The 57,671-nt window shown below is 46.1% G+C and carries 49 protein-coding genes and 1 tRNA gene (2 of these 50 only partly in view); 31 read left to right on the plus strand and 19 right to left on the minus strand.

The window, feature by feature from the left end; translation table 11 throughout:
• The 4 genes from HG547_RS07430 to HG547_RS07445 form a co-directional block, all read left to right on the plus strand.
• On the plus strand, window positions 1–2,099 hold the 3' portion of the coding sequence (locus HG547_RS07430) for a TonB-dependent siderophore receptor (protein WP_069453366.1). Its footprint begins 67 nt before the window's first position; the window shows 2,099 of its 2,166 coding nt (coding positions 68–2,166); the start codon falls outside the window, past its left edge; it ends in the stop codon at window positions 2,097–2,099.
• Window positions 2,100–2,507: 408 nt separating this feature from the next.
• A complete protein-coding gene (locus HG547_RS07435; protein WP_037414991.1) occupies window positions 2,508–3,797 on the plus strand; it encodes an NCS2 family permease in 1,290 nt (429 codons plus the stop codon).
• A 177-nt stretch (window positions 3,798–3,974) separates the two neighbouring features.
• Window positions 3,975–5,093, plus strand: a complete 1,119-nt coding sequence (gene proB, locus HG547_RS07440) for a glutamate 5-kinase (protein WP_037414989.1) — start codon at window positions 3,975–3,977, stop codon at window positions 5,091–5,093.
• 12 nt (window positions 5,094–5,105) lie between these two features.
• Window positions 5,106–6,383, plus strand: coding sequence for a glutamate-5-semialdehyde dehydrogenase (locus HG547_RS07445; protein WP_169547466.1), 1,278 nt, complete (start codon window positions 5,106–5,108; stop codon window positions 6,381–6,383).
• 58 nt (window positions 6,384–6,441) lie between these two features.
• On the opposite strand, the gene HG547_RS07450 is transcribed toward HG547_RS07445, so the two are convergent.
• The 3 genes from HG547_RS07450 to HG547_RS07460 all read right to left on the minus strand — a co-directional run bounded on the left by HG547_RS07450 (window position 6,442) and on the right by HG547_RS07460 (window position 8,388).
• On the minus strand, window positions 6,442–6,744 hold the full coding sequence (locus HG547_RS07450; protein ID WP_169547467.1) for a hypothetical protein: 303 nt from the start codon (window positions 6,742–6,744) through the stop codon (window positions 6,442–6,444).
• Between the two features lie 110 nt (window positions 6,745–6,854).
• A complete protein-coding gene (gene ybaK / locus HG547_RS07455; protein WP_169547468.1) occupies window positions 6,855–7,331 on the minus strand; it encodes a Cys-tRNA(Pro) deacylase in 477 nt (158 codons plus the stop codon).
• 136 nt (window positions 7,332–7,467) lie between these two features.
• On the minus strand, window positions 7,468–8,388 hold the full coding sequence (locus HG547_RS07460) for a DMT family transporter (RefSeq protein WP_169547469.1): 921 nt from the start codon (window positions 8,386–8,388) through the stop codon (window positions 7,468–7,470).
• A 286-nt stretch (window positions 8,389–8,674) separates the two neighbouring features.
• Between HG547_RS07460 and dnaK the strand changes: the two genes are divergently transcribed.
• From dnaK to carB, 10 genes are all read left to right on the plus strand, one after another.
• Window positions 8,675–10,594 (plus strand): molecular chaperone DnaK, encoded by a 1,920-nt coding sequence (dnaK, locus tag HG547_RS07465; RefSeq protein WP_169547470.1) that lies wholly within the window; start codon window positions 8,675–8,677, stop codon window positions 10,592–10,594.
• 109 nt (window positions 10,595–10,703) lie between these two features.
• Entirely contained in the window at window positions 10,704–11,837 is a 1,134-nt protein-coding gene (gene dnaJ / locus HG547_RS07470) for a molecular chaperone DnaJ (protein WP_037414972.1), read from the plus strand.
• Between the two features lie 497 nt (window positions 11,838–12,334).
• Window positions 12,335–13,207 carry a DUF6236 family protein gene (locus HG547_RS07475; RefSeq protein ID WP_169547471.1) on the plus strand — a complete coding sequence of 291 codons (873 nt, stop codon included), beginning with the start codon at window positions 12,335–12,337 and terminating at the stop codon, window positions 13,205–13,207.
• A 245-nt stretch (window positions 13,208–13,452) separates the two neighbouring features.
• On the plus strand, window positions 13,453–14,793 hold the full coding sequence (locus HG547_RS07480) for a DEAD/DEAH box helicase (protein ID WP_169547472.1): 1,341 nt from the start codon (window positions 13,453–13,455) through the stop codon (window positions 14,791–14,793).
• 119 nt (window positions 14,794–14,912) lie between these two features.
• Entirely contained in the window at window positions 14,913–15,506 is a 594-nt protein-coding gene (locus HG547_RS07485; RefSeq protein ID WP_169547473.1) for a GNAT family protein, read from the plus strand.
• Between the two features lie 135 nt (window positions 15,507–15,641).
• Complete coding sequence (locus HG547_RS07490) at window positions 15,642–16,451, plus strand: M48 family metallopeptidase (RefSeq protein ID WP_169547474.1); 810 nt, start codon at window positions 15,642–15,644, stop codon at window positions 16,449–16,451.
• A 192-nt stretch (window positions 16,452–16,643) separates the two neighbouring features.
• Window positions 16,644–17,261 carry an FKBP-type peptidyl-prolyl cis-trans isomerase gene (locus HG547_RS07495; protein ID WP_169547475.1) on the plus strand — a complete coding sequence of 206 codons (618 nt, stop codon included), beginning with the start codon at window positions 16,644–16,646 and terminating at the stop codon, window positions 17,259–17,261.
• Between the two features lie 70 nt (window positions 17,262–17,331).
• The gene (gene dapB / locus HG547_RS07500) at window positions 17,332–18,144 is read left to right on the plus strand and encodes a 4-hydroxy-tetrahydrodipicolinate reductase (RefSeq protein ID WP_037415093.1); all 813 of its coding nucleotides are present in this window, start codon (window positions 17,332–17,334) and stop codon (window positions 18,142–18,144) included.
• 168 nt (window positions 18,145–18,312) lie between these two features.
• Window positions 18,313–19,488, plus strand: coding sequence for a glutamine-hydrolyzing carbamoyl-phosphate synthase small subunit (gene carA / locus HG547_RS07505; protein ID WP_211164580.1), 1,176 nt, complete (start codon window positions 18,313–18,315; stop codon window positions 19,486–19,488).
• 27 nt (window positions 19,489–19,515) lie between these two features.
• Entirely contained in the window at window positions 19,516–22,740 is a 3,225-nt protein-coding gene (gene carB, locus HG547_RS07510) for a carbamoyl-phosphate synthase large subunit (protein ID WP_069453359.1), read from the plus strand.
• 71 nt (window positions 22,741–22,811) lie between these two features.
• Here carB and HG547_RS07515 read toward each other — a convergent pair whose 3' ends face one another.
• The 4 genes from HG547_RS07515 to HG547_RS07530 form a co-directional block, all read right to left on the minus strand.
• Window positions 22,812–23,549, minus strand: a complete 738-nt coding sequence (locus tag HG547_RS07515) for an ABC transporter substrate-binding protein (protein ID WP_224022186.1) — start codon at window positions 23,547–23,549, stop codon at window positions 22,812–22,814.
• Between the two features lie 333 nt (window positions 23,550–23,882).
• Window positions 23,883–24,971 carry a methyl-accepting chemotaxis protein gene (locus HG547_RS07520; RefSeq protein WP_069453358.1) on the minus strand — a complete coding sequence of 363 codons (1,089 nt, stop codon included), beginning with the start codon at window positions 24,969–24,971 and terminating at the stop codon, window positions 23,883–23,885.
• Between the two features lie 326 nt (window positions 24,972–25,297).
• The gene (gene mgtE / locus HG547_RS07525) at window positions 25,298–26,671 is read right to left on the minus strand and encodes a magnesium transporter (RefSeq protein WP_169547478.1); all 1,374 of its coding nucleotides are present in this window, start codon (window positions 26,669–26,671) and stop codon (window positions 25,298–25,300) included.
• A 22-nt stretch (window positions 26,672–26,693) separates the two neighbouring features.
• On the minus strand, window positions 26,694–27,374 hold the full coding sequence (locus tag HG547_RS07530) for a hypothetical protein (protein WP_169547479.1): 681 nt from the start codon (window positions 27,372–27,374) through the stop codon (window positions 26,694–26,696).
• Window positions 27,375–27,992: 618 nt separating this feature from the next.
• On the opposite strand from HG547_RS07530, the gene HG547_RS07535 reads away from it, so the two are divergent.
• Together HG547_RS07535 and HG547_RS07540 are read left to right on the plus strand one after the other, a co-directional pair.
• Window positions 27,993–29,126 carry an endonuclease/exonuclease/phosphatase family protein gene (locus tag HG547_RS07535; RefSeq protein WP_169547480.1) on the plus strand — a complete coding sequence of 378 codons (1,134 nt, stop codon included), beginning with the start codon at window positions 27,993–27,995 and terminating at the stop codon, window positions 29,124–29,126.
• Between the two features lie 272 nt (window positions 29,127–29,398).
• On the plus strand, window positions 29,399–30,589 hold the full coding sequence (locus HG547_RS07540; RefSeq protein WP_169547481.1) for a class I SAM-dependent methyltransferase: 1,191 nt from the start codon (window positions 29,399–29,401) through the stop codon (window positions 30,587–30,589).
• Window positions 30,590–30,687: 98 nt separating this feature from the next.
• On the opposite strand, the gene rpiA is transcribed toward HG547_RS07540, so the two are convergent.
• Window positions 30,688–31,347 carry a ribose-5-phosphate isomerase RpiA gene (gene rpiA / locus HG547_RS07545; RefSeq protein ID WP_169547482.1) on the minus strand — a complete coding sequence of 220 codons (660 nt, stop codon included), beginning with the start codon at window positions 31,345–31,347 and terminating at the stop codon, window positions 30,688–30,690.
• Between the two features lie 256 nt (window positions 31,348–31,603).
• Here rpiA and HG547_RS07550 point away from each other — a divergent pair, with 256 nt between their 5' ends.
• The 4 genes from HG547_RS07550 (at window position 31,604) to HG547_RS07565 (ending at window position 34,906) form a co-directional block, all read left to right on the plus strand.
• Window positions 31,604–32,530: a DUF808 domain-containing protein gene (locus HG547_RS07550; RefSeq protein ID WP_099456857.1), complete on the plus strand. Its 927-nt coding sequence runs from the start codon at window positions 31,604–31,606 to the stop codon at window positions 32,528–32,530.
• A gap of 104 nt (window positions 32,531–32,634) precedes the next feature.
• Window positions 32,635–33,510, plus strand: coding sequence for a 3'-5' exonuclease (locus tag HG547_RS07555; RefSeq protein ID WP_169547483.1), 876 nt, complete (start codon window positions 32,635–32,637; stop codon window positions 33,508–33,510).
• A 43-nt stretch (window positions 33,511–33,553) separates the two neighbouring features.
• Window positions 33,554–34,522, plus strand: coding sequence for a hypothetical protein (locus HG547_RS07560; protein ID WP_169547484.1), 969 nt, complete (start codon window positions 33,554–33,556; stop codon window positions 34,520–34,522).
• 307 nt (window positions 34,523–34,829) lie between these two features.
• A tRNA-Trp gene (locus tag HG547_RS07565) sits at window positions 34,830–34,906 on the plus strand.
• 92 nt (window positions 34,907–34,998) lie between these two features.
• Here HG547_RS07565 and HG547_RS07570 read toward each other — a convergent pair.
• A complete protein-coding gene (locus HG547_RS07570; RefSeq protein WP_169547485.1) occupies window positions 34,999–36,015 on the minus strand; it encodes a tyrosine-type recombinase/integrase in 1,017 nt (338 codons plus the stop codon).
• Window positions 36,008–36,235: a DUF4224 domain-containing protein gene (locus tag HG547_RS07575; protein WP_011625439.1), complete on the minus strand. Its 228-nt coding sequence runs from the start codon at window positions 36,233–36,235 to the stop codon at window positions 36,008–36,010. The genes HG547_RS07570 and HG547_RS07575 overlap by 8 nt, the downstream gene beginning before the upstream one ends.
• A 313-nt stretch (window positions 36,236–36,548) precedes the next feature.
• Between HG547_RS07575 and HG547_RS07580 the strand changes: the two genes are divergently transcribed.
• The 3 genes from HG547_RS07580 (at window position 36,549) to HG547_RS07590 (ending at window position 38,603) form a co-directional block, all read left to right on the plus strand.
• The gene (locus HG547_RS07580) at window positions 36,549–36,689 is read left to right on the plus strand and encodes a hypothetical protein (RefSeq protein ID WP_169547486.1); all 141 of its coding nucleotides are present in this window, start codon (window positions 36,549–36,551) and stop codon (window positions 36,687–36,689) included.
• 490 nt (window positions 36,690–37,179) lie between these two features.
• Window positions 37,180–38,259: a type II toxin-antitoxin system RnlA family toxin gene (locus HG547_RS07585; protein WP_169547487.1), complete on the plus strand. Its 1,080-nt coding sequence runs from the start codon at window positions 37,180–37,182 to the stop codon at window positions 38,257–38,259.
• A gap of 41 nt (window positions 38,260–38,300) precedes the next feature.
• On the plus strand, window positions 38,301–38,603 hold the full coding sequence (locus HG547_RS07590; protein ID WP_348981359.1) for a type II toxin-antitoxin system RnlB family antitoxin: 303 nt from the start codon (window positions 38,301–38,303) through the stop codon (window positions 38,601–38,603).
• 448 nt (window positions 38,604–39,051) lie between these two features.
• Here the strand turns inward: HG547_RS07590 and HG547_RS07595 are convergent, their stop codons facing one another.
• From HG547_RS07595 to HG547_RS07610, 4 genes are all read right to left on the minus strand, one after another.
• Window positions 39,052–40,116 carry an Abi family protein gene (locus HG547_RS07595; RefSeq protein WP_169547488.1) on the minus strand — a complete coding sequence of 355 codons (1,065 nt, stop codon included), beginning with the start codon at window positions 40,114–40,116 and terminating at the stop codon, window positions 39,052–39,054.
• A gap of 541 nt (window positions 40,117–40,657) precedes the next feature.
• Window positions 40,658–42,766, minus strand: coding sequence for a hypothetical protein (locus HG547_RS07600; RefSeq protein WP_169547489.1), 2,109 nt, complete (start codon window positions 42,764–42,766; stop codon window positions 40,658–40,660).
• A complete protein-coding gene (locus HG547_RS07605) occupies window positions 42,766–43,143 on the minus strand; it encodes a hypothetical protein (protein ID WP_169547490.1) in 378 nt (125 codons plus the stop codon). Before HG547_RS07605 ends, HG547_RS07600 begins: the two co-directional genes overlap by 1 nt.
• A 61-nt stretch (window positions 43,144–43,204) precedes the next feature.
• Window positions 43,205–43,792 (minus strand): hypothetical protein, encoded by a 588-nt coding sequence (locus HG547_RS07610; RefSeq protein ID WP_169547491.1) that lies wholly within the window; start codon window positions 43,790–43,792, stop codon window positions 43,205–43,207.
• A 416-nt stretch (window positions 43,793–44,208) separates the two neighbouring features.
• Between HG547_RS07610 and HG547_RS07615 the strand changes: the two genes are divergently transcribed.
• The 4 genes from HG547_RS07615 to HG547_RS07630 all read left to right on the plus strand — a co-directional run bounded on the left by HG547_RS07615 (window position 44,209) and on the right by HG547_RS07630 (window position 47,049).
• On the plus strand, window positions 44,209–44,775 hold the full coding sequence (locus HG547_RS07615) for a hypothetical protein (RefSeq protein WP_169547492.1): 567 nt from the start codon (window positions 44,209–44,211) through the stop codon (window positions 44,773–44,775).
• Between the two features lie 375 nt (window positions 44,776–45,150).
• Window positions 45,151–45,390 carry a hypothetical protein gene (locus HG547_RS07620; RefSeq protein WP_248278714.1) on the plus strand — a complete coding sequence of 80 codons (240 nt, stop codon included), beginning with the start codon at window positions 45,151–45,153 and terminating at the stop codon, window positions 45,388–45,390.
• Entirely contained in the window at window positions 45,387–46,298 is a 912-nt protein-coding gene (locus HG547_RS07625; protein ID WP_248278715.1) for a helicase RepA family protein, read from the plus strand. The genes HG547_RS07620 and HG547_RS07625 overlap by 4 nt, the downstream gene beginning before the upstream one ends.
• Window positions 46,288–47,049 carry an ABC transporter ATPase gene (locus HG547_RS07630; protein ID WP_169547494.1) on the plus strand — a complete coding sequence of 254 codons (762 nt, stop codon included), beginning with the start codon at window positions 46,288–46,290 and terminating at the stop codon, window positions 47,047–47,049. The genes HG547_RS07625 and HG547_RS07630 overlap by 11 nt, the downstream gene beginning before the upstream one ends.
• Window positions 47,050–47,489: 440 nt before the next feature.
• On the opposite strand, the gene HG547_RS07635 is transcribed toward HG547_RS07630, so the two are convergent.
• From HG547_RS07635 to HG547_RS07655, 5 genes are all read right to left on the minus strand, one after another.
• Entirely contained in the window at window positions 47,490–47,879 is a 390-nt protein-coding gene (locus tag HG547_RS07635; RefSeq protein WP_169547495.1) for a hypothetical protein, read from the minus strand.
• A gap of 100 nt (window positions 47,880–47,979) precedes the next feature.
• A complete protein-coding gene (locus HG547_RS07640) occupies window positions 47,980–48,513 on the minus strand; it encodes a hypothetical protein (protein WP_023265374.1) in 534 nt (177 codons plus the stop codon).
• Window positions 48,514–48,634: 121 nt separating this feature from the next.
• Complete coding sequence (locus HG547_RS07645) at window positions 48,635–48,943, minus strand: hypothetical protein (protein WP_169547496.1); 309 nt, start codon at window positions 48,941–48,943, stop codon at window positions 48,635–48,637.
• A gap of 111 nt (window positions 48,944–49,054) precedes the next feature.
• Window positions 49,055–49,480, minus strand: coding sequence for a tetratricopeptide repeat protein (locus HG547_RS07650; protein ID WP_169547497.1), 426 nt, complete (start codon window positions 49,478–49,480; stop codon window positions 49,055–49,057).
• A 96-nt stretch (window positions 49,481–49,576) separates the two neighbouring features.
• Window positions 49,577–50,041, minus strand: coding sequence for a hypothetical protein (locus HG547_RS07655; protein WP_169547498.1), 465 nt, complete (start codon window positions 50,039–50,041; stop codon window positions 49,577–49,579).
• 1,313 nt (window positions 50,042–51,354) lie between these two features.
• On the opposite strand from HG547_RS07655, the gene HG547_RS07660 reads away from it, so the two are divergent.
• The 4 genes from HG547_RS07660 to HG547_RS07675 all read left to right on the plus strand — a co-directional run.
• Window positions 51,355–51,711: a hypothetical protein gene (locus tag HG547_RS07660; RefSeq protein ID WP_169547499.1), complete on the plus strand. Its 357-nt coding sequence runs from the start codon at window positions 51,355–51,357 to the stop codon at window positions 51,709–51,711.
• Entirely contained in the window at window positions 51,698–53,674 is a 1,977-nt protein-coding gene (locus HG547_RS07665) for a type IV secretion system DNA-binding domain-containing protein (protein WP_169547500.1), read from the plus strand. The genes HG547_RS07660 and HG547_RS07665 overlap by 14 nt, the downstream gene beginning before the upstream one ends.
• A complete protein-coding gene (gene mobF / locus HG547_RS07670) occupies window positions 53,671–56,781 on the plus strand; it encodes a MobF family relaxase (protein WP_169547501.1) in 3,111 nt (1,036 codons plus the stop codon). Before HG547_RS07665 ends, mobF begins: the two co-directional genes overlap by 4 nt.
• Before the next feature lie 99 nt (window positions 56,782–56,880).
• A protein-coding gene (locus HG547_RS07675) for a hypothetical protein (protein ID WP_348981360.1) crosses the window boundary here: on the plus strand, window positions 56,881–57,671 show its 5' portion. 733 nt of this gene lie beyond the right edge of the window; only the first 791 of its 1,524 coding nucleotides appear in the window; the start codon lies at window positions 56,881–56,883; its stop codon lies beyond the right edge, outside the window.

Consider the following 57,671-nt stretch of genomic DNA (forward strand, 5'->3'; position numbering starts at 1 on the left):
CCGAAGAACAAACCTCTTCTAAAACAGAGGCACAAGATCAAAATATCGAAAAAATCACAGTGATGGGTAAATACACTGTGAGTCGCAATATTGATACCGCGACAGGTCTAGGACTCACATTACGAGAAACGCCTCAGTCGGTCAGCATCATGACGGCGGATCGAATTGAAGATCAGGCATTAAATACTGTGGTCGATGTAGTCAATAACACTGTGGGTTTGTCTTCCTCAAAAACTGATAACGTGCGTAACGGTTTTTCGGCTCGCGGTTTTACCGTGCAAAACTATCAAATTGATGGCGTGCCTTTATCTTGGAGTTTAGGCGGCGATGCTGGCGAAACGGTATCAGATGTGTCTATCTACGAGCGCGTTGAAGTCGTTCGTGGTGCTACCGGATTATTAACCGGCGCTGGCGATCCTTCTGCCTCGATTAACTTAGTGCGTAAGCATGCTGACAGTTCTGATCTTAAAGGTTATGTGGATGTCGCCACTGGAAGTTGGGATAAAAAACAAGTCACTGCGGATGTGTCTAATGGTCTGAATGAAGACGGCAGTGTGCGTGGCCGTTTGGTCGCTAAGTATGTGAATAGCGATTCCTATCAAGATCTATATCAAGACCGTAAAACCATTCTCTATGGTGTTGTCGATAGCGATATCACCGCCAACACTTTACTGCGTGTCGGTGGTAGCTATAACCACAACGATCCGAAAGGGGCGATGTGGGGCGCGTTGCCCGCCGTCTTTAGCGATGGTTCTGCCACAGATTGGGATACATCGACCACTACAGCCGCCGATTGGAGCCGCTGGGAAACTAAAAACATTAACTACTTTGCTAACCTAAATCATTACTTTAGCAATGGCTGGCAATTGGTGGCTAACTACAACCGCATGGAATATGAAACCACCACTAAGATGATTTACATGTCGGGTTTACTCGATAAAGACACGGGGGCGGGGCTTAGTGGTCAGCGTTATCACAGCCATGGTGAAAGTAACTCGAATAACTTTGATGTGCAGCTTAAAGGCGACTATGACCTCTTTGGTCAAACCCATGAGTTTGTGACGGGGGCTTTGTATAGTAAGCAAAAATCCTACGCTGATACCTATGAGCCTATCCGTGACAATATGACGGGTTGGGACTCACAAGTGGTCGATAACTTCTACGAATGGCAACAAAATCAGTTTGCTGAGCCTGAATGGTCGAGCAACGCGAACCGTCAGCTCAATATGGATACCGAGCAAAAAGGCTTTTATGCGGCGACCCGCCTGACCATTACCGATGATTTTAAACTGATTGCCGGTGGACGTATTTCAAGCTGGAACCGTGAAGGCGTGAGCTATGGTACCGATACTAACTTTGGCGATGATGGCGTGTTTGTGCCCTATGTTGGCGCCTTGTACGATATCAATGACGCGCATCGTATTTACGCCAGTTATACCGGGATTTTTAATCCGCAGAATAATTTCGATGCCGATCAAAATTACCTCGATCCATTAGAAGGCAAAGCCTACGAATTAGGTCTGAAGAGTGCTTATCTTGACGATCGTCTACATACCACTGTAGCCGTGTTCCAAATTGACCAAGATAACTTGGCAACCTTAGCCGGAACGATTTATATCGGTGGTAAACCCGTGAATTACTATGAGGCCGCACAAGGCACAAAGAGTAAGGGTTTTGAGCTAGAAGTGGTGGGTGAGCCTGCCGATGGCTGGAATATCTCTGCGGGTTACTCGCAATTTAATGCCGAAGATGCAGAGGGTAAGCGAGTCGCAACTACCAGTCCGCAGAAGCAATTTAAACTGTTTACCACCTATCAATTTGTGGACTTATTGCCTGAGTTAACCATAGGTGGTGGAGTGAATTGGCAAAGTGACAGTTACTCAGATGTCAGTGATGTGGCAATTAAGCAGGATGCTTACTCCCTAGTGAATCTGATGGCGCGCTACGATCTGGCTGAGAATATGGATCTACAGGTTAACGTAGAGAATCTGCTGGATGAGAAATATTATGCCTATATGTCAGCGTCTGGCCTAGCATACAGTGTGTATCACTACGGTGCTCCACGTAACTTTACCGTCAGCTTTAACTATCGCTTTTAAGCATTTTCCCCGTTGAACTCAAAAAGCCGGTGCCCTTAAGGGCGCCGGCTTTTTGCTATCGACTTAAATCCCATTGGCTGCGCAGATGCAGCCTAATATGCCTGTATGGGAAAACCATTGTACTGTTTTGTGATTATTTCGCTTTAAAAACAATACGCTGTTAATCCTGAACGACGTTTGAATTTTCCTAGATTAAGACTGGTATGCTAACCCCTATTTACAGTGAACTTTAATGTAAATTAAGTGCGGTGGTTTTTTGTTCTGTTTAGCGATTTCTATCAATAAAATCTCCATCAATTTTCTGGCCTGACCAGCACAAACTCCCTATAATCCCCTGCGAAAAACACTGCTACATAGTGTTTACATTTTTAGACCCTACCTACTTAAAAATAAAAGGAACCCAGTTCCATGTTAGAAAAGCTGTTCAAACTGAAACAAAATCAAACGAGCCTCAAGCAGGAAGCGATAGCAGGTTTGACAACATTTATGACGATGGCCTACATCATTTTTGTGAATCCCATGATGTTAGCCGATGCGGGTATGGATCATGGCGCCGTGTTTGTGGCTACCTGTTTAGCTGCGGCCGTAGGTTGTATCGTGATGGGGCTGATGGCGAATTATCCTATCGCGCTCGCCCCAGGTATGGGACTCAATGCCTTTTTTACCTACACTGTGGTGGGTGAGATGGGCTACAGCTGGGAAACGGCACTCGGTGCGGTTTTCTTATCGGGGATCTGCTTTCTGATCCTATCTTTAGTGCGTATTCGCGAGTGGATTGTTAACAGTATTCCTATGTCGCTGCGTATTGGTATTGCTGCGGGTATTGGTCTGTTCTTAGCGCTGATCGGCCTTAAGAGTGCTGGTATTGTGGTGGCAAGCCCTGCAACCTTAGTGACCATGGGCGATATTACTGCGTTTCCGGCGGTGATGGCTGTATTAGGTTTCTTCCTCATTATCGCTATGGTGCAGCGTGGCATGAAGTCAGCGGTGATTTTAAGTATCCTGATCATTACTGGGCTTGGATTGGTATTTGGCGATGTGCATTACAACGGCATCGTCTCTATGCCGCCTTCAATTGCGCCCACGTTTATGGCGATGGATTTATCCCAAGTGTTTGAAGTAACTATGCTCTCAGTGGTGTTTGCCTTCTTATTTGTGGATTTATTTGATACTTCAGGCACCTTAGTTGCGGTTGCTCAGCGTGGTGGTTTTCTCGATGAAAAGGGCCGTTTACCTCGATTAAATCGTGCCTTAACCGCTGACAGTTTAGCGACGATTGCAGGTGCAGCCTTAGGGACTTCTACCACCACCAGTTATATCGAAAGTACCGCTGGGGTGAGTGCGGGCGGTCGAACTGGCTTAACGGCGGTGGTGGTTGGTTTGCTGTTTATCTTGGCATTATTTTTATCGCCTTTAGCAGGGATGATCCCCGCCTATGCCACGGCAGGTACGCTGTTCTATGTGGCTATACTGATGATGTCAGGGTTGGTTCACGTTGAATGGGAAGACTTAACTGAGGCTGCGCCAGTAGTCGTGGTGTGTATCCTGATGCCGCTGACCTTCTCGATTGCGACAGGGATTGCACTGGGAATTATTTCCTATGCGGCCATCAAGCTGTTAACGGGTCGGTTTAGCGATTTAAATATCGGTGTGCTGGTGCTTGCTGCGATGTTTATTGCGAAATTTATTTACGGCTGATACTTAGAACGAGTTGCCGTTTAAGGGATATTTTTTGAGGGTCATCTAATTGATGGCCCTTTTTAATGCGCGATCCCAAGCAGAATTGAAAATTTCTACCCGCATCCAGCCCTCTGACTACCAATTATCTAGCGGATTAGGTATAAGGATTGTCCGGTTATTTTCTACAAATGAATAATGAACTTAAGTGAGATAGCGTATCGCCGCGTGGTGGTGAAGTTGGGGACGAGTGTGCTGACTTCTGGCAGTAAACAGCTAGATAAAGCCCATATGGTTGAGCTTGCTCGTCAAATGGCCGCACTGATGAGATCAGGGGTCGAAGTCGTATTATGTACTTCTGGGGCAATTGCCGCAGGACGCGAACATCTCCAATACCCGGTATTGCCCGACACTATGGCTAACAAACAGTTATTAGCCGCTGTCGGGCAGAGTCAGCTTATTCTTGCTTGGGCGCAACTCTTTAGCATCTACGGTTTACATGTGGGGCAATTGCTGTTGACCCGTGCAGACCTACACGATAGAGAGCGCTATTTGAATGCCCGCGATACGCTTAATGCTTTGCTGGCACACAATATTATCCCCATCATCAATGAAAATGATGCGGTTGCAACTAACGAAATCAAAGTGGGTGACAACGACAACTTGTCAGCGCGCGCAGCATTGCTGTGTGATGCTGATCTGTTGATTTTGTTGACGGATCAAAAGGGCTTATTCGATGCTGATCCACGCACCAATCCCAATGCCAAATTGATTTCGCAGGTTGAGAAAATTGATGACAGTTTGCGTCTGTTAGCGGGTGGTTCGGTCTCGGGGTTAGGCACCGGGGGGATGTCGACTAAGCTCGAAGCGGCCGATATCGCTCGTCGTGCGGGGATTGAAGTGGTCATTGCCTCGGGCCATCATCCTGATGTGATTAAAAAGGTGGTCGCTAAAGAATCCATTGGCACCCATTTTAGTGCGATCGAAAATCCGTTAGAGAGCCGTAAACAGTGGATTTTAGCGGGACCCGCCGCCCAAGGTTCACTGGTGCTCGATGCGGGCGCCGTTAAAGCCGTGACCGAAAAAGGTCGCAGCCTGTTATCGAAGGGCATTATTGGCGTTAAAGGGGAATTTGAACGCGGGGCAACCCTGCAATTGGTTGACCAAAAAGGCAAAATCATTGCCAGAGGCATAACCCGTTACTGTGGTGAGGCCTTAGGGTTAATCGCAGGTAAACATTCCGACGAAATCGAGTCTGTACTCGGTTACGATTATGGTGACGCAATAGTGCACCGCAACGACATGGTCGTCTTATAAGCGAGGTCTGTTTTGAGTCAAACTAATCAAGCGCAATATTTACAACAACTGGGTAGTCAAGCTAAGCAAGCCAGCTATGCCTTGGCTAATCTTAGCGCCGCACAGAAAGCGGATTTACTCGAGGCGATTGCCGAGGCCTTGACGCAGAACACTCAGGCTATTCTTGCGGCGAACGCCAAAGACGTTGTAGCCGCAAAGGCTGATGGTTTGAGTGATGCGATGATCGACCGTCTATTACTGACCGAGTCGCGCCTAGCGGGGATTATCGGTGACATTAGCGATGTGGTTCGCCTTGCCGATCCCGTTGGCGAAGAGTTCGGTAGCCGAGTGTTGGACAATGGCTTAAGGCTCACGCGCCGCCGCGTACCGCTTGGTGTGATAGGGGTTATCTATGAGGCACGGCCGAATGTAACGGTCGATATTGCGGTGTTGGCACTTAAAACCGGTAATGCGGTGATTTTACGTGGCGGAAAAGAGACCCTCGAATCCAACAAACTGATTAGTGAAGTGATCCGTGGAGCGATTGCAAGCCAAGGGCTGCCTATCGATGCGGTGCAGCTGATTGATTCTCCCGATAGAGCCTTAGTCACAGGGCTACTCAAGCTCGACCAATATGTCGATATGATTGTTCCCCGTGGCGGGCAAGCATTACAGCGCCTTTGTGCCGAGCAAGCTACAATTCCGGTGATTTTAGGTGGCATTGGGATCTGCCATCTGTATGTCGATAAACATGCCGATCTTGAGCGGGCTCTTGAGGTGATTGCCAACGCAAAAGTGCAGCGCCCAACGGTATGCAACGCTCTGGATACCTTGCTGGTGGATAACGCTGTTGCCGAGCGCTTTGTGCCACAAATTGCCGAATACTTACATCGTTTAGGTGTGCGTTTTTCGGTGTGCGAACAAAGCTATACACTGCTCGATGGGTTGGGGTTTGATATTTCCCCGGCAACGGAGCAAAGCTTTGCGACCGAATGGTTATCTTTGACCTTAGGCATTAAAGTAGTGAGTGATATTGATGCAGCAATTACCCATATCCGTACCTATTCCAGTGGGCACTCTGAGGCGATTCTGACCGATGATATCCATGCTGCAACGTATTTTATGAATGAGGTTAATTCGGCCGCTGTGTATGTAAATGCCAGTACCCGCTTTACCGATGGCGGCCAATTTGGCCTAGGTGCCGAGGTGGCTGTAAGTACGCAAAAGCTCCATGCCCGTGGTCCAATGGGGCTTGAGGCGCTAACCACCTATAAGTGGTTAGCGTGGGGCGATTATACGAGTCGTTCATAGCCTGATTGGTACACTAAAAAGCCGCTGAAAAGCGGCTTTTTAGTGGTAAATCTTTATCTTAGTGGATAAGTGGGGTATAGGTGGCAATCAGCCATAAACATACAAAAGCGATTGACATCACTGTGGTGAATTTTCGAAAGGGCCGGATATATTCCAAGGTATAGAGAAAATACTTCTCTTGCACTTTGCGAGTCAGTAATACCGACGGAAGTAAAAAACTGCAATAGAGCATCACAACCATGGTGGTAAAACCATTCCCCCAAAAATGCTCGTAGATAAAAAGGGCGATACACACAAGCATGGCAACCCAACCGATAGGGGGTATGCCATCTTCTTGATTCCAATGGGTTGATTTTTCCATATGACTATCCTTAGTCACTTAACCGATTGTTTAATTTATAGACGGTTAAGGGGGGCTTTTCAATGATTTTATGGATAGCGTGTAAAAGAATTTTCTAGGCCGAGTTTAAGTTATAGGGTTTTAATATCGGCAAATGTTCCGCGGCACAACTTCGCTAAGTCATTTGCAGCGAGACATATCTCAAGCCCACGGCGACCAGCACTGACATAGATTTTGTCAAATTGCTTCGCACTTTCATCAATCAGCGTTGGCAGTTGCTTCTTTTGCGCTAACGGGCTGATCCCTCCAACCAAATAGCCGGAAGACTTTTGCGCTAAATCCGCATCGGCCATTTGCAGTTTTTTCTGGCCTAAACATTTGGCTACGGCTTTTAAATTGAGTTGATGATCAACCGGAACGAGCGCAACCGCAAGCGGCGGATGAGCTTTATCGGTCGCGACCAGTAAGGTTTTAAATACCTGCGCGGGAGCGAGGCCTAACACATTGGCGGCTTCTTCACCGTAGGCGGCGCAGTGTGGGTCGTGGCTGTATTCTAAGATTTCAAAGGGAATTTTGGCTTTCTTTGCCATTTGTACGGCTGGTGTCATGCTCTTGTCCTCGCGCCCCAAAATTAGGTGCAATAAAAGTCTAGGGGGCAATAAAAGTCCGTCATAGTAGCTCTTTCTGCGGCGTTAAAATGTTAGCTCGGGCATAAATTGCCTATGCCCGAGTGATACGCCTTATTCAGTCTGCAAGCTTGGTATTGAGTTTGGTTTTGCGCTCTAGATAGCGCGGGAATAACTGCTGCAACATCATGCCGCTTAAAATAAAGCCTAGGCCAATGTAGGTTGCGGTGGCGATGGTTTCTTGCAAAATCCAAGCAATAAAACCAATCGACATCACCGGCGATAAAAACACTAAGGTGCTGATATTGGCGGTGCGAGTCGCAGTTTTAAGCGCCATTAACCAGAGTACAAAGGTAATCCCCATTTCAAATAAGCCGACATACATCCCCGCCATCACGGCTTTAATGCTAAAGCTAGGGATCGCATCGGTAAGTAACAGCGTGATGGCAATAAAGGGTAAACCGATTAAAAAGCTCAACAGTAGGCTGACGACCGGGTCGCCTTGATCTTTGGTGTTCACAATCCAATATAGGCACCAGAGCAGGGTGCTAGTCAGCGCCAGCCCAATGCCAAGGGGGCTATCGAAGCGAAAACCGCTGATATCGCCGCCGGTGGCAATAATAAATACCCCAGAGTAGGCGATAAGAGCCGCAATCATATCGCTCTTACGTAAATGCTGTTTAAGCAAAGGTGCCGCCAACAGTGGCAGTAATACCGCCCAAGTGTAATTAAGCGAGAGTGCTTGCTGGGCGGGTAACAGTGAATAGGCTTTAAACAGCACCACATAATAAAGAAAGGGATTAATCAGCCCTGTGACCAGATAAAAAGTCGGACGGCGTAACAGTTGTACTTTAAGTAGAGGAAGTTTTTTTTGCCAAGCGAGGATGGTGCCAAGGGTGACGATAGAGGTGAGTACTGCCACAAACACCAGTTGCAACGGGCTATAAAATCCGAGGGCAATCTTAAAGGCGGTTGCCACCGTCGACCAGAGGAATACCGCACCCATGCCGTACACATACGCCAAATTTGAAGATTTCACACTCTTACCTTATGCACTTAAACCGCCACTCAATGTGCGCAGATTGAATAACAGCTATTGTTGATATGCAAGCGGATTTTACCGTTTTGAATATTTTATACAGCTGAGTTTTTCGAAAAGATAAATCAGAAAATTTTTTGTATGGCCCTTGTAATTAAATTCCCTGTCCCAATATAGGTGTTAAGGCTGAGAAGGTGGCCAACAGTGGACTTGAAAAAAATGCGTCCGGCCCCATATCAAAACCAACTTATTAATTTAGTTTGACAGAAATTTTTCGGAGGACCTCATGGGTAAAATTATTGGTATCGACTTAGGCACAACAAACTCTTGTGTAGCTGTCCTCGATGGTGGCAAAGCACGCGTATTAGAGAATGCTGAAGGCGATCGCACAACCCCGTCTATCATCGCTTATACCGATGATGAGACCATCGTGGGTCAGCCAGCAAAACGCCAAGCTGTAACTAACCCAAATAACACATTCTTCGCGATCAAGCGTTTGATCGGTCGTCGCTTCAAAGATGACGAAGTTCAACGTGACGTGAACATCATGCCATTCAAAATTATCCAAGCCGACAACGGTGATGCTTGGGTTGAATCACGTGGCAACAAAATGGCTCCACCACAAGTTTCTGCTGAAATCTTGAAAAAGATGAAGAAAACTGCAGAAGACTTCTTAGGTGAAGAAGTGACAGAAGCGGTAATTACCGTACCTGCATACTTTAACGATTCACAACGTCAAGCCACTAAAGATGCAGGCCGCATCGCAGGTCTTGAAGTTAAACGTATTATCAACGAACCAACGGCTGCAGCTCTGGCCTACGGTATCGACAAGAAGCAAGGCGACAACATCGTTGCAGTGTATGACTTAGGTGGTGGTACATTCGATATCTCTATCATCGAAATCGACAGCAACGACGGCGACCAAACCTTCGAAGTATTAGCGACTAACGGTGACACTCACTTAGGTGGTGAAGACTTTGACAACCGTTTAATCAACTACTTAGCTGACGAATTCAAGAAAGAGCAAGGCTTAGATCTGCGTAAAGATCCATTAGCAATGCAACGTCTGAAAGAAGCGGCTGAAAAGGCGAAGATTGAGCTTTCAAGCACCAACCAAACTGAAGTGAACCTGCCATACATCACTGCCGATGCAACAGGTCCTAAGCACTTAGTGGTGAAAATCACCCGTGCTAAGTTAGAGTCACTGGTTGAAGACTTAATCATTCGTACTTTAGAGCCATTAAAAGTGGCACTGGCTGACGCTGACTTATCAGTATCAGACATTAACGAAGTGATTTTAGTGGGCGGTCAAACCCGTATGCCTAAGGTTCAAGAAGCGGTGACTAACTTCTTCGGTAAAGAACCTCGTAAAGACGTAAACCCAGACGAAGCGGTAGCCGTAGGTGCTGCGATTCAAGCGGGCGTACTGTCCGGCGACGTGAAAGACGTTCTGCTGTTAGACGTAACACCACTGTCTCTGGGTATTGAAACCATGGGCAGCGTAATGACCAAGCTGATTGAGAAAAACACCACTATTCCGACTAAGGCACAGCAAGTGTTCTCAACAGCCGATGACAACCAAAGTGCAGTAACCATTCACGTACTGCAAGGTGAGCGTAAGCAAGCGAGCGCGAACAAGTCATTAGGTCAATTTAACTTAGACGGTATTGAGCCTGCACCACGTGGCATGCCACAAATTGAAGTGATGTTCGATATCGACGCTGACGGTATTCTGCATGTTTCTGCAACCGATAAGAAAACCGGTAAGAAACAAAACATCACCATCAAAGCTTCTTCTGGCTTAAGCGAAGAAGAAGTGGCGCAAATGGTACGTGACGCTGAAGCCCACGCTGAAGAAGACAAGAAGTTTGAAGAGTTAGTGCAATCTCGTAACCAAGCTGACGGCTTAGTTCACGCAACTAAGAAACAAGTTGAAGAAGCGGGCGATGCACTGCCAAGCGAAGACAAAGCTAAGATTGAAGCGGCAATGAGCGCAGTTGAAACTGCTGCAAAAGGCAACGACAAAGAAGCCATTGAAAAAGCGACTCAAGCGCTGATTGAAGCGTCTGCTAAGCTGATGGAAATCGCTCAGGCTAAAGCTCAAACTCAAGGCGGCGCACAAGAAGGTGCTGCTAAACAGTCTAACGCGACTGCCGATGACGTTGTCGATGCTGAATTTGAAGAAGTGAAAGACGACAAGAAATAACATTTGCTCTCAATCAAATTGGTTGATTTCAAATAGTTAATTTCTAGGCGGGCGTTACGGGGAAACCCTAACGCCCGTTCGTTCAACTTAAGCTGAGAAGCATGAGATTATGTCAAAGCGAGATTATTACGAAGTATTAGGCGTTGGTCGTGACGCCAGCGAACGTGAAATTAAAAAAGCCTACAAGCGTTTGGCGATGAAGTTTCACCCCGACCGCAACCCTGGCGATAAAGCTGCCGAAGCGAGCTTCAAAGAAGTCAAAGAAGCCTACGAAATCCTTACCGATGCCAACAAAAAAGCGGCCTATGACCAATTTGGTCATGCGGGTGTGGATCCCAATCGCGGCGGTGGTGGTGGCTACGGCGGCGCGGGAGATTTCGGTGATATTTTCGGTGATGTCTTTGGCGATATTTTCGGCGGTGGACGTCGTGGCGGTCAACGCCAAGCGGCCCGCGGCTCAGATTTACGTTACAACCTAGAGTTATCACTGGAAGAAGCCGTAAAAGGCCTCACCAAAGAACTGCGTATTCCAACCTTAGCCAGCTGTGATGTGTGTGACGGCAGCGGTGCGAAAAAAGGCACGTCGGCGACCACCTGTACAACCTGTCATGGTCAAGGCCAAGTGCAAATGCGCCAAGGTTTCTTTACCGTGCAACAGCCTTGTCCAACCTGCCATGGTCGCGGCAAGATCATTAAAGATCCTTGCACTAAGTGCCATGGCGATGGCCGTGTCGAAAAAACGAAGACACTGTCAGTTAAGATCCCAGCTGGTGTCGACACTGGCGACCGTATTCGTTTAGCGGGTGAAGGTGAAGCGGGCGAGTTTGGCGCGCCAGCGGGCGATTTATATGTTCAGGTCAGTGTGCGTGAACATGCCATCTTTGTTCGCGATGGCAACAACCTCTACTGCGAAGTGCCGATTTCATTCAGTAAAGCGGCGCTCGGTGGTGAGATTGAAGTGCCAACACTGGACGGTAAAGTCAGCCTGAAGATCCCAGCCGAAACTCAAACGGGCCGTATGTTCCGTCTGCGTGGTAAAGGGGTTAAATCGGTTCGCAGCCATGCCGTTGGCGATTTGCTCTGCAAAGTCGTGATGGAAACGCCAGTCAACCTAAACGAGCGTCAGAAAGAATTACTGCGTGAGTTTGAAGCGACCTTAACCGGCGAATCAAAGAAGCACAGCCCAAAGGCTGAGGGCTTTTTCGATGGCGTGAAGAAGTTTTTCCAAGACCTAAATAGCTAATTAGGTTCAGTGGCGCTGCTGTTATGTTAGCAGCGCACGAGATAAATAAAGCCTCGCAGTGTTTAGCACTAGCGGGGCTTTTTTATGCTTGATTGCATGCTCAAATTTCAAACTCTGTCCGCAGCAATCAATTAAGCACAGTCATTTCAGTGACTCGCCTGACTATGGGGTAAAAATAAGTCATCCTGAGGGCTCGATGACGGCATATGCTGCGTATGGATGTGCGAATGCCGCGATCACATGGTCAATGATGCTCCCGGCATCATAGTGACATTTCCCATATCCCTATGGGTCAGATGTGAATGAGCGGCCATGCCGTCAACGGTCACTTCCATGACAGCGCTTAATTCTTTTTAAGTCCTGCGTATTCCAGCCAGATAATCCGTATAGTCAAAAATGGTAATGTGAAGAAATAACCTCCAAAATTCTGACCTAGTTTTTTACAATTTTAGGTGGTTATGTAATCATGCAAGTTTAGTGTTAACTCAAGGGATAAAATGGAAAAAGGTATTATAGCTTTGCCTTTGACGGTGACAGACAACCCATTAGGAGGTGTAAATCTTAAGGTAGGGTTTTCCTCAGAGGCTCTTAATCAATATTTACTTTATTGGGATAAAATCGTCCTACCCACTAATAATTTAATTCATGTGAGAGTATCTCCTTTTGAGGATGAGTTAATTAAACAAAAGATAATTTTTAGGCCAAGACTCGAGCTTAGAGAATTGGGGGGGGATTTAGGGGCTACGCCATTAATTAACGGGCAATTAGCAATTGCGCAGCACTATTTATCTCAAGAACCTGGAAAGTGGGTATTAGCTCAACATGGAGAACAAAATTTTTTTCCTGATGAAGTATCAGAATCACGAAATCAGTTATCTCTCGCATTATCCAACGTTTTACCAACACCTCCCTCAGATACACCAATAGAAGAAATTCTTCAGTTTAAACTTGCAAGAAAGTCTGAATTAGATGCCATGTGGTATCACTTAGACCAGTTATGTTTGCAGATGCAGAGAGAGCCTGACAGGGCTCTTGCACAAAGACTTATAACCCAAGACTTTGCAAAATCAGTTGAGGAATCAATGAAAGTGACAGCAGAGAAATGGAGTTATTTTCATCTATCAGACTTCAAGGTTAATCTATCTTTTGACTACAAATCGATTGTAACTGGTGTTGCAACTGGAGGGGCGATGTCATTTGCAAATTCTGATAGTTTGGCCACCGTATTTGCAACAGTGTTCGGTATCGCTCTGTCAAGTTTTAAGGTATCGGCTGATATTAAGAAGGCTCCTAAGCTACAGGATAAAAGCGACAAAAATAAACTTTCGTATCTTTCTTCTGTTAATCGAGATTTAATTAGGCTTAGATAAGGCATAGTTTTAGGTGATTTTTGTAGAAGTATAAAGCCTTGCAGTGACCTCCCTTTAGGTCGGTTGAATAGCCAAGACTTTATCTTTAATTTAAAAATACAACTTAGGCTTTGGGGCTACGTAACGTGAATACCTAAATATACCGTCGAAAACTATACCAAGGCTTTAGTCAAAGCCGAAACAACATTGGTATTAGCAGCCAACTCTGCGTAAACTTTCGCTCCCATGTTTTTATTGGTGTTACGATGACCATTCCTAAGCCTTTTTCTTCCCCAGAGTATTCCCCTGAGTCGTTAACCTTTGCCGAGCTTGGCGTCAATGCGGCGTTATGTTCGGTATTGCCTGCCGGGCTCAAGCATCCGACACGGGTACAGCAATTAGCGATTTCGGCGATTCTGGCGGGGCGGGATGTGTTAGCGCTGTCGCAAACTGGGAGTGGTAAAACCTTTGCCTTTGGTTTGCCCTTGCTGCAAATCCTCTGGCAACAAATTGCTGCGCAAACGATGGCTAAATCCGTGCCAGCGGCTAATCCACTGGCATTAGTGTTAGTGCCAACGCGAGAGTTAGCACAGCAGGTAACGATAGCGCTGCAGGCGCTGGCGAGAAAGTTATCGTCTTCTTTGAATATTCAGCTCCTCTGTGGCGGTATCGCGCAGGAACACCAATTAGCCGAACTTGTCGCTAAACCGCAGCTTGTGGTGGCAACCCCTGGGCGCTTATTGGATTTATGCTCACAGTCCTATATCAGTCTCGATTCGATTAAATACCTAGTGTTAGACGAAGCCGACCGCTTACTGGAAATGGGATTTTGGCCTGATGTGCAAAAGCTGATGACAATGATGTCTAAGCGTAAGCAAACCTTACTATTTTCTGCCACCTTGCCAGAGGCGTTGGATTCCTTAGCGGGTAAATTGCTGAGCAATGATCCCCTGCGAGTTGAGGCCAGTACACGCAATGCTGTCGCCGCCGAAATCGAAGAGCGACTGTATTTAGTCAATAAGGGCAGTAAGGCGCAGGCATTGATTGCGTTACTCAAACAATATCAATGGCCGCAAGTGCTAGTGTTTATCAGTGCCCGCGATGATGCGGATGCAATAGCGAAACGACTCGTTAAGGCGGGGATAAATGCTGCTGCACTGCACGGTGAAAAAGATCAAACCGTGCGCAGCCAAACCTTGGCCGACTTTAAAGGCAATCGTATTCAAGTGGTGGTGGCGACGGATTTAATGGCCCGTGGTATTCATGTTGATGCCTTACCAGTGGTGATCAATTTAGATTTACCCACCAGTGCGCCTGTATATGTGCACCGCATTGGCCGCACCGCAAGGGCGGGTGCCAACGGGCTCGCTATTTCTTTGGTGTGCCATGGTGAAATGCCAAGCTTAAGCGCGATCCGCAACTTGACGGCGCGTGAGTTACCGTTAGCATCATTGGCAGACTTTCCGGTGACCGATAAGCCGAGCGAAAGAGCTAGAGAGGATGGTGCTGAGCATAACGTTGCGCCTAAGCGTCCACCGCGGGATAAACAGGCGAATCGTCGCAGTATTAATAAGCACAGCGTCAAGGCATTTAAAGGTAAGCGTTGAGTGTAAGCCTGCGCTGCTATCCATACTTATTGGTTGCGGCTTACCTGTTTCAACCGGGCGAACTATATAGCGAGTTTAGGGACTGACATTAGCGGTTTATTCACATGAAAGGAGCAGGCATGGCGTCGACATTGGCGATAGGTAACGCACTTCACCACATGGTAAATCACGGTTTAACCACCCAACGTTTTACGCTTCGAGCATTTCAGCGAGCGGATCTTGAAGCTTTTACCGCCTATCGAGCCGAGCCTAAGGTCGCCAAATATCAAAGCTGGACGGATTACTCTTATAGCGATGCTGTCGCGTTATTCGAGAACATGGATTACGCACAATTTGGCGCGGCGGACACTTGGTTTCAATTGGCGATTGTCGCTACGGCATCGCTTGTGACGCCTGCCACCTTAGTGGGCGATTTGGCGCTGCATTTTATTGATGAGCAGCAAATGGAAATCGGCTTTACGATTGCGCCTGAGTATCAAGGCCAGCAGGTTGCGTTTGAGGCCGTCAGCGCATTGCTGGGTTATCTCTTTGTGGAATTAGACAAGCATCGTGTTATTGCAATAACCGATGTAGACAATCTTGCCTGCTGTAGATTACTCGAAAAACTCGGCTTTCGGCGCGAAGCCCATTATGTCAAAAATATCTTCTTTAAGGGCGCATGGGGCGATGAGTATCTCTATGCCATGTTAAGGGAAGACTATATTGCACGTTAACTGGCGCTAGGCTCACTCGTGCTACCAGACAAGATTCTGAATCTCGTTTGGCTTCTGCTTGCTATCTCAGTAAAATCTTAATCATGATTAGTTGAGTCTGCTAGCTTCAGCCTCGTTCGGATTAAGGAGTTCCCTATGAAATCAATAACACTCGCCTTAGTGGCGGTTGGACTCACGTTAGGATTATCGGGCTGCGCGACCACTAAATCGCCCACGGGGCGTGGCCAAACCTTGCTGTATTCGGCATCGCAAATGCAGCAAATGGGGGATGCTTCTTTTGAAGAAATGAAAAAGCAGCAAAAGATCAGCAGCGATAAAAAGCTCACCCAGTATGTAAATTGTGTGGCGAATCGCGTCACCGCTGTGCTACCCGATCAAAGCCAGAAGTGGGATGTCGTGCTATTCAACTCCGAGCAAGTGAACGCCTTTGCATTGCCTGGCGGACACATTGGCGTGTATACCGGATTATTAAAAGTCGCGAGCACGCCGGATCAACTGGCGACAGTCTTAGGCCATGAAGTGGCCCACGTATTAGCGCAGCACGGTAATGAGCAGGTCTCTCGGGCGCAGATGACGGGGATGGGGATGCAAATCGCCGATGCCGCCCTTGGCGCGAGTGGCGTATCAAACCGTGACTTATATATGTCTGCTTTAGGACTGGGCGCGCAGGTCGGGGTGATTTTACCCTTTGGCCGCGCTCAAGAGAGTGAGGCAGATGTGATGGGGCTGGAGTTGATGGCGAGGGCGGGATTTGACCCAGCGCAGAGCGTGGTGCTGTGGCACAATATGTCGAAAGCGGGCGGCAGCCAAGGGCCAGAGCTGTTATCAACCCATCCATCCAACAGTAATCGCATCGCCCAACTCGAGCAATTACAGGGGCAAATGCAGCCTTTGTATCAGAGCGCAAAGGCAAGTGTTAAAAACCAATGCGTGTTGCCGAAATAGCGATTTAGGGCGTGGCGCTCGTTTAGATGCAGGCCTTATCTTGCCGCAATTAGGCGCTATTGCTGGATAAATACGCATCGGTTACGTAAAATCGCCGCCAAAGTTAAATAAGCAGTCAGTTTATCAGCATAGGGCGTGGAACTATGGTAAACTGGCGCGCAAAATTCCATTGAACATTGAGAGTCGTTAATTATGTCTGATAAATTCAGTACTGTTGAACAGCAAGCAAGCTATGGTGTCGGTCGTCAAATGGGCGAGCAACTGGCTGCTAATTCTTTTGAAGGTGTGGATATTGCTGCCGTTCAAGCAGGTTTAGCCGATGCATTTGCTGGCGTTGAAAGCGCTGTATCTATGCAAGATATGCAAGTTGCATTCACTGAGATCAGCCGTCGCATTCAAGCGGCTCAAGAGCAAGCTGCTGCAGAAGCTTCTGCCGAAGGCGAAGCGTTTTTAGCGCAAAACGCTAAGCGTGCAGGCGTGATCGTGACTGACTCTGGTCTGCAATACGAAGTATTAGTTCAAGGTAGCGGTGCAAAACCAACCTACGAAGATACTGTTCGCACTCACTACCACGGTTCTTTCATCAATGGTGATGTGTTCGACAGCTCTGTTGTACGTGGCCAACCAGCTGAATTCCCAGTATCTGGCGTTATCGCTGGCTGGACTGAAGCGCTGCAACTGATGCCAGTAGGCACCAAGTTAAAATTATTCGTTCCACATCACTTAGCTTACGGTGAGCGTGGTGCGGGTGCTTCTATTCCTCCATACTCAACCTTAGTGTTTGAAGTCGAGTTATTAGACATCGTCTAATGTGATTGAAACGCCTAAGCCAGTCTTAGGCGTTTTTGTATGGAAGACAAAAACGATTGAGGAGATTGAAATGAGTGGACAAGTGAGAGTTGCAATTGTCGGTGCGGGTGGACGCATGGGACGGACTCTTATTGAATCGGCTTATCATCAAGAGCACATTCGCTTAGGCGCGGCGATTGAGCGTTCAGGTTCAAGCTTAATTGGCGTGGATGCGGGCGAGCTTGTCGGTGTGGGTAAGTTAAATGTCATTATCATGGATTCGCTGGACTATGCGACCGATGACTTTGATGTGCTGATTGATTTTACTGCGCCAGAGGCCAGTATTGTCCATTTAGATTGGTGCGTACGCCATAAGAAAGCCATGGTGATTGGCACAACTGGTTTCAATCATGCTCAAAAAGAACAAATCAATGCCTTTGCCGAGCAAACGCCGGTTGTGATGGCGCCGAATATGTCTGTGGGTGTCAATCTGATGTGGAAATTGCTTGAGTTGGCCGCTGAGGTCATGGGCGATTACACTGATATCGAGATTATCGAAGGTCACCACAGATATAAGAAAGATGCGCCATCTGGCACGGCACTAAAAATGGGTGAAGTGATTGCCAAGACCTTAGGTCGTGATCTTGAAAAATGCGCCGTCTATGGCCGCGAAGGGATCACGGGCGAGCGAGACCGTGAAACCATCGGTTTTGCGACTGTGCGCGCAGGCGACTTAGTGGGCGAGCATACCGCCATGTTTGCCGATATTGGTGAACGTTTAGAGATCACCCATAAAGCCTCCAGCCGTATGACCTTTGCCAACGGCGCTATGCGTGCCGCTCATTGGTTGGTGGAGCAGAAACCGGGTCTGTATGATATGCAGCAGGTATTAGGTTTACATTAAAATTAAAAAACGCCATTTGGCGTTTTTTTTTGCACTCAGATACCAATGTGTAGACGAGTTTGAGTTTATCCTGTAAACTCGCTGGAATTTGTCAAAATTTCGTAAATCAGCGGAAATTGGTATCTTAACATAACATAAAAACATTATATTTCAGTGGCTTGGCTCTTTATGGAGGTCGCGTTGACAAAGTCTGCCTTACTCGTACTCGAAGATGGAACCGTATTCACTGGCACAGCAATAGGTGCCGATGGTCTCTCAGTTGGTGAAGTTGTTTTTAACACTTCGATGACGGGATACCAAGAAATTTTAACTGATCCCTCTTATTCACGCCAGATAGTAACTTTAACCTACCCCCACATTGGTAATACTGGTACCAATAATGAAGATGTCGAATCCAATGGGGTTCATGCTTGTGGTTTAATCATTCGCGATCTTCCGCTCATAGCAAGTAGTTTCCGTAATCAACAAACCCTTAGCGATTATCTCAAAGCAAACAATGTTGTTGGCATCGCAGATATCGATACTCGTAAATTAACTCGAATCCTCCGTGAAAAAGGTGCCCAAGCGGGTTGCATCATGGCGGGTGCTGACTTGGATGAAGCCAAAGCGCTTGCAGCTGCTAAAGCCTTCCCTGGTTTAAAGGGCATGGATTTAGCGAAAGAAGTCACGACTGACAAAGCCTACCAATGGCGTAAAGGTAGCTGGCGTTTAGTGGGCGGTTTGCCTGAAGATACTCCAGCAGAAGCGCTTAAATACAAAGTGGTTGCCTACGACTACGGCGTTAAGCAAAACATCCTGCGTATGTTGGTTGACCGTGGCTGTGATGTGACGGTTGTTCCTGCAAAAACACCCGCTGCTGAAGTGTTAGCGATGAACCCAGACGGTGTGTTCCTCTCTAATGGCCCTGGTGACCCAGAGCCATGCGACTACGCGATTGAAGCGATTCAACAAATCCTGAAAACCGATACGCCGATTTTCGGTATCTGTTTAGGCCACCAGTTACTGGCATTGGCATCAGGCGCGAAAACCTTAAAGATGAAGTTTGGTCACCACGGTGCTAACCACCCAGTGAGCAATATCGAAAAAGGTAACGTGATGATCACCAGCCAAAACCACGGTTTTGCTGCCGATGAAGCCACATTACCTGCCAATATCAAAGTGACCCACAAGTCACTGTTCGATGGTTCACTGCAAGGTATCCATCTGACGGATAAACCTGCGTTCAGCTTCCAAGGTCACCCTGAAGCGAGCCCTGGTCCGAACGATGCGGCCCCACTGTTCGATCACTTTATCGAGCTTATTGAACACTATCGTCTTGTAACGAAAAGTCAGAACGCTAAGTAATACGCAAGCTAGGAGAAGAGAGAAGCAATGCCAAAACGTACAGATATAAAGAGTATTCTTATCCTAGGTGCAGGCCCGATTGTCATTGGTCAGGCATGTGAGTTTGACTATTCAGGCGCTCAAGCCTGTAAAGCCCTGCGTGAAGAAGGTTATCGCGTCATTCTGGTGAACTCTAACCCTGCCACCATTATGACCGACCCCGAAATGGCCGATGCCACTTACATCGAGCCAATCCAATGGGAAGTAGTACGTAACATTATCGCCAAAGAACGTCCTGATGCGATTCTGCCTACCATGGGCGGTCAAACCGCTCTAAACTGCGCGCTTGAGCTTGAGGCTAAAGGCGTGCTGGCTGAATTTAACGTTGAAATGATCGGTGCTACTGCCGACGCGATTGATAAAGCCGAAGACCGTAGCCGCTTCGACAAAGCCATGAAGAGCATTGGTTTAGAATGTCCACGCGCGGGCATCGCCCACAGCATGGAAGAAGCCTATGGCGTGCTTGAACAAGTGGGTTTCCCTTGTATTATCCGTCCATCATTCACTATGGGTGGCTCGGGCGGTGGTATTGCCTATAACAAGGAAGAGTTCGAAGAAATCTGTTCTCAAGGTTTAGATTTATCGCCAACCAAAGAGCTACTCATCGACGAGAGCTTAATCGGTTGGAAAGAATACGAGATGGAAGTGGTTCGTGACCGTAACGACAACTGTATCATCGTGTGCTCTATCGAAAACTTCGACCCAATGGGTGTGCATACTGGCGACTCTATCACAGTAGCACCCGCACAAACTCTGACTGACAAAGAATACCAAATCATGCGTAATGCCTCGATGGCCGTACTACGTGAGATTGGTGTTGAAACGGGCGGTTCGAACGTACAGTTTGGTATCAACCCGAAAGATGGCCGTATGGTGATCATTGAGATGAACCCACGGGTATCGCGTTCATCGGCATTGGCATCAAAAGCAACCGGCTTCCCAATTGCAAAAATTGCGGCCAAGTTAGCGGTGGGTTTCACCCTCGATGAGCTGATGAACGACATTACTGGCGGCCGTACGCCAGCGTCGTTCGAGCCTGCAATTGACTATGTTGTGACTAAAGTACCTCGCTTTAACTTTGAAAAGTTCGCTGGTTCTAACGACCGCTTAACCACGCAGATGAAGTCTGTGGGTGAAGTGATGGCGATTGGCCGTACTTTCCAAGAGTCACTACAAAAAGCCCTGCGCGGTTTAGAAGTAAGCCGTCACGGTTTAGACCCGATTACTGACATGTCTAAGCCTGATGCGTTAGCCCGTATCCGCCTCGAGCTAAAAGAGCCTGGCTGTGACCGTATTTGGTACATCGCCGATGCGATGCGTGCGGGTTTAACCTTGGATGAAATCTTCCGTTTAACCAACATCGACCCATGGTTCTTAGTCCAGATTGAAGAGCTGATTAAGCTGGAAGGCCAAGTGGCCGAAGGCGGTTTAGCCGGTCTTAACGAAGAACTGCTGCGTAAGCTTAAGCGTAAAGGCTTTGCCGATGCGCGTCTGGCGGCGGTCCTTGGCGTAAACGAGACTGAAGTCCGTAAACTGCGTGACCGTTTCGACATCCACCCAGTTTACAAGCGCGTAGATACCTGTGCGGCTGAATTTGCCACCGACACCGCTTATATGTACTCAACCTATGAGGAAGAGTGTGAAGCTAACCCATCCAACCGTGACAAAATCATGGTGTTAGGTGGTGGTCCAAACCGTATCGGTCAAGGTATTGAATTCGATTACTGCTGTGTGCACGCGGCATTAGCACTGCGTGAAGACGGTTACGAAACCATCATGGTGAACTGTAACCCTGAAACCGTTTCTACCGACTACGACACTTCAGATCGTCTGTACTTCGAGCCTGTTACTCTAGAAGATGTGTTAGAAATCGTCCGTATCGAGAAGCCAAAGGGCGTTATCGTGCAGTACGGTGGTCAAACTCCGCTGAAACTGGCTCGCGCCCTTGAGGCGGCGGGTGTGCCGATTATTGGTACTAGCCCTGATGCGATTGACCGTGCAGAAGACCGTGAGCGTTTCCAGCAAGCGATTCAACGCCTGGAAATGAAGCAGCCTGAAAACGATACCGTCACCACGGTAGAAGGTGCGGTAATTGCCGCCGAGCGTATCGGTTATCCGCTGGTGGTGCGTCCATCCTACGTACTGGGCGGCCGCGCGATGGAAATCGTTTACGACCAACAGGATTTACTGCGCTACTTCAACGAAGCGGTAAGCGTCTCTAACGCTTCACCAGTACTGCTAGACCACTTCCTAGACGATGCTATCGAAGTGGATATCGACGCAGTATGTGACGGTGAAACCGTAGTTATCGGCGCGATTATGGAGCATATCGAGCAGGCGGGTGTTCACTCAGGTGACTCAGGTTGTTCGCTGCCTCCTTACACCCTAAGCCAAGAAATCCAAGATCGCATGCGCGTGCAAGTCGGCAAGTTGGCGATGGAGCTGGGTGTTGTCGGTCTGATGAACGTGCAGTTTGCCGTGAAGAATAACGAAATCTACATGATTGAAGTTAACCCTCGTGCAGCGCGTACCGTGCCATTTGTGTCGAAAGCCACTGGTGTGCCGTTAGCGAAGATTGCCGCCCGTGTGATGGCAGGTCAAAGCTTAAAAGCGCAAAACTTCACTGAAGAAGTGATTCCACCTTTCTACTCTGTGAAAGAAGTGGTACTGCCATTTAACAAGTTCCCTGGCGTTGACCCACTGTTGGGCCCTGAAATGCGCTCAACGGGTGAGGTAATGGGCGTGGGCGATACCTTCGCCGAAGCCTATGCGAAGGCGCAGCTAGGTGCTACTTCTGAAGTGCCTAAGTCTGGTCGTGCACTGCTATCTGTGCGTAACAGCGATAAGAAACGGGTTGCCGACTTAGCCGCTAAGCTGATTGAGCTGGGTTATCAAATCGATGCCACCCACGGTACTGCAGTAATCCTAGGTGAAGCGGGTATCAACCCACGCTTAGTCAACAAGGTACACGAAGGCCGTCCACACATTCTTGACCGCATCAAGAACGGTGAGTACACCTATATCGTGAACACTACTGAAGGCCGTCAAGCGATTGAAGACTCTCGTCAATTACGTCGCGGTGCACTGCGTTACAAAGTGAACTACACCACGACCATGAACGCGGCATTTGCCACTTGCATGGCACACGCTGCGGACGATCGCACTAACGTGACGTCAGTGCAAGAGCTGCATCAGCGCGTATTGGCTAAATAAGCCATAAGCCTCTGCAATCAAAAGGCCGGATAACTGAGTTATCCGGCCTTTGTTTTTAAGGGGTAAAAGGTTTATAAACCGATACGCTCGGTTTCCATTGGCGGCGCATCATTGGGCAGCCAGCGGTGATAAATTTGTGCAAAGGTGCCATCGGCCTTGATGCTGACTAGTGCCTCTTTCCATTTATCAACTTCCTCCGTTGGTGTGCCTTGAGAAAACGCAATATAGAGATGATTCGCGCTGATGGTGTAGAGGGATTTTACATCATCAATACTGGCTCCGGCTTCTGCAAGAATACTTGGCGCCGTGAGATTAGCGTTGCACCAGAGATCGATTCGCTGCTTCATTAACTGCTTTGCGCTTAGTAGTGGTGTCGATGAGGGGGCGAGATTTGTAAACCCATGATCCATTAATAATTTTTCTTCGACTGAGGAACGATACACCCCAATTGCTTTTGCCTGCTTAGCACCCTCAATTGAGTCAATGCTAAGCTTGCTACTTTTTAGGGCATAAAAGTTTGTTGTGCCAACCGCGACAGGACCTATCAAACTAAACATACGCTCCCGCTCTGCGGTACGTGTCATTGTGAATAACACCGTGTTGGGTTGTTCGGTGATAATTTTCCAGCCGCGAGCCCAGGGCACAATCTTGATAGGATCTTGGTTATCGATACGTTTTTGGATTTCTTGCACGACTTGTACAGCTAATCCATCGGGTTGGCCATCAACCGAAAAGCTAATCGGAGCCCATTCTTCTGTATAAATATTGAGTGTGGCCTGAGCTGTGTGCGGGATAACGCAGAGAAGCATAACGCGCACTAAATGGGTAAAAAATGTCATTAATAACCCTAGGAATTAGAATGTTATATGCGAGTCTCACGGCGTGCTCATATTGAATTAAAGATGACAACTCTTAAGCTCGCAAGCCACTTTAGGGTTATTTTGTGATCTGTACTCTTGGCTTAGAAAATTATCGATAAATCATATTGGTCATTGAGGCAAGATAGAATTGCCTCCTTGTTGTGCAAAGGAGGCTGCCGATGCGCTATATCAGTTTTAGTGAGCTTTAGATCAGTGAGGTTGCTAATTGATGACCCATGAATAGGTCACTTAAAAAGCGCTATTCATGGGTATATATTGCTGTTACTGGCGATAAACATCACGTAGTAGATTATCGAGACAATTGACGACCCGCATACTTGAGTCTTCCATTAAACGTAGTTGCCTAACCATTTCGGGTAAATTGCCCTGTTGCCTTGCCGCGAGTGCTGCTTTACCTGCATCGTGTACCGCTTTGTGGGGTGCATCCAAGGCCTTAAAGTTACTCAAATGTTGATAATTTTCAGCACCAAAGCCTTTAAAATACCATTGGCCTAAACGGCATTCAGTATGGGAGTTCACACCATGGCTGTGCTGATTCTTTTCAATAAGTTGATACACATTACTCTTCCAAACGGCGTGGTCGAGTTTAGTGGTATTTAAGAATGAGGCTGTCGCAGCATTATGAATTACCTGCTGCATTTTATTAGAACGTTGCAGTACATCTTCAACGACTTGCCCTATTTGTGTTGAAGATGAGGCAACATCGAGGGCACTGTTTTGATTATTATGAACAATCTCTTTAATATTAGAGGCTTGTGTAACAATCTGTTTTACTAGTTTTTCGATTTGGCTGCTCGCTTCGTGAGCTTTACTGGCTAATTGTCTGACTTCATCGGCAACTACCGCAAAACCTCGTCCAGCTTCGCCCGCTCGGGCGGCTTCAATTGCTGCGTTGAGGGCGAGTAGGTTGGTTTGCTCAGAGATCCCTTGAATGGCGGCAACAAACTGGTTAATAGAAGAAGTGGTACTATCGAGCTCGGTTACAGCAGTCATGCTACTGGTGGCTTGTTCATTAATATAGGTTGCTCTATTACCTAAATTAATAATGGCTACCCGCGTTTGATCAAAAATCTTATCTAATTCGGACAGTGCTTCTTTTTCTTCAGTGAGTAGCTCTGCACTGCTGGCAAGACCATCTCTCACTGCATTTAACATCTCGCCGCCCTGATTTTGGCAGGCAATCACAGCACTATAATGATCGGTATTTTGGCGGGACTGTTGTTGCATGGCTTCATTTTCGCGGGCCATATTTTTTAGCTCTTCGATTTCAACTTCGTATCTATCTTGTTGATCAATTAGCTTTTGCTTCAGCGCTTCGTTTTCTGCTTTGAGTCTTGAATTAAACCACATAAAAACCTCTAAACTTTTATTGATATTGTTATGGCCACTGCATTAATAACGTCTAAGGTGCAATCCCTGCGGTATTAGGGTAAGTAGGAAAGTGTGGTAAGAAAATATTAACGTATATCAATGCCATAATCTTACTTTTTTATTGAATAACAATGAATTTATGAACTTGAGCAAATAAATTGCCCAAGTCCATTTTGGGTAACAAGTGAATATCTCGTACTGTATTTCTACAAATTGCGATTCAACCTTAATTGAGCTTGCTAGTTTGAGTGTTAACGCTTTGGTCTGCCTTTCATCGGCATGGCAGCAAAAGCGTTGTAACTCTTTTAAGCCACAGGTAAATCTAAAATCATTGTAGCAATACTAAAGTAAACGAGCACACCAATGATATCGGCGATTGAGGTGATAAGTGGTGCGCTGGCTGAAGCCGGATCCATTTTTAACTTGCTGAGTAAAAAGGGCAGTGACATGCCAATCAGGCTGCCAATGATCACTACGATCTGCATGGTCAGCGCGACAACTAGAGCAATCTCAGGACCACCGCGCCAAAAACCAAGTAGTGATACTGCCAAGGCCATGCTGGCACCGAGTAATCCTGCTACCCCTAATTCACGCCCCAGTAATGAGAGCCAATCCTTGAGTATCACTTCGCCAGTGGCTAAGGCTCGCACCATCAAGGTGGCTGATTGTGAACCCGCATTACCGCCGCTATCGATGAGCAGGGGAAGAAAGAACACCAAAGAAACATAACTGGCAATGGTATCTTCAAAAAAGGCGATACCAGCGCCAGAGAAAATATTACCAAACACCAAAATGACCAACCAAACGACTCGTTTACGATAGAGCAGGCCTATGCTGGCGGTTTTTAAATTGTGATCAATATTGCCGATGGCCGCAGTTTTAGTAAATTCAAGATCAACCTGTGAACTGGCAATGTCCATCGCATCGTCATAGGTGACAATACCGACTAACTGTCCCTTGCCATTGATGATGGGGAGAGCCAACAAATCGTAATGGGCGATCATCTGTACTGCCTCTTGGCAAAGGGCGTTGGCATCTAAGGCAATGGGGTTGGGCTTCATAAAGTCGACCACTCGCTCTTCTGGCTGCGCTAAAAGTAATTGTCTAAGTGATACAGTTCCAATTAAACGGCCTAACATATCGACCACATAGGCTTGATATATGGTTTCTTTGTCGGCGGTTTCCGTGCGCAGCATATCAATCGCTTGTGCGGCGGTATGTCGACTATTGAGCAAGGTATAATCCGATGTCATCGCCGCACCGACCTTGGTTTTATCGTAGGCGGCCAAGGTGCGCAGATCTTCCCGTTTAGCCTGCGCTAACACGGGCAATAATCGTTTTTGTTGTTCAGGTTCGAGCAGGTTATAAAGATCGGCGCGCTCGTCCGCTGCCATAGTGAGCAACAGCGATGACAGCGTGGTTTTATCTAACTGCTGCACTAATTCTGTTTGTAATTCATCACGTAAATAACGAAATAAATCCGCCGCAATTTTGGCGGGCGCAAGTTGCAAAAACCGTAATTGCTGTGGCTGAGTAAAGCTACCAACTACAGCGGCAATATCTGCGGGGTGACGCTCTTTCGCTAAAGCCGTAATGCCTGCTGTATCGCGCTGCTCTAAAATATTTTGGATAGCTACGACGATTTGCTTAGTATTTTTTTGGTTGTTGTTCATGTTCATAGTTCATTCTCCCAACGATCTATTAATTAAAGAAAAAGGTAAAGTCAGCACCCAGCTGTTGTGTGTTTCCTTTTAGGCTGTTGCCTAGGCTTAGTTGAAGTTGTAACTGTCTTTTAAGTAAATATTGATATGCGAGTTTGTAGGTTCGTTCATGGGACTCATGGCGATAAAATTCGGCTATCCATTGCTGCTCAGTGTCGTATTCGAAGGCGATAGCAACTCCTGCAATAAGCTGGGGCGATTGAGCGCCATACTGATCGATACCTAGGTTGCTATAGAGGCGTAAATTCTGAGCTGCCAAGTCATATCCCAAAATCCCCACAATTTGCGTTGTTAGAGGGTGGCTGCCTTGATGATTTTTTTGCAAATTAACAGCCAGCGCACTTTGCCAAGGGGCATAGTCTGCATTTAATGGCAATTTGAATCCCAGCTCGGTTTGCTGCTCATTGATAGCATTATTGCTTTGTTGTTCAATGCCTAAGTGCCATTCCCACAGGCCTGGGTTGCAGGTGCCACTGCCATTTATCTGTTTTGCGCTGTGATCGGATCTCGGCTGTTGCCAACCTAGCTGTAACTCGCAGTGTTCGGCGATGCTGGGATCATCCACATCGAGTTGAGAGGCATTTGTTGCGACGCTAATACATAGCCCCAAAAATGCCCAAGACTGAAAAGCAAAGGTGAATGGCTTGTTTGTGTACGCCATGGTTTAACTCCCTGAGTGTGGGAGCCAACTGGGGCAAAATAGGCGTGAAGATGTATTCAATAGGCAGCACTTATTCTCCGGCTCAATGCCGGAAAAACCAATAGGCGAGCGCTAACGCTAGCATGACTGGCTAATATTAAGGTCTGAAATTGAATGTACGGGAGTGGGGTGAGATGTGTCACGCTACTACCCTGCTTAGCAGGTAGCAGCAAAATATTGCGGGCTAGTGCTAGGCGTTAAATCCTGTCTTTTGGACAGGGCATCTACTGTTACTGTCGCTTATGTGTGTGCCCACAGTTGGTCTCCTAATGGTAAAATCGGCTAGATTCTAAACCGCTGACAATGAAAGTCAACCCAATAGGCAATTACCTATGTTTATGTTTCAATTTTGCTTTTATTCTTGAGTTAATTTTTGTTTTAGGTTTTTGCTGTGTTGCATTTTGGTGTTCAGCAGGTTGCCTTAGGGTGTCGGACTGTATTTTTATAAGATTTGATATTTATTAATTGCTGTTGTTCTGCGCCAGTTAATGGATGTATTTAATGATAAAATCGATTTATCGCAATCAGTTAATAACCGAGTTTAATTAGCACAACGGTTTGGCTAAAGAGGAATCACCTGTGACATTTGCTTCCCAACAGCAGTCCATTTCGGCTGAAAACTGCCACTCGAATATTCGTATTGCGACTATCAATCTATTTAATTTTATTGAACCACCTTTAGCCTTTTACGATTTTGAAAATATCTATAGCCATGGCCAGTGGCAAAAGAAGTGTCAGTGGTTTGGCGAGCTTTTAAACCAATATCATCCGGATATTGTCGGGTTTCAGGAGGTGTTTAGCCCTGAGCCATTAAAACAACTTGCGACGCAGCAAGGGTTAACACATTTTGCCATAGTTGATAGCGCCACTTTGGTCAGTGATTACATTTATCAAAGCCCTGTGGTTGCGCTAGCGTCGCGCTTTCCTATCCTTGAGGTGCATGCAATTGAACCCGATGCACATTTAGTGGCAGCGATGGGGTTATCGAGCCAATTTACCTTTAGTCGTAAAGTGCTGCGGGCGACGGTGGATATACCGCAAATTGGCGCTTGTGATTGCTATGTGGTGCATTTTAAATCTAAGCGTCCGGGACTTGCGTTAGAGCCACATCCCTTAGGCTTAACCTTAAGTGCGCCACCTACGCTTGCGTTGCACTCTGAGACTAAGTTATTAACTGAGCAAGCCCTAGGTCGCTGGGCATCGACCATGCAGCGGGGCGCAGAGGCAGCATTGTTGTTCCATGCTATTCTCGCGCGGCGGCAAAGCATAAGATATCCGGTGATCCTGATGGGTGATTTTAACGATAGTTTGTCCATGGGGGCGTTGGATGCATTAACGCTCCAAGGCGAGCATCTCCACAGCAACGATATCAAGGCCGCTGGACTTGGGCATTTGTCTGATACTGCACGTTCGGCTGTGTTTGCCCAATATCGACTGCAAGATGCTTACGAGTTATTTATTGCGGCGAATATGCCCGATAACCTAGTCCATTCTCGGGAGCATCGAGCTGCAACCCATTACTACGGCCCTAAAGGTTCGGTACTCGATTATATTTTGCTTTCCAATGAGTTTGATGCCAGTGATAGTTGCAGTTTGGCTCAGGTGGTGGATTATCAAACCTGCGATAGACACTTAGTCAGGCCCGAATATGAGCGCGATGCTTACAGTACCGACCATGCACCGGTATGGGTAGAGTTGGCGCTGCGGCGTTAGTAGGTAAAAATAGCTGGCTAGGATGCCATCAAGAACAACAGCTCATCTTGAAGCGTTAACACGCCCTCGGCCCAGGGTTTTACCCGCGAAACTGGAGTATGATCGCAGACCATGGGAATGGAGAGCTGATGTTTTGGACAGATGGCTCGCACTCGAACCCTATTAGGTATATTATCCGCTTCCATTTTTAGAGGGCGGCGCCTAGTGTTCGAACGGTACTATTGATTACGGTGGTACAACACACAGGCGGTACAATTATCAAAGGCGGTACTATGGCTATCAGAATCAAACTTAAACCCGGTCGCGAAAAGTCCCTTGAGCGTCGTCATCCTTGGGTATTTTCCAATGGGATCCATAACGTTAAAGGTAAGCCTGAACCGGGGCAGACCGTAGATGTGGTTGCCCATGATGGCCATTGGTTGGGTCGTGGTGCTTGGTCGGGCGAGTCACAAATCCAAGTGCGAGTTTGGACATTCGATCGCGAAGAAGAAATTGACCGTGAGTTTTTTAAGCGCCGCATCCTGCGTGCTCAAGCTGGACGTGATGATTTGATCCGTGAACAAGGCTTAACGGGTTACCGTTTAATTGCCGCTGAGTCAGATGGCTTACCCGGTATCACCATTGATAAATATGCCAATGTATTGGTGTGCCAATTACTGAGTATGGGCGCCGATGTTTGGCGTGACACAATTGTCGAGGTGCTTGCCGAACTCTATCCTGATTGTGCTATCTATGAGCGCTCGGATGTCGATTCCCGTAAAAAAGAAGGTTTAGCTGCGACCATGGGATTGCTCCACGGCACACTACCCGAGATGCCGGTCATTATCGAAGAAAACGGCATCAAAATTGCCGTCGATGTGACTAAAGGCCATAAAACTGGCTTTTACCTTGACCAGCGGGATAACCGTGCCATCGCCGCCCGTTTTGTGAAGGGCAAATCGGTACTAAACTGCTTTTGCTACACCGGCACCTTTGGCCTCTATGCCGCTAAAGCGGGCGCGGCCAGTATTGAAAACGTGGACGTATCGGCCCTTGCCCTCGATACTGCGCGTTTGAATATGCGAGTCAATGGCTTAAGTGATGACAATGTGCATTACAACGAAGCCGATGTGTTCAAGTTGCTACGCCAGTACCGCGATGAAGGTAAAACCTTCGATGTGATTGTGCTCGACCCACCAAAGTTTGCTGATAACAAATCGCAGCTTAACGGCGCCTGCCGCGGTTATAAAGATATCAATATGATTGCGCTGCAATTATTAAATCCTGGCGGGGTGCTGTTGACCTTCTCTTGCTCGGGATTAATGCCTGCGGATCTGTTCCAAAAAATCGTTGCCGATGCTGCACTGGATGCCAAACGTGAGATCCAATTTATCGAGCGTTTAAGTCAGGCGAGTGATCACCCGATTGGTAGCGCCTTCCCCGAAGGTTTTTACCTCAAGGGCTTAGTGGCTCGAGTGTGGTAATCGCTTAATGGCCTTAGGGTCATAAAAAATGCCGGTGCAGTTGCACCGGCATTTTTGTTTCTCGCATGGGAGTCTTGGTCTTTCGACTCAGTCAGCCCTTAAGCGGTAAAGGTTTTCACGCCTTCAGGGGTGCCAACCAGTAACACATCGGCGCCGCGTTTCGCGAACAAACCGTTAGTCACTACGCCAACGATGGCGTTGATCTTCTCTTCTAATTCCTTAGGATTGATGATCTTAAGATTATAAACGTCGAGGATCACGTTGCCGTTATCCGTGATAACGCCTTCACGGTACACTGGGTCGCCGCCGAGTTTGACCAGTTCACGGGCCACGTAAGAGCGCGCCATTGGGATCACTTCAACGGGCAGCGGGAATTCACCCAAAATATCCACTTGTTTAGTGTTATCCACGATACAGATAAACTTTTCAGCCACAGCCGCAACGATTTTCTCGCGGGTTAATGCCGCGCCGCCGCCTTTGATCATGTCCATATGGCCGTTGATTTCATCGGCTCCATCGACATACACGGATAATTTATCGACGCTGTTTAAGTCATAAACCGGGATGCCAAGGGCTTTCATCTTTTGGGTAGAGGCTTCTGAGCTTGATACCGCACCTTCAATATCGGCCTTCATGGTCGCCAAAGCATCGATAAAGTGGTTAACGGTTGAGCCTGTGCCCACACCTACAATGCTGTCCTTCTCAACGTATTTGAGTGCAGCCCAGCCTGCGGCTTTTTTCATTTCATCTTGAGTCATGTTGACATCCTGTAATGGCAAATGAGTAAAAAATTCTGCGCTTAGTATACTCTTTTCCGCCAAATAGTGTGGTGCTATTGCACTATGGCTGTGATCTTGCTTACAGCCCGCACTGATTTAATCTGTGTATAAAGGGAAGTGCTTTAAGATAAAGTACATCTGGATAGAGACAATACTCTATGCGGGCTTAATCTAACTAAGTTACTATTGCCAAAGCAGAATCGGCAAAATAAAACATTGGTTTAAGGGAGTGTGTATGGCAGGGGCAAGTTTATTAACCTTACTCGACGATATTGCATCCATTTTGGATGATGTGGCAGTGATGAGTAAGGTCGCTGCCAAGAAAACCGCTGGGGTGTTAGGGGACGATTTGGCCTTAAACGCCCAGCAAGTCACGGGCGTGAGTGCCGACCGCGAATTACCTGTGGTCTGGGCGGTCGCCTTAGGCTCGTTTCGCAATAAATTGATTTTAGTGCCCGCAGCCATGTTGATCAGCGCCTTTATTCCTTGGGCGGTGACCCCCTTATTGATGTTCGGCGGCTTGTTTTTATGTTTTGAAGGCTTTGAGAAATTACACCACAGCTATAGCCACCGCAAAGACAAACACGCGGAGCAGGCTGAATCTGACTTACCCGAGATAAGCGATCTAGCGGCCTATGAGAAGGAAAAAGTGAAGGGCGCAATTCGCACCGACTTTGTGTTGTCGGCAGAAATTATCGCCATCACTTTAGGCATAGTCGCGGATAAGTCGCTCTCAACGCAATTTTTTACCCTCGCCATTATTGGTATCGTGATGACCATAGGCGTTTATGGTTTGGTGGCAGCGATTGTCAAAATGGACGATGCGGGTCTGTACCTTAGCCAGCGTCAGGGTGAGTCGGGCTTCACTCGCTTTAATCGTAAGTTGGGGTTTGGCTTACTGAGCGCGGCGCCCGTGTTGATGAAGAGCCTAACCATTATCGGGACCGCCGCCATGTTTATGGTGGGGGGCGGCATTCTGACCCATGGTTTACATTGGGTCGGCGAGCAAATTCACCATGCCGAGCAATTTGTGGAAACCTTTGCCCTAGTCGGCCCCATGCTTGGTTTACTGACGCCGAGTGTGCTTAATGCGCTCTTTGGTATTGCGGCGGGCGCCCTAGCGGTATTGGTGATGACCGGATTCCAAAAGCTGCGTAGCTGATCCGTTTTCATCCTTTTATTGCTGGCGATTATAGCGTCAGCTAATCCGAGCTGTGCGAGTGCAAAGATGCTCGTCGCGATTCTTTCAGCGCCCAAGGACGAATTATGCAATTAATGCGTTATTGCCTTTCCCCCAATAAGTTGGCTTGGCTGCGTGAGGAATTAGGCGAACATACCGACAAACTGCTGGCGGCGATGGATGCGGCGGGCAGCAACTATCTGGCGGAGTTAACCGAGCTCCAAGCGGGGGATTTATCGGCAGGCGATTCGCAACTCAAGTTTGCATGGTTTCAACAAAAGCTTGCCTTAACCACGCGCTTAACAGATGCCGAGCTGGCTAATCTTACCCCACTGTCGCTGGTGGATGTGCGGGTCGAGTTAGTTTCGTCTGATAAGCTTACCGCCGCCTTACAACAACTTAGCAGTGAATCCGTGCTGGGGTTTGATACCGAAACGCGGGCAAGCTTTGAGCCGGGTGTTCAACATCCCTTGAGCTTAGTGCAATTGGCGACCTCCGATACCTGTTATTTATTTCAACAGGCGGTATTGGGTGAGAGGCTCGCTGAGCTTAAACCTTTGCTCGAAAATGAGCAGATCCTCAAAGTGGGGATTGGATTAAGGGGCGATGGCCAAGCACTGAAACGGGATTGGGATATTCAGGTCTCCCCTCGACTCGATTTGAATTGGGCGATGGCGCAGCTCGGGGCTGGGAAGGAGATGGGCACGCGGCAATTGGTGGCGGCATTACTGCATAAACGCATCGATAAACCTAAAAAAATGACTCTCTCGAATTGGCAACAGGTGCCTTTATCTCAAGCGCAAGTTCAGTACGCCGCCCTCGATGCATTGGCAGCGAACCAATGTTTTTGGCAGTTAATCGACAAGCTGCAAGGTTTTTATGGCAAAACGACAGTCGCTAATAAACCCTTATTGCCGCCGAGTTTAGCAGCACGACTCGCGCGCTATTTTCATCCAGCTTAAGACTTGAGATAAGGTCGCGAAGATAAGGATTAGGGAGCAAGAGATGTTGGATGCGATTTGTGTACTCACAACCGAGGCTGCGGCAGAGCCGGCTTCGTCACCATTACGATTCAATCCTCATGCTCAGGCTGGTGTCACCTACAGTGTGTTCAAGTTTCAGCAGTTACCCGAGGCTGATATTGAGCGTTTGCGCCAGCATTTATATTGCCCCGCCTGCTACGGCAAAGCCTATTTTCGTAAAGCATCTAAGGATGGTAAGGCCGCCTGTTTTGGCTCCCGTTACCATGAGTTAGATTGCATCGAATTTAATCCGTCGGCGCAAAAGTCCCGTGAAGAACAAGATGCCCTCGAAGTGCAGCAACAATTGCTCGACGCCGATGCTTTGGTAATCGATTTTTCGCTTAATCCCAGTAATAAGAGACCATCTAACTCAGCGCACAAAATCAACGCTCCCCAAGAGCAAGAGGTTGTGGCCAAAAGTGAAATTGAAAATGATACCGAGCAATTAGAGTCAGTACAGGAGCCAAAAGCTGACTATCAGGTAGCGGCCGATAAGCCAGAAATAGCCATCACGGCAAAGCGTACTCCGAGCCAAGGGCTAGAAAAGTTACTCCATAGCCTGCTGCGAGGCTCCGATCTGGCGACTTCGGATCTTTGGGTTTACACCGATGATGAGCGTAAGTACCGCTGGCGTGCGAAGAATTTGTTTGTGAATTTTGCCGATGCGGATCCGACGGATAACAAACCCCATATGTACTGGGGCACTATCTCCCACAGCGACCCGACGTTATCTTGGCTCAATCCTGCCGACAGTAAAGACATCGGCATTCCAATTGAGGCCGTCAAAACCAAACTGTTTAAGCGCTTTAATATCGAAGATAAGCGGGATTTAGAGGGCGCAGGGCTTATCCTGTTTGGTAAGTGTTTTTGGAATAAGGATAAGACCCGCAAAATTATCCAGCTTTGGGACAATGATTTGCGGCGGATTTTTATCTCAACCCTTGATGATTAACCATTAGCGAGGGAATTTAGTCGCTAGTGTATGGGATGTACTGCGCTTAAATTTATCCTTTAAGTCGTTTTGACGACTCTTTTGTGAGTTTCTGGGCCATAGACAGAGCATCAGGTTTCACCGTTTACGCCGTTGCCAACGGTTTTTTAACGCTCTGCACTGAGCTTACATGACGACTTTTTCAGCTTTATGCCAATTAAATCAACAGTAGATGGCAAACTTGTTTGAAAATTCCTCAGTTAATTAAGTTTGTCATAAAAAGTCCTTTACCTTTGAGAGTGCTTTTAGCATAATGCCCCACGTCAACAGGGGTGTAGTTCCAATTGGTAGAACAGCGGTCTCCAAAACCGATGGTTGCGGGTTCGAGTCCTGCCACCCCTGCCAAATAAAACAACGGCTTGCATAGAAATATGCGAGCCGTTTTATTTTGTTAGAAAAGTTGTTAGAAATGTCTAATCAGCTTTTTGAATAACGATTCACTTCTTAATACTGCCGATCGTTGGCACTATCTCAGTTCTGCGGTCATAAACGTTCACTTGGCCAACGGTTTTATGCCCACTAAATTGCTGCTTGTCGTGAATGTTTCCCTCAAAGTCAGAGATGCCTTTCGCTTTGATGTCGTGAAATGTGAACGTTCGTTCAATGTCTGGATATTGTAATGCTAGTTTGTCTATCGCTCTGCGCCAACTGCTGCGCAGACCATTTGCTGTTAACCTGCCTCCACCTGTTTTGTTGATTACAAAGACGCTGGCAATACCTTTGCGTAATGTTTTCGCTTCATTAATGAGTTCATGCAAGCGTGGCGACCAAGCCTTGATCTGTTTCTTGCCAGTTTTACCCTGCTGAATAAAAATCCCTTCATCCATCACTTGTGACCACTTCAGTGATAACACATCGGCTTGTCGCGCAGCACATAGATAACTGATCTCACAAGCAATTTTTAGCCGCTGTTCGCAGCACTCAAGCAGTGCGTTAAACTCATAGTCAGTGATGTACCGATCACGAGATTTATTCTTAAACTTCTTAACGCCTTTAGCAGGGTTTTCTTTGCAATGACCACGCTCGTATCCCCAGCCGAAGACTACACTACATGCTGATAATTCGTGATTTGCCTGAGTACGACTTGTGTTCCCTCTAATATCCATGTATCGACGAATGTGGTGTGGCTTAATTGTGTCTGGTTCCATTTCGCCAAAGACTTTATTAAACATAGCTAGTTCTCGTTCTCTATCCCTTTGCGAGCGAGGTGCTAGTTCTTTGAATGTTGCAGATGCCTGGTATTCGTCAGCCATGCGTTTGAATGTGTACTTGGTCAGTGATTTTTCAATAGCTGCTTCGTATGCAGTCCAAACTTCTGCACGTGTTGAAGATGCCGAGCACAAGGTAATTGTGCGCTTGCTGTTTTTCATGATGTAGCTGGTAGCCTTACCGCGAACTTTATGCAGGTATACACCTTTTGGCATCCATGCATCTTCTGGTTTGCGTTTAGCCATTGCTTATTGCTCCAAAATTAGGAACATTGTCATTTGCTACCGCTCGATGTGTAAATGGGTAGTTTACCGCCGTCCATGTCACTACAGGCTTACCGTCACTACGTAAATGATAATGTATTCCTTGTAACTTTAGTTGCTTGATTTGGGCGCTTGCTTTCGTATAGCCGGTTAGCTCTATTAATTGTTGCTCTGTTAGCATTTCGTTTAAAATGGTCGCCATATTAGTTATCCATAATGCTTGAGCAAAGAATTATAAATTCTTTAGCTCCAATATATTTGCGACTATTTTTTCATTTATTTCTTTAAGTTGTGACCTCTCAAACTGCCCAATATGGACACATAGAGAGTTATTTAAGTGGCGAATAGGTGTTACTGCTTATCCCGCTTATTGTAAAGATACAAGCTTCCGAAAGTCACCACTGTGAAGAAAACGAACAATCCCAGTAATCCCCATATTAACGGCGTCATTGCTCATCCCTCTCGTTATTTAACATCTATTGTTTATAATAGCTTGGACTTGGAAGGAGGGCATTATGGCAAGAACGTTAGAGCAGATTCTGGAGCAGGAAAAACTAGGGGTGGTTTTGCAAGCAAATGAGAAGGCTGCGGAAATTCTAAAGGATATTGATGAAAAGGATGACTCGTCAGCCGCTAACGAGCAAGCAGGCGGCTGACGACGAAGTGGATGCAAAAATTTTCACATGTGAAAGTTTATCTGCCTCAGCATGATTCAACTGAAGGAAAATAAACTGTGGGAGAGGAATAAAGTTTCATACTAAACAGTCGAGTAGCCCTGTTTGTACCGTTTTAGATTAAACGTGACCAGAAATATAGATTCATACTGATTGCTACTAGCTGGTCTAAATCGAGCTACAACTGAGCATTAAAGTATCATGCTGTTGTACTCATTTTGGGACATTTCCTAGTTACGGCCCACAAAGCACTCTGACTATTTGCGTTATATGAAGTATGGCAAATGAGGTCGAAAAACTCAGTCTGTTCATTATTCTTAATTTTCGACTCATAATCTTCAGCTCCCTGATTCAAGTCCTGGTGGCCAGCATATTAACCACGTAGCTGCAAGGTTTCTGGTTTTTTACTATTGTGTCGCTTTCATATAATATGCTTACATTTGAGCTTAGCTACGCTCACAGGGAGTGATTAATGTCCGACTACAAAAATCTAAATCTCGATAGAGATGCAATTGATGCTCACGTTGCCAAGTTTTTAGAATGCAACAATATGGTACAAGACGGCGAGCCAACAATAGTCGGAAAAGGAAAGCGTTATAAATTCGGTTCTGCTGGATCGAAGTTCGCTATGGTAGACCTTTACCTGAACCAAGATGGTACGACAACCATTAGCCACAGAATTGGCAGCAATCAGGAACTAGGTGAACATTTTGCTGATTACTTGAAAGCAACTATCAATCCAGCCGAATTTGAATCTGTAAATCTGTCTATTGACGGAATCAGGGCAGAAGATTTCGATTCAGTAATTGCTTTCATAAATGATTCGGGTGAGTTTAAAATAGAAATCAATCGTGATGAGCCTGCGTGCAAGCAAATCACGCTTAAAAGCATTGCGCACCAAGACCAACTTAAATTAACGAGTCATAGAACCACGAGAAATATGCAAATACAGGGGAAGCCCCTATCTTGCTATCGGCGAGTTATTTTCATGCTGACCGGTCTGTTAGATCTTAAAGCGCTTGCTCAAGTTCTCTACAAAAAGGACGATAATAGTGCAGAGATAGTTCGGACTGAAATGGCAGAAGATCACCTAAAGCGATTTTTTGTGAATAGTTACGAACAATTGCCTGCGCAGGTAAAAAAGTTGTTGATTTCGAGTTGCTGTGTAAAACTTGCATCGCCTCAGCTCCCCGATTATTGCCTTCTGCTGTACCCAGATCTCAGGGCGTTAGAAGGAGTGTTGAAGCAACTTCTTGACAGCTATGGTATGTCTGTTGCTGACGCTGAACATGGTTTTGGTGATTTTTTTAACGTCGACACAAAAAGTGGACAGTGTACAATTAAGCCAGCTTTCAGCGCTCAAATCGGTAATGCTGCAATGGAAAGCGCCTTCAATGTCGGCTATAGTTTTTATAGGAAACATCGGCATACCTTATTCCATATGGAGGAGTTCGATGGCGGTAGCCGTTTAATATCAAATTTGGAGATGGCGATTAGTCTTTCAAACGATGCTTACAATGCCATTGATAATTTGTATACCGCTAGAACATGACAATTATGATCAAGAAGATACGCATTATAGGTGAAATTTCTGTGGTTACTGCTACCGCAGACTTCCACCCTTTGCGTCAGTTAAAACAGCTAACCGTAGAACTCGATAACTTACAGTTCGAGGGTACGGTTTTATTCGATTTGCTAGCCGTAAATGGCTTGGCAGAGAACCGCTTTGCATCCATGAAATTCTCCGAACGGAAATTCGATCGATCTTCCTTCGCGCTTGAATCAGAAGTGAACCCAAGTCTCAAAGACGAACAAGACACTATTGCCAAACAAGATCAGACGTTCTTACTTGGCAGCGTCCTCTCATCCGAAGAAGTTGAAAAATTTACTCACTGATCTTTGCGCGGTTGTTATTGCTCACATAACATTACTAAGCCCCGTAAAGGGAAGTTCGGTGGCAGGTCTTGCTTCTTACAGTTCATTACTTTTGTATATCAAAGTTACCTGAACATCAGTGTTTGAACTTTAGGTTGTAACTCATAAAGGGGCAAATGTTTTAGAAAATTCAGGGTATCGAAGTGATAGCAGCCTTTTTAGTATGATACTTTTTTACTTTCCAACAACCATCCGATGAAACACGTTTCTGGGACAATGTGAGTTATTTGTTTAGCTAATTTAGTGACAAATTAACTGAGTTAGGTGTCGAGATTTTCATCAATTTCATCAAGTAAAACAAGATCTGACTCCATTGACATATCCCTTATGTGTGTTTGTTGAATAAAAGTGCATAGTTCAACAAGGCTAATCCAAGTAGCCTTGTTGATGTGATGATAATTGATTGAGTTTATTGTTTTACTTGAGTCGCATTGGGATGATTGCCTTGAGCTGTGGCGGGTTTGGGAATGAAAGTAACATCAATACCAACTGGCAAAGGCCAAGCTTTCCGTCTCTTCTGCATTCCTTGGTTTGTGTAGAATACCTGATGTGTTTTTTTGCATAGTATAATCGCATAGCTGGGCTCCACCTTAACGACTTCTCCCTGGCGTCTGGTGTTTATTTCATGCCTTTCTTTCCATTCAATAATGTCTGGGACAGAAGGAAGTCCCGATGCTAACATTTTACTTCGCCATAGCGTATGTTGAGAGCAGGCTATCCCCATCAGTTTGTCGTTCTCTATGACAGACAACAACTTTAAGTTGTTGGGGTTGATCCAACGAATGATTTTTAAGCACAGTTCGTAATGGGCTAGAACAGTATTTATACTATCGTCGGAATCGAATAAATCTGTTGCATTCCAAATTGGTTCATGATGTGCGATACGATTTCTAAGTATATTGATTTGAAATAAATTTGCGCTGATATGGTTAATACTCAAAGGAGTACCATTTAAGTCCTTAGCGTATGGAAAAACTAAACTGTTCAGTTTCGGCCAAAGCTCGATAATCGGTGGATTAGCAGGAGCTTGGCTTGAACGATGATTTCTGTCTGTTAAGTGTACCCAAAAACCAAACGTTAGTTTTGCAATTAGGTTATCAGGGGTAATAGCTTTCCCCTCTCTATTCAAATCAGCCTCTGCTTTCTTTATCTGTTGAAATGCTGGGCGATTATTTTGAAGTGTATAAGAACTTCGAAACCAAAATGGGTCTATCTTGGTTATCTCTGTGATCCAATCTGGTTCTGGAAAATTTGCTTTGATTGAGTTCTCATTGTATTCGATGTAAGCATTATTGATAGCATTGCGCAAAGAGACTTCTAATACTTGAAGCACAGGATAAAAAAGACCAGATAGCTGTTTGTTCCACACGTAGAGTCCTAAACTTTGTTCATCGCTTGCATCGCATAAGTTTGGTTTTTTGTAAGTAGATAGTCGAGGGATTGATAGTGTTTTAATTATTGATGCTACAGGCATATAAGTGTTCCGCGGTGATGATGATAGAGTATACCTATGCTTCCGACAGTCAACAAACTACTTGACATGGAGCTGTGATTAGCTAGAATCCATTTATCGACGGAAACGTCACTAGATTGAAAGCGCGGTACAGTGTGAAGCTGGTTGGTCTTAGACCCCGTTAGCGAGATATTTTTCGAAGGGCTCCTTTTAGGAGCCTTTTTCGATCTTGTACTTTTACCTTTATTCTTCGAGCTATCTCTCATACCTAGTACATCCAAGAAGAGGTTAGGTTATCCCTTTTTGGGTTATTATTTCATCTAATGAAAATTTCATCCGTTTAATCCCCATCTTTAATGACTCGTAACTTTTTTTGGGGCAGCTTAGAAACAAAGCTGACGGCTAGCATCCAACTAAAACCGCCATATCAGTATGATACTTTAATACTCTTCTACAGTTGCGTAGAGTGAAACGCATTTTTATTGAATTGATGGTGACGCTGCGGGCACGTAGGCGTGTTTTATGTGTTGGGTATTTTGTATCAGCTAGCGGATGGTAACTTTCACATGTGAAAGTTTTTAGCCGGTTTTGATTCAGGTTGTTCCACAACTTTGACCTTGCGCCCAGATGGAGCATAAAACAGATACCATCCCCCAAATTCAGTGGTTTGTTCCGCCAGAACATCTTCCGTTTCTGTGTCAATTAGAGCCACTCTAATTCTATCTCGTTCAAGCTGGCCTTCAACTTCACTAATTTCAGTTAACGGTAAACGCAACCTATTTACTCCGCCTCTAATTAACCTTGTTGATTCCACAGCTTTGTAACGAGGGGACAAGTTGAAGCCGCTACCTACCTGAATGGTGTAACTTTGATAAGGTGTGAGTGAATCAACGATGGCTGGTGTTACAACTTCTCTTTCTGCCACTGTTGCAGTGATACCTTCAACTTCGGGCTCAGTTGGTTCACAGATTCCGTTAAGGTTTAAATCTTTGCAGGTTGATAGTTCCAACTGAGCTTGACTGCGCTGAGGAGTTCTTGATAATCCAGTTCGGCCAAAGCTACCACTGACTGATAAAGTAATGTTGTTACCGCTATTAGACGAGTGGTTGAACGAAGCTGATACAGTTGCAAATTTCCAGTTCCAAAGATCAGCACGTAGGCTTTGTTGCTGGCCTTCCCATCCATGACCAAAATTGCTTGCCGTGTAGCGATAAGTTAGCCGTCCTAGGTTAAATCGTTTTGATACCTCTCCATTGAAATGTTCTATATCTTCAATACCATCAAGCTCTTTACTTTCATGCTCATAGGACGCCAAAACCTGCCAACCTTCCGGCATGTTAGCAAGCATTCGCCCTCCAAAGATATTGGATCTGACGCCACCGGTTAAACGATTGGAATAGTATGGAGATAAAGAAATTGAAGTATTCAGTGTCTCAATGCGAGTACTGTGATACGTGCGTAGCGTCGTTTCCTGAGTTTCAAATCCGCCGTGCGTGCGGGAAGAGTACTGAATATTTGGTTGAAACAGAGAGCGTGATGAAACACTAATAGAGCGTAATTGATAGTTGTCTAAATCACTTAGTTGTCCAAAGATCGAAAGATTGTCATCCTGCCAAGAGCCGTTCAGAGCGTATCCACTACTGCCATACCAAGCAGGCTCAAATGAAAAGTCATCGATTGAATATAAAGTGGAAAAATACTGTCTTTCCTGTTCATCCTGACCAGCGAAAAGCGACAATTCGTTAGTCAATCCATAGGCCAAGTGTCCAATTAGTTTGCTTTCATTTGAGATTGGAGACTTGCCTATAGCTACCTGGTAGTTTAGACCTCCTACTGGCGCAAGTCGTCCCGAAATGGCTCTTTCTACTGTTTTGGTGTCCGTTGTGCCATCGGGCAATACAGCGTCAAATTTATATAGATTAGTGCTGTAATCCAGCTCAATTTTGTAAGAAAACGGCTCACTATCCAGAACCAGAGATTCTAGATAGGTTCCGTCACGGTATACATCTACCCTTGTTCCAACAGGCCAGTACAACTCTATCTGGTCACTAGAAAATGAACCTGTAGACAAATAGTTCTCGTTTGTTACGGCAAAGCCATCCAATCCATATCGCTGCACTCGTCCCAGCTCAACGTCTTTTATATAGCGATTGTCTTCACTATGCCATTGTGATGAGAAATATGACTCTTGTCCTCCTATCCCCGCTCTAACATCAACATCGAGATCTGCGACGCGTCCTGTTCCCGTGACGTTACCTGAAATATCACCTTTGTTTTGATAGGTGAGAAAGTAGTCAATGGATTTTACATCCAAATTAGATACAGTTGGTTCAATTGCAACCTCTGGTTTGACTACTTTGGGTTTGGTTGTGTTATGACGTGGGTAAAAGTAGATGGTTTGTTCTGACCAAACAATTTTGACATGACCAAGATTGTTTAACCTTTCCAAGGGAAGTGATGCTGTTGTGTTTACACCAGCAGCTTGCCATAGCCCTGGCTCAGCCGTGGTGCTATCTACTCCACGAGAAACAAGGTATTCCCCCTTGTTTTGTCCGTTCATGACAAACTCCATCAGGTAGTCATCCGCACGTGTTGGTGAGGCTGTAAGTGTGAAAGCTGCGGCCAAGATAGAGGGCACAAAAACTTTCACATGTGAAAGTTTTTGCTTCATCACTCAGACTCCCCTCTGACAGGTATTCTTAGTGTAATTCTTGAGTGAACACCTTGTTTTCCTTCGCCTATTACTGCATATGAAAATGCCATCTTGGCGTCTGGCGTCAATACTTTCCCATCACTCTCACGGGCTTTTACTACTTGCCGCTCTCCTGGGAGAAGTTGGAAGCGTCTTGGAAATATTTGTACCCCATCTGGTGGAGTGATTTTCACTATTATTGGCGAATTTAGGGTATTTGATACTGGGATTTCAGCAACCGCTTTGTGAACGATATCCACTTCGTGGATCTTGAGTTGGAAGGCTGATGCTGGTCTAGATAGAGATAGAAGCGCTACGATTGCTGCCATCAAACCTGAATTAATAAGGGACTTCATTGGGACCTCTGTGAATGGCAATGGTCAGGGCCAACGTTTTGCTGGCCCTGACACTATTGAATTATTGGTAATCGACGGTGATATCGACCGTTCCAGAAAAGATCCCTTCTTCCCATGCACTGAGCTGCATGAATCCTGATGAGGCTGTGGCAGGTTGGCGATACGACCAGGCGATATAAAGCTCGCCCGAGGAGGAAGTGGTTGCTGAAACTGGTGCTGCGTTTATACCAACGCCAGCGCTTGTTTTAGATATGGCGTCCGCGCAATCAACAGTTGAAGTGGTTAGATTAACCTTTGGTGTTCCTGAGAAGCTCAACGTTGCTCCTCCAGGCGCAGTAGGATTTGACAGGTTAGTAATTGTAATGCCAACGTTCTTCGCTATATCCCCTTGTACTTTTAAACACCCTGGTTGCGCTGTGTCCTCTGGGTTTTGTGCCAGGTGAGTTGACCAGCTTTTTAATGAGAAGCCACTTGTAGGTGATGCTCCTGCCTTTCGTTCTAGCGTCATTTTGTATGGCTGAATCTCGACTATTGAAAGAGCTGGCGGTGTTGCTGCGATTTCTGCTGTTCCAGTACCTGTACCGGCAAATGCACCAACTGAGGATAAAGTAACAACTGAGGTGATAGTGATAAGTTTTAATTTTTGCATTGCTTGTCTCTCCATTGAATAATAAATGCGTTTATCGCAGGGAGAATTTTGAATGCGATCACCAGATATTTTGGTACGCCAAATTGCCCTTTTTGGACAAAATGGAAAAGGGTTTAGGGTTATCGTAATTACGGTATTATCGTAATTATGATAATTACAGTAATTGAAATTTGTTCTGACGTAACAAACTTAACTAAATGAAATTATTGACCAATTTTGGTTTTGGGGTTGTTGACAACTCCCTTTAAACTGATATTCTTTGAATAAAGGTAGCTGGCCTTTAAACAGCATTTTCATTCGAGTAAGGATTTATTCCTTCGCACATCAAATAGCCCATTCATGATTTGTGTTTGGGACACCAAGTAAGGCATGGGGTCTCGCTTGTTCATTGTTTTAAACTTTGAACAGGGGGCTTTATGCGTTCCAATGTATTCAAACCACTACCGTTCCTGCCAGATAACCATCACCTTAATAGATGGGCGTTTGGTTACTATTTGGTCAAGATTGGTTTTTCGAATTCAATAGTTCAGAAGGAAACTTCCTTCAGCTATAAACAAGTCAGAAAAATAAGAGAGGACCTTTCCATTCGTGAGCGTCGGTGTGCAACGTATGGACAAAATATTTTGGCAAAGACAGACTGGATTATCTATTCATCTGCAACACAAATTTATTGTGAATTGCGCGAGAAACTAACTCATCTAGAATCAGTTCTTGAAGCATATACATGGCTAAAAAGTAAAAAAGATTTTGATATTTCAGGCTTCTATAAAGCCTGTGAGGAAATAAATACAGGAGAGGCTTTTTTTGCTGAATGTGTACATTGTAAAAATGAAGTCTTCAGTGGACCGGGATTGAGAGATAAAGTTGTTAGCTGCCGCTGCCCTGCGTGCGGTAAAACTAATTGGGAGCGGCCACAAACAGATCATCGAATTGGTCACATTGCAACATTACCTAGGTTGAATCATCAACAATCGTTATTTTAAGGAGCTCGGTTATGTACCAACAAATTTCTAAGATTGAAATGCTCATCGCTAGCGCAGTGATAATGAGTTTGTTCGGACTAGACATAATCAAAATCGCCAGCAAGATTTTTACTTCAATATTGATAGCAAGCTTTTAGTAACGAGAGGTAGCTGGCCTCCTCAAACAAACAGCATACTAATCTTCGGTTAGCAGAAAACTTTCAAACTTGAAAGTTCCGCTGTGAGTTCATGGTTAGCATGAGCGGCCTTGTAGGTTCAGACCTACATGGTTAAAGCGTATCGCCATAACCCCCCGTGAATCAGGCGCGAATGGGGCGGAGTGCTATCAACAGCCGCGATCGCAGTGCCTCAACTTTTTATTCGTTGAGGTTTGTTATGAACGTACAAATTCACCCTTCTTATTTCCGCAAGATTGTATTGTCGGAACCATTTTCACAAATGATCGATGTGGCGGCTGCAAGCGGCTCAATAACCCATAAGGCCTATGTGTGCCTGGCCATTGCTCATTTTTCCAAACTGCTTCCAACCGCTGTAAATCCAGCAGTAGAAGCTGAAATTAATCGCCGCAATACGATACTTGCTACCCAATATGGCATAGCTGGAGGTATTGCATGAGCGAGTTCATGGAGAATTTTTCGTGGCTCGATTTGCGACACGCTGTAGAACATGAGCCAGCTCCCCTTGATTTTGTGTTACCAGGTTTCAAATCAGGAACCGTGGGAGCACTTGTATCACCTGGTTCGACAGGGAAAACGATGCTTGCGTTACAAGCAGCCATCACAGTATCTGGTGGCCCTGATATGCTTAATTTCACAGGCATGGACACAGCATGGCAGCGAAATGTAGGCCGCGTTATATTCCTCACAGGTGAAGATCCATCCGATGTGCTTAATCGGCGCTTTTATTCCATCGGTGAACGCCTTAAACAAATAGAGAAGGAAACAGTATTCACTAATCTACATGTTGCTCCCCTTGTTGGCCGTGGCGTGGATGTGATGACGATAGAATGGCGGCGCTGGCTTGCCAGCGTCACTCGTGATGCACGGCTAGTCATCGTTGATACGTTGCGGCGCTTTCACAAACTGGACGAGAATGACGGCGGTCACATGGCTGGACTGCTAGCCTACATGGAGCAGCTTTGCCTTGAGAACTCAACAACAGTGCTATTCCTTCACCACACGAGCAAAGCCGGAGCGCTCAATGGTGGTGATGCCCAGCAAGCCAGTAGGGGAAGCTCAGTTCTGACTGACAACGCTCGATTTCAGGCGAATTTGATCGGAATGACTCTAGATCAGGCTAAACAATTCAACATCGATGAAAATTGCCGCCGTAACTTTGTACGACTGTCATTCCCAAAGATCAATTACTCCGCACCGATAGAAGATCGATGGTTCCAAAGGGGTCCTGGAGGTGTGCTACAACCAGCGCAGCTTTCGTATGGGAGCTCTTCAAAATCGACGATGAGGGAGAAATATGGAAAGCCACGGTTAAGCAAAGTTGTGGGAGGCGAGAATGACTGGTAATGAAGTCGTGCCTACCAGCACAGTATTACAAGCGCGAGTCATGTTATATCAGCCGTCGTTACGCCCAAGGGAAATGCAAGGCGATTGGATTACGACATCTTTCGGTCGCTGTCGCGTCAATGGCCGCTTAGGGCAACGACATGCTGATGTGGTTGAGGCAATAATGTACACCGCAGAGCGTAAAAGAGAGATTTCTGATGGTGGTATTGAGTTATTGGTTGATCCAGCCAAAGTTCGTCGAATTTTGTCTGACCATAACTACAGTTTGTCTCGTCTACAGTCGTTGTTAAAAGACCTCCGAAGCGCAACAGTTGAAATTGTCACGCCAGAGCTTGAGCTGTCAGGAGATCGGATTATTGGTGGGCTGATCGATCACGTGATCCCTTCACCTAAAACGCGCTACAACCCACTTACCAGAGGTGAGCGTCACCTCTGGCGAGTAAGACTAGGCATTGCTCTAGTAATGCTCCTAGAGCGAGACCTCAATCTATACTACTCACCTAGACCTATAGCACGACTTCAACATGGAGTTAGTCAAGCTGTGGCTCGTCATGTGTTAACCCATCAAAACCATCCAAGTGGTGGCTGGTACACTGACACTCTACTGCGAGCTGTGTATGGACAGAATATTACAAGCATGGATCTGCGCAATGGCCGACGACGGTTGAAGGAAGATAGAGAGGGTTTAAAGATGGTGGGCATTGAGTTATGCGAAACTGCAATTCGGATAATGCGTGCTACAGCGGCCTGATTGGATTAACTTTGCTAAGGAAAATGTGCCACAACGGCCCGATAGCGTGTCACAACGGCCCAACAATGTGCCACAGTGGCTCGGTTATGTGCCACAACGGCCTGATTTTGGCAGTATCTACAGGATATTCAGTATATTCAGGGCGGCATAGCCTTCCGCCTTTATGGCGTTCGGCTAACCGCTAAGCTCTCTGGCCCTGCAAAGCCTTTCCCCTTACCATACTGGCTAGGGGGATTCTTCGAACTTCTCAAACGGTTGAAAAGGATGCTGAAGGGCGGTCAGTAAGCCGTCCTTAAATGAAAAGGGACAAAAGCAACATAGACCCTTTGCTCTAACTCTTCAGTTTCGGATTAAAATTTCTAAGGAGATAACTATCGCCTAAACGGCGAGCAACTTGTTGCGAGTCCAGCGGCCACAGGCCGCAATGTTTAAGGCGCTTGTTATGTGGCAGCTGCACGTTTTTGACCCCAATTTCCTCCAATTAAAGTTCCGGTAATGGCCGACAACACTGACAGAGGAAGTTCTATGAACCAAGTTGGAGGAATATATAATTCTTGCATCAACAGCGATAGGATGAGCCACTCCAAGATAAAGTTAAAAATAAACACAATGGTTGCATAGCTCCATGCTTTAACCGAATCTAGCTTCGCCATTAATGCGTATATGGAAATTGCTAAAATAGATGACGGTAGTAACTGATACGTAAAATACTCGCCAAACGAAAGTGCAGCTAAATTCTCAACCCCAATTACCGTGCTCGTAAATGTACTTAATGCCGTAAGTAGTACGAACATGATCAAAGTGTATTTGACAATTCTTGAGGTTTTCAATTTATCTCCACGCCACAAACGCGAGCAACGTGTTGCGAGTCGAGCGCCCAACGGGCGCGCTTTTGATGGCGATTGTTATGTTTTTCTACTAAAAGCATAGTTACCAATCGGCCGCATATTCTTTATTCGCTTTAAACGCTTCGACCTCTAAAGGTGCTTTGTCGTACCCATATTCTGCTAATTCCGAGAAGTGCTGAGTTATTATATGGCTGAGATTGCTTCGTTCAATTTGAAGTACATGAACCAATTCATGGGCTAGCTTTGGCCTATTTAATTCATAACCATTGCGAACATAAATTGAGTATCCGAATACTTGAGCATTGTTGATAACGCCTTCACCAATAAATCCGAGTGCTTCACCTAGTGTTTTCAGCGCAAAGTTTTCGTATGGGAACGGAACTTCATCCACATACACAATCCTTATTTTTTTTGGGTTTTGAATTCCTATTTCTTCTGCTAAAGACAATTCTTGTGCATTAAGAGGTATTCCAGACTCCAAACCTTTTTTATCAGTTTCATATGCCCAGTCAATATACTGCGGTAGTAATATATTTGAGATAAGTTTCTCGTATGACAGTACTGCTATGATAATGGCAACGACCAATATGAGCGTTGTAAACCTGATGAACTTCATGTACTTCAAATCCTTTTCTAAAAAAATCTAGTGAACTGCGGAAGAAACATAACGCCCAAAGCAGCGGCGCGCGTTAGCGCGTCCAGCCCGCAGGGCGATGCTGCCTTTGCTTGTTATGTTTTTAGGGCTCATAGGTTGCTACCTCGCTGAGCCACCAGTTTAATTTGTCATCGAGCTGCCAAAGCTCGGGAGTTTCAAAAGCTTTTTGGAGCACTTGCGCTTCTGTTTCGACCTCCAAAGCCTCGAGTACTAGATTCCCACTCTCCCACAGAGTTGCTCTAGCAAGTAATCCATTTCCATCTATTTCGATATAACGAGCTTTAACGGAATCACCTAGTTCTTCTGTGATAGAAACGGCGTAGCCTTCAGCCCCAAATATTTTAGATTTGGAATTCTTCCATTTTTCGAGGTATGTAAGTAGCTCATTCATAGTGAAACATAACGCCCGGCTAAGCCGCCGGAACGGAGTTGCTTGTTTTGCGCTAGCGTAGCGAAAAAGCGCAAAACGAGCAACGCAGTGGAGGTCGGTTTGAGCCGCTTGTTACATGTTTCCGCAAACCTCAAGAAGAAGCTCGCTTATTTCTCTGCGAAGGTCTAGATCATTCGTACTCTTAGCAGTTTCATTAGCGGAGCTTGCAAATTTAAATGCATGCTCAACATTTCCCAGCTGAAGGTAACGTTCTGCCATGGCGAGCTGGATTGATGCGGAATATTGTTTCAAATCTAAATTTTCAGCAATTTCTAAAGCCTTTGCATAGATTTCTAACGCAGCCAGATTGTCTATCGTGAAGTCAGCGAGAGTTTCCCATTGAAATGGATGGTTGCTTTTAGAGCCTGCATGATTTTCACAAACCTCTCGTAGTTTTTCATATAGCTGCCAGTATGATTTGGTTTGGTCTTGTGAATTTACAAGACTCAAAGCCAACTCGTGCACTTCATCGTAGAACGGTGGTGTTTCCATATTCACATGTAACGCCCGGCACAGCGGCGAGGTAAAACTGGCGGCAATTTTGCGTTAGCAAAATTGGTGACAGATTTTGCCGAGTCCGACTGCTGCCGCTTGTTAAAAGCCGACGTCACGACAACTCCTTGATTCTCTAGCTGGATCATGTGGTCTGCTATTGTTGTAAGCATAGGCAACATGGTGCTTGCCGTTATCATCAAGAATATCGCACTTTAGCTTGTATGGCTTGCCTAGACCGGAACGCCAAAAATGATGCTTCTTTTCATATGCCGTTTCAAATTCCGCTGTGATTTCAACAGATGAAAGCCAATCATAAGAAATGTTACGGGCTTTTAAGTGTGACGCTAATCTTGCTTGATAGAACTTGATTAGAGAATTAAATTCGGCTGTTGGCGGATGAATACTTCCTGACAGAAGGTCAATCACAACGACTTTATTGGCCTCATTTTCAACAAACTTGTGGAGCTTTCCAATTCCCCAATAGCCATCCACGTCATTATTTCGGCTACTGAACGAACCGATCAATCCACTTGCTATACTTCCTAGTTCTATTCTACGAGCCATATTTCCCAGAGGCTTTTAACATTTTATTAGTGCGCATGCGCGTTTACCTCATTAGACCAGTAAAAATGCGCATCATTAACTGTTTGTATTGCAAAGAACTTATCAGCTTTTTATCTAATACACCATCCGGAAAAACGTGCATGCGCGTTTTTCAAACCTATTAACTAATTTTGGGAAAGTTTATGCTTATGATTTTTAAGGGTTTTATAAATTTTAGGCTGGATAAACGCGCAAACTAATGAGTGTAAAAACACTCAAAAGCATCTAAATTTAAATACGACTGTATACCCATACATTGTTAGTCGCTTTACGGTAGGGCCAAACATTAGGTAAATGGATGAGATTTTGTAGGGCAATTCATTCGTCAGTTTTCGATTCACTAAATAAATGCTAGCAAGCTTTGGGGCAAAAGCTTGTTTGCGATAAGATGTTTACCATCATTTCTCCCAGGTGAACTTGCAGAGGAAAAGTGACGAACTGAATGATGTACAGCCTTACATTGCATCCCGATATCTGTGACCTGAAGATTAAATCTATCTACCCTTAGACTTGTGTGCATTCCTTAAGCCCAACCTATTGTTTTTTGAACCCTAAAACAAACCTGCATTCGTTGTTTATCTCAATAGTCACCGAAACGCTACCAATAGGTGGATTTTTGGTGACTTTGGAGGGGGGAGGCTGTCTGAACTCTAGTTAATGCAACCGAAACACCATCAATAGGTCGCTTTTGGGTGATTACCAAGTAGAGTTGTGGCTGTGCCACATCAAAAAGCTATCAACAGGTGGCTTTTGAATGACACTAGCCATTTTTCCAAGTGGCTGATTTGTCCAAATTGGGCAGTTTGACGTGCCGGGATTTATACACCTAAAGGCCAGAATCTCTCCTGAAATTCATCAATCAGGAGATAACGAATGAAACTTCATCCTCGGCAGTGCCAGCATTGTTCTGGCGCTTCAATTCTCGCAATTCTTGAGACTGCATCGGATTCAAAGTCGGTAGAGCAAGCTATCACATCGATCGCCAATAGCTTGATGTTTAGGGCAAGGAAATACCATGAGTATGAGACACGAAAATTGGCAATTTCTTTTCTGCGAATGGTTGAAACAATTCACCCCGCTCTATCGAGCGGGGGCCCCATCTCACAGCAAGAAAACTCCGAGCTTCGCCCAGATTTTTCTCCACACCCCACTCACCGCGAGTGGTCTGTCTCATCCGGCGCAGTAGCGCCTTCTGAGGGGACTCCCTGCGCCTCTGCACATGCAGAGTTGCAAGGGAGCCGCACACAAGAGAATCAGGGATAAGGGGGACTACAATGGGAGTTTCTAAGGCGTACCGCGTACAAATATATCCACCTAGACAAGTACATATATTGTTGAAGGAATTAGCTAAAGAATCAGGACAAACGGTTAGTAAAACGGCGGTGTCTTTGATTGAGCAGGCATTAAATAATGACTCAACACTGCACGAAATCAGAAACGTACAAGTGGATCAGAAGGAGATTTATCAGCAGCTAATTAACCTGCTATCGATAAATGTGGCAACCACAGATTTTCTGCTCAAAAAGACCTGCTCAGAGGATGAATTGGCTGAGGCTAAACAGGTCATTTCAGCGCGCACAAATGCTCTGCGTACTCACTTTATTGGAGGGGACGATAATGGCAACAATTAGAAAAGGCCGTATAGGGGATTTTGTTCGCGGAGCGGATACATGGCTTCACAGTCAGCAGATGTTGTTATTCAGCGGGATTTGGATATTTTTGCCTGGTGTTTTGTTGGCGATTATCGGGGGCCTATTATATCTCTGGATAGACGCCGATAAATGTGTCTTGCAAAACACTAGTACATATCTTTGGGCACAATTGAAGGGATTAGTACAACCATTTTCAAGCGTGACTGTAGGAACCTGTGTTGCCCTAGATGGGCGCGAATCTCTGCCATCCTCTGTGGTGATAAATGAACCACTATTTCAGGAAGCTGCTGTTAAGCTTCTCAAATCCTTTGGATGGGTTTTCAGTTCGCTCTTTGTATTGTACTTGCCAATTGGTGTTTATCTTGTCGTTAAGGCAGTTAAAAGAGGTAAGGAAATCAAAGAAGACAAATATATTCGAGGGGCGAAACTTGTTGCATCCGAAAAATTGAAAGGAGAAATCGTAGAAAAGCATGGTGTTTCTGATTTAACCCTTGGCGATTTTCCCTTACCTACAAGATTTTCAAAAAAGCACACCTTGATTAGTGGCACCACGGGTGCCGGTAAATCTACAGCACTAACTCATTTGCTTAAAGCTATTCGTGCTCGTGGAGACCGGGCTGTGGTGTATGACAAGAAAGGCGAATTCGTAGAGATGTTCTATCGGGACGGAGTTGATCACATACTCAATCCGGCAGATCGCCGCTCACACCAATGGACTCCATGGGAAGAAATGGCTTCTCCATTTGATGCGGACTGGATATCTGAGACACTTTTACCTAGTTCTAATAGTAACAGTGGCTCTGATAAGTTTTTTACATCCGCTGCAAGGGCAGTTGTTTCTGCCGCACTTCAGAATCTATATCTAGACGGACCGAAGTCATTGCTTTCACTTCTTCGGGCGACAGCGTGGAATGACCTTGAGTTACTCAAAGAACTAGTTGCAGGCACTCCAGCAGCGACATATTTCAATGAAGATAACGAGCGAACTCTCGAAAGTATCCGTTCCACAATCGTAGATGGTGTTCGTCCACTTCGCCTGTTGAAAGAAGAGAGTCAAAAGGGATTCTTCTCTATAAGAGATTGGATAGCAGAAGGCGATGAACCTGATGCCGACGATAGCTGGTTGTTCTTACCAGTACGGGAAGCTGAAGTTGAGATTCAGAAGCCTCTAATTTCAACGTGGATTCAATCAGTGGCTAAGGGGTTGATGGCGTGTGGTGTCAATAATGATCGAACGCTTTGGATTGTTGTCGATGAGCTACCAAGCCTCAAAAAAATTCCTGCTCTTTCAATGTTGATGGCCGAAGGGCGGGGCTTCGGTGCGGCTGTTGTTTTAGGTATTCAGGAAATAAACCAGCTAGAGGAAGAGTTTGGGAAAAACACCTCTAAAACCATACTTGGCCTGTGCTCCACGCAGTTTCATTTTCGTTTGAATAATGCAGACACTGCTGAGTGGGTCTCCAAAGTACTTGGTGAAGCTGAGCGTGAGGAAGTTGATGAAGACTTAAACTACTCCGCCGATGACATTCGAGACGGCGTTCGAGTCAGTTCTAAACGTCAAAACCGAAAAATTGTTCTTCCCAGTGAAATCATGGACCTGCCTGATTTGTCTTGTTTTGCCAAAATTTGGGGCGTGGAGAGTAAAGCCCGTATTGATATTCCTTTCTTGAGACTTCCGAAGATCGCTGACGGTTTTATTCAAGGTGATGAGAATGAGACGGTTGGTATGCGTCTGCTCAATGCCGCACGGTCCTTGAAAATGAAAGCTGATACTGACTTTGCTCCGAAAGAACTTTCCAATAAGCATGGTGCTGAGGTGTCTAAAGGGCAATTACCAGCCCTAAGTGATATAGAACAGGAAGTACATTCAGTGTTGGGAACTGATGGAGTGGATGATGATTTGGTATTTGGTCTGCTTGGAAAAGGAGGCAAAAAATCATGATGTCTGCATATTCTATTAAAAGTGCCGGAGCTGCCGGTCATTACTTTGAGCATGATGACTACTATGTAGACGGGCTATCTCCTTCAACATGGATAGGTTCTGGAGCTGAGACTCTTGGCCTTGCTGGTGAGGTGGATCGAGGAACTTTTAAATCACTTCTGGAGGGGCGGCTCCCAGACGGTCAACAGGTCGGTACTTTCCGTGACGGCGAGTGGAAACACCAACCAGGGACCGACCTCACTTTTTCAGCACCCAAGAGTGTTTCTATCTTGGCAGAAGTTGCTGGTGATAAGCGGCTTCTCGAAGCCCATGACCGAGCAGTCCAAGCAGTTCTTCAACATATAGAGAACGAATATATCGTCACAAGGAACCGCAATCGTACCGAGAACACCTTGGAATACGAGAAGACAGGTTCAATGGTCGCAGCAACTTTCAAACATACAACCAGTCGTGCTCTTGATCCTCAGCTTCACACACACTGCGTGGTAATGAATTTAACACAGCGAAATGACGGCCAGTGGCGCTCAACGGAGAATAAACCAATCTTCATTGATCAAAAGCACCTTGGTCTGGTCTACCGTCAATTTCTCGCTCAAGAAGTCGGCTCACTGGGCTTTCGACTAGAGCACCAGGGTAAAGATGGGACCTGGGAAATTGCTGGGGTAAGTAAAGAGACTGTGCGTGAACTGTCGAAACGGTCAGAGGCCATCGGAGATGCGCTAGAAGTTCGGGGAAAGACCCGTGAGACGGCCACGGCTAGGGAAAAGGAGACCGCCACGCTCGACACGCGGGATCGAAAGGTTGCCGCTGAGCGAGGTGAGCTTCTGAATCGCTGGCATGTCGAATTAGGCGAAGAGAAGCTGGCAGAATTGGAAGGGCTCATAGCTCAGTCTCGGGAAGAAATCCCATCTCTGGAGCTGCAATCCGAGGCGATTTTGGCGCGGGTTCAATTAGCCAACGAAGCCGTCATGTGGGCGACTGAACACCTTGGAGAGCGTGATACATCTTGGACGCACCACGATCTAGTCAAAGAGGCTAGCCGCTATGTCGGATCGCGAGTACTACTTTCTGATGTTATCAATGCGATTGATGCCGCAATTGGCAGTGGTCAGCTCATAGATAAGTCGGTTAGAACCTTTGATCAGGTCAGCAAGCAAGAGATTGATGTGCGGGGATATACGTCGAAAGCGGCCATCGCCATAGAGGATGAAGTACTCAAGGAGGAATACCTTGGCCGCGACCGTGTTCAGGCATTATGCAGCAGGGAACAGGCTGCTGCGGCCATTTCCAATGCTGAGGAGAAGGCGAATGAACTTGGATATGAGTGGAACGCTGACCAACGGAAAGCTACTGAGGGCATTCTGCTCTCCGAGAATCGGATCGTTGGAGTGCAAGGGTTCGCCGGTACGGCTAAGACTACCTCCGTCCTCCGAACTGTAGCTGAGACAGCCAGGGACATGGGGTATGAGGTTAGGGGGCTAACCCCTACGAATTCTGCTGGTCAGAGTTTGATTGATGGTGCTGGAATTCAGTCTGGAACAATTCAGTCTTTTCTGGCACAAAACCGCAACGAGTGGGTTCAAGAACGGAAAACTCATACCCAGATCGATAAAATTGATAAGCGGTTAGAGCAAATCGAAAAATCCCTCTCCAATCCGTATATTGATGAAAAGACGGGGATTCTTATTCCCGAGAATTCACCGCTCTATCAGAAACGACTCGACGAACTCCAATATGAAAGATCAGAGTTACAGGGAGAACGTGACGGTCTTGGAAAAATGTTGGAAAAAACTCCTCAACTTTGGATTGTGGATGAGTCCAGCATGGTAGGCACCAAGCTAATGCGAGACCTCTTGCAACGTGCGGGGCAATCGGGGGCTCGTGTCGTATTGACCGGTGATGTTCGTCAGCTAGCCTCAGTCGAAGCTGGTGCTGCTTTCAGGCAGCTTCAAAATCACGGGATGGAAACCTATCATCTAGAAGAAATCGTTCGGCAGACTAACCGAGGTACTCGGGATGCTGTGTATCTCTCCCTTATGAAGAATGCCTCTCACGCTCTCAGTCGATTAGAGGAGAGCGGTAGCACGATAAAGGAAATGGTCTCTCGTAAAAAAAGCGGAAAAATTGACCATGAGAAAAGCGGTGAAACCCGCAGACAAGAGCTTGTGACGGACTACATGGCTCTTGCGCCGCAGGAACGAGCCATAAGTATTATCCTCGAACCAAGCCGTGAGGGCCGCAGTCGCACCAATGAATTAGTTCGTGAAGCATTAAAGAAAGAAGGCACTCTGGGCGAAGAGCTCCGAACTAACCAGCTATCACCAGTCGATGCAACCGAAGCTGAACGGCGTGTGGTGACATCGTATCAAAATGGGCAAATCGTCCGGTTTGCGCGTAGCTTCAAGCGTGAGGGCATCAAGAAGGGCCTGTATTATCAGGTTGTTGGTCGAGATAATCACGATATTTTGCTTAAGAAGTTCGGGGCCAATGAGCAGTCTGAGCTGATTCGCTTCTCCCCTGAACGTTATGCGGCCAAGAACATCCAGATGTTCAACCTAACTGAAAGTGGTTTGGCCGTTGGTGAGAAGATCGTGTGGCGTGATAATGATAAGCCAACTGGACGATTGAACAATGACACGGCCAAAGTTGAGAAGATAGAAGGCACGAACGTAACCTTCAGACTTTCAAATGGTAAAACCGGTGAGTTTGACATGTCCAAACTGGCTAATTCCCATTGGGATCACGGTTACGCCATGACTGTTCACTCTGCCCAAGGTAAAACAGCCCAGAACGTGTTTGTGCACGCGGAAACCAACCGGGAAGCTTTATTGAACACGGAACAGTTCTACGTGCAGATATCAAGAGCAAAGGACCGCGTGTATCTCTATACCGATTCAAAAGAAGGGCTGGTTCGAGCTGTAGAGCAGCGCTCAGGGCAAAAACAAACGGCTAAGGAAAGCAGTTACCAGTCTCTGGAACCGCTTGAGCACTTGATTGATAAGATATGGCAGCATCCAGAATCAGGACGCTCGTTAGAGCAATTAGCGGATAGGGGTCAAGAACGCGATAAATCAAGAGGTGACAGACAGCACAGTCTAACAAGATGATTGCTGTCTATTGTCCAAATTGGGCAGTTGGGCGTACTAGCTAAACTGCCCTTTAATTTGAAAATGAAATGGATTCGAAACCAAAAGGGAGATCTAAAAGTGAAAGTTCTTTTTACGTCAATCGCTGTAATGACTGTACTGGCAGGTTGCTCCGCGACTATGCCAAATATCACTGGCAACACTCAGTCAAATATGCCGACTCAAAAAGTAGAAAAAGTGGAGCCAGACGTTCAGGCCGCAATAGCCGACATGAAACTCGTTGGATTCAAACAGGAAGATTTCGGTAGCAAGGAGGCATTCAACTCGGCTGCTGAGATGGTGGCAAACTTAGGTGTGGAATGGCAAACCTTCAACTTGTGGACAGCAGAGCTGCTAGGTCAAGAGAATCAAACGCAAGCCATGGAGCGCATTCGCACCGCCAACGATAAACGACGCGAAGAACAAAGGAGATGGAGTTTCTCAAACCTAGATAGTAGTTCCGATAAAGCTAATATGGCTATGAAATATGGATTCCGTGATTGCTTCGATGACTCTAGCCAGTTGCTCTCAGTTGACGATTTTATCAGCCGCTATGCGCGTATTAATGTTGCCTCTTTTAATGGAACGGTTGAGCTTTATGAGCGATGTTTGATCAACGGAGGCAATGAGTGTACGAAGGACGGTCAGGAACTGAGCCTGGAGAAATTCTTGGTGAACTATAATGAAGCCGCCTCGCAGGAGAAAAAGGATCAAGCCTTCAATGAATATTATGAATACTGTGCTGTGCGAACTCCTGTTTCATCTGTTCAATACACTATCTCGTCTCATGACAATGATGTGATGGGTAGTCTTATTGCGGCGGCTGCATCGCGAGTTGGTTGGGATAGTGCGCTTAAAATGTCTCGTGATGT

This window comes from Shewanella sp. DNRA4 (assembly GCF_012843185.1).
Lineage (GTDB): Bacteria > Pseudomonadota > Gammaproteobacteria > Enterobacterales > Shewanellaceae > Shewanella > Shewanella xiamenensis.

What these genes read in the sequence shown, in the direction of transcription:
- HG547_RS07575 (WP_011625439.1), bottom strand. Translation starts at nt 36,235, where the DNA reads ATGGCGACCATTTTAAACGAAATGCTAACAGAGCAACAATTAATAGAG.
- HG547_RS07450 (WP_169547467.1), bottom strand. Translation starts at nt 6,744, where the DNA reads ATGGAAAAATCAACCCATTGGAATCAAGAAGATGGCATACCCCCTATC.
- HG547_RS07570 (WP_169547485.1), bottom strand. Translation starts at nt 36,015, where the DNA reads ATGGCTAAACGCAAACCAGAAGATGCATGGATGCCAAAAGGTGTATAC.
- HG547_RS07640 (WP_023265374.1), bottom strand. Translation starts at nt 48,513, where the DNA reads ATGAAGTTCATCAGGTTTACAACGCTCATATTGGTCGTTGCCATTATC.
- HG547_RS07595 (WP_169547488.1), bottom strand. Translation starts at nt 40,116, where the DNA reads ATGCCTGTAGCATCAATAATTAAAACACTATCAATCCCTCGACTATCT.
- HG547_RS07560 (WP_169547484.1), top strand. Translation starts at nt 33,554, where the DNA reads ATGTTGGATGCGATTTGTGTACTCACAACCGAGGCTGCGGCAGAGCCG.
- HG547_RS07600 (WP_169547489.1), bottom strand. Translation starts at nt 42,766, where the DNA reads ATGAAGCAAAAACTTTCACATGTGAAAGTTTTTGTGCCCTCTATCTTG.
- ybaK (WP_169547468.1), bottom strand. Translation starts at nt 7,331, where the DNA reads ATGACACCAGCCGTACAAATGGCAAAGAAAGCCAAAATTCCCTTTGAA.
- HG547_RS07490 (WP_169547474.1), top strand. Translation starts at nt 15,642, where the DNA reads ATGAAATCAATAACACTCGCCTTAGTGGCGGTTGGACTCACGTTAGGA.
- HG547_RS07610 (WP_169547491.1), bottom strand. Translation starts at nt 43,792, where the DNA reads ATGCAAAAATTAAAACTTATCACTATCACCTCAGTTGTTACTTTATCC.
- HG547_RS07665 (WP_169547500.1), top strand. Translation starts at nt 51,698, where the DNA reads ATGGCAACAATTAGAAAAGGCCGTATAGGGGATTTTGTTCGCGGAGCG.
- HG547_RS07495 (WP_169547475.1), top strand. Translation starts at nt 16,644, where the DNA reads ATGTCTGATAAATTCAGTACTGTTGAACAGCAAGCAAGCTATGGTGTC.
- mgtE (WP_169547478.1), bottom strand. Translation starts at nt 26,671, where the DNA reads ATGAACATGAACAACAACCAAAAAAATACTAAGCAAATCGTCGTAGCT.
- HG547_RS07530 (WP_169547479.1), bottom strand. Translation starts at nt 27,374, where the DNA reads ATGGCGTACACAAACAAGCCATTCACCTTTGCTTTTCAGTCTTGGGCA.
- HG547_RS07625 (WP_248278715.1), top strand. Translation starts at nt 45,387, where the DNA reads ATGAGCGAGTTCATGGAGAATTTTTCGTGGCTCGATTTGCGACACGCT.
- rpiA (WP_169547482.1), bottom strand. Translation starts at nt 31,347, where the DNA reads ATGACTCAAGATGAAATGAAAAAAGCCGCAGGCTGGGCTGCACTCAAA.
- proB (WP_037414989.1), top strand. Translation starts at nt 3,975, where the DNA reads ATGAACTTAAGTGAGATAGCGTATCGCCGCGTGGTGGTGAAGTTGGGG.
- HG547_RS07435 (WP_037414991.1), top strand. Translation starts at nt 2,508, where the DNA reads ATGTTAGAAAAGCTGTTCAAACTGAAACAAAATCAAACGAGCCTCAAG.
- dapB (WP_037415093.1), top strand. Translation starts at nt 17,332, where the DNA reads ATGAGTGGACAAGTGAGAGTTGCAATTGTCGGTGCGGGTGGACGCATG.
- HG547_RS07620 (WP_248278714.1), top strand. Translation starts at nt 45,151, where the DNA reads ATGAACGTACAAATTCACCCTTCTTATTTCCGCAAGATTGTATTGTCG.
- HG547_RS07485 (WP_169547473.1), top strand. Translation starts at nt 14,913, where the DNA reads ATGGCGTCGACATTGGCGATAGGTAACGCACTTCACCACATGGTAAAT.
- HG547_RS07615 (WP_169547492.1), top strand. Translation starts at nt 44,209, where the DNA reads ATGCGTTCCAATGTATTCAAACCACTACCGTTCCTGCCAGATAACCAT.
- carA (WP_211164580.1), top strand. Translation starts at nt 18,313, where the DNA reads ATGGAGGTCGCGTTGACAAAGTCTGCCTTACTCGTACTCGAAGATGGA.
- HG547_RS07585 (WP_169547487.1), top strand. Translation starts at nt 37,180, where the DNA reads ATGTCCGACTACAAAAATCTAAATCTCGATAGAGATGCAATTGATGCT.
- mobF (WP_169547501.1), top strand. Translation starts at nt 53,671, where the DNA reads ATGATGTCTGCATATTCTATTAAAAGTGCCGGAGCTGCCGGTCATTAC.
- HG547_RS07655 (WP_169547498.1), bottom strand. Translation starts at nt 50,041, where the DNA reads ATGGCTCGTAGAATAGAACTAGGAAGTATAGCAAGTGGATTGATCGGT.
- HG547_RS07605 (WP_169547490.1), bottom strand. Translation starts at nt 43,143, where the DNA reads ATGAAGTCCCTTATTAATTCAGGTTTGATGGCAGCAATCGTAGCGCTT.
- HG547_RS07645 (WP_169547496.1), bottom strand. Translation starts at nt 48,943, where the DNA reads ATGAATGAGCTACTTACATACCTCGAAAAATGGAAGAATTCCAAATCT.
- carB (WP_069453359.1), top strand. Translation starts at nt 19,516, where the DNA reads ATGCCAAAACGTACAGATATAAAGAGTATTCTTATCCTAGGTGCAGGC.
- HG547_RS07550 (WP_099456857.1), top strand. Translation starts at nt 31,604, where the DNA reads ATGGCAGGGGCAAGTTTATTAACCTTACTCGACGATATTGCATCCATT.
- HG547_RS07580 (WP_169547486.1), top strand. Translation starts at nt 36,549, where the DNA reads ATGGCAAGAACGTTAGAGCAGATTCTGGAGCAGGAAAAACTAGGGGTG.
- HG547_RS07540 (WP_169547481.1), top strand. Translation starts at nt 29,399, where the DNA reads ATGGCTATCAGAATCAAACTTAAACCCGGTCGCGAAAAGTCCCTTGAG.
- HG547_RS07480 (WP_169547472.1), top strand. Translation starts at nt 13,453, where the DNA reads ATGACCATTCCTAAGCCTTTTTCTTCCCCAGAGTATTCCCCTGAGTCG.
- HG547_RS07555 (WP_169547483.1), top strand. Translation starts at nt 32,635, where the DNA reads ATGCAATTAATGCGTTATTGCCTTTCCCCCAATAAGTTGGCTTGGCTG.
- HG547_RS07515 (WP_224022186.1), bottom strand. Translation starts at nt 23,549, where the DNA reads ATGCTTCTCTGCGTTATCCCGCACACAGCTCAGGCCACACTCAATATT.
- HG547_RS07520 (WP_069453358.1), bottom strand. Translation starts at nt 24,971, where the DNA reads ATGTGGTTTAATTCAAGACTCAAAGCAGAAAACGAAGCGCTGAAGCAA.
- HG547_RS07630 (WP_169547494.1), top strand. Translation starts at nt 46,288, where the DNA reads ATGACTGGTAATGAAGTCGTGCCTACCAGCACAGTATTACAAGCGCGA.
- dnaK (WP_169547470.1), top strand. Translation starts at nt 8,675, where the DNA reads ATGGGTAAAATTATTGGTATCGACTTAGGCACAACAAACTCTTGTGTA.
- HG547_RS07660 (WP_169547499.1), top strand. Translation starts at nt 51,355, where the DNA reads ATGGGAGTTTCTAAGGCGTACCGCGTACAAATATATCCACCTAGACAA.
- dnaJ (WP_037414972.1), top strand. Translation starts at nt 10,704, where the DNA reads ATGTCAAAGCGAGATTATTACGAAGTATTAGGCGTTGGTCGTGACGCC.
- HG547_RS07475 (WP_169547471.1), top strand. Translation starts at nt 12,335, where the DNA reads ATGGAAAAAGGTATTATAGCTTTGCCTTTGACGGTGACAGACAACCCA.